Raw genomic sequence first — 54565 nt, forward strand, 5'->3', positions numbered from 1 at the left:
TCCGGGCGATCCGGCAGACGGTGCCCGACGAGGTCAAGGGCGAGGAGCTGCTCGACCTCATCGAGTGGCTCGGCGAGGTCGTGCGGCAGGTCGACTCGAGCCTGCTCGACGAGTGGGAGGAGCTCATGCACCCCACCGCGCCGGGCGAGGCGCCGGTCGCGCCCCCGCCGCCGCCCTCCGTCGTGGCGAACCCGCGCGCGTTCCGGGTGCTCGTGCGCAACGAGCTCTTCCGGCGCGTGCAGCTCGCGGCGCTCGACAAGCACGAGGAGCTGGGCGAGCTGGATGCGTCGTCGGGCTTCGACGCGGATGCGTGGGGCGAGGCGCTCGACGCCTACTACGACGAGCACGGCTCGATCGGCACGGGGGCGGATGCGCGGAGCTCGCGGATGCTCGTCATCGACGAGGGGCCGGAGGTGTGGGAGGCGCAGCAGATCCTCGCCGACCCGGCCGGCGACCACGACTGGCGCATCTGGGCGACGATCGACCTCGCGGCCTCGGCCGAGGAGGGCCGGGCGGTCGTGCGAGTGACGAGGGTCGGGCGGCTGTAGCCCGCGGGGCGCTCAGCCGCCCGCGGGACGCGCACGGCATGCTGGTCACGATCACGGAGCTGACGAAGGAGCACCATGCCGCTGCAGGGGGAGTACGCGCCGAGCGAGTCGGAGTGGGCGCGCAAGCAGGCCGAGACGTTCGAGGCGACGGGCGGCCGCGAGGCCAACACGCTGCGCGGCAAGCCGATCATCGTGCTCACGAGCGTCGGCGCCAAGAGCGGCAAGCTGCGCAAGACCGCGCTCATGCGCGTCGAGCACGAGGGGGAGTACCTCGTGGTGGCGTCCAAGGGTGGCCACCCGACGCATCCCACCTGGTACTGGAACCTCAAGCGCAACCCGCACGTCGAGCTGCAGGACGGCGCCGAGAAGCACGACTACCTCGCGCGCGAGCTCGAGCCGGGCGAGGAGCGGGATGCGTGGTGGGGGCGAGCGGTCGAGGCGTGGCCCGACTACGCCGACTACCAGGTGAAGACGGAGCGGCTCATCCCGGTGTTCCTGCTGACCCGCATGGAGGACTGAGCTCAGAGGCGGCCGTCGAAGGGCGACGGCTCCGCGTCGGTCGTGAGGCGGAACAGGCGCACCTCGCGGCCGGAGTCGCGCTCGTACTGCCGGTAGCCCGGCCACTGGCGCTCGATGCGCGCCCACGCGGCGTCGCGGTCGGCGTCGGGGATGCGCTCGGCGCGCACGGGATAGGTGCGGCCGCGCACGACGACCTCGGCCTGCGGATGCGCGGCGAGGTTGGCCGTCCACGCCGGGTGCTGGGCGCGTGCGAAGCTCGTGCCCGCGACGATCGCCCCGCCCGCGCCGTCGGGCGTGTACATGAGCTCGACGCTGCGGGACTGCCCGCTCTTGGCCCCGGTCGAGCGCAGCACGAGCGAGGGCACGAGGATGCCCGAGACGACGAGCCGTCCGCGGGTGAGGCGGCGGAGCATGCGCTCGGCGACCGGGAGCGCCCTCGGACCGACGCGGCGGAACCAGCGCGTGCGCGAGACGGGCGCGAGGAGGCGGCGCAGCGTGCGCACGAGCGGGCCGGCCATGCGGCGATCACGGCAGAGCGGCCGGTCTCACGACCGGTCGTCTGCCTCCTCGGTGGGCGCCGTGCCCGAGCGGAACCAGCAGAAGCTCGCGACGAGGAACGCGGTCGCCGCGATCGGCTGTGGTACGAGCGTGGCCGTGACGAGGCACACGAGCGCGACGATCGCGATCAGCAGCCACGCGAAGCTGCCGGGTGTCGGGCGCCAGCGGCGGCTCACCGGTCGGCTCCTGCCTCCGCGGCCGACGAGAACTCGGCGACGAGCTCGGCCGCGAGTTCGGCGACATCGGTGTAGCCGGCGAAGTCGCGCTCAGGCTGCGCTGCGCGGTCTGCGTCGGAGACGAGCGCCTTGATGCGCTTGATCACGGTGCGCGCCGGCGTGCCGCGCAGCTCGTGCCCGACGGCGGCGAGCCACGTCTCGGCGGCCGCCTTGAGCGCGACGTAGTTGGCGTTGCCGGCGGTCGGGCGCTCGAGCCCCGTGGTCGAGACGATCGCGATCACGCCTGCCGCCGAGCGCCCGATCGCGGGGGCGAGCGCGCGTGTCGTGTTGCGCAGCGTGCCGACGACGCGCTGCTCGAGCCACGCCCAGTCCTCGTCGGTCTGCCCGGCGAGGCCGCCGCCGCCGCGCCAGCCGCCCACGAGGTGCACGAGCCCGTCGAGCTCGCCGACCTCCTCGGCGAGCGACCGCACCGCCTCGAGGTCGGTGAGGTCGCACTCGAGGTGCGCCGACGCATCCACGAGCCCGAGCCGGTCGGCGTTCGAGCCGACCGCGATGACGTGGTGGCCCGCGTCGAGCAGAGCGGTCGCGGTGGCGTGGCCGAGGGCGCTCGTGGCGCCGGCGATGAGGATGCGCATGCGCCCCAGTCTGCCCGGCTACCGCTCGGCGTTCACGATCGCGAGCTCGACGTGCGCCGTGACCGCGGCCGCGGCGAGGGCCATGCCGAGGAGCGAGACGATGACCGAGCGGCGAGCGAGCGCGGTGAGCGCGAGCGTCGAGGCGATCGTGACGAGCACGATGAGCGGGGCCGCGACCGCGAGCACGTCGATCACCGCGAGCACGCGCTCGGCGTAGCGGGGATGGCAGACGGCGACGGCCTCCGGGCACGCGCTCGTCGTCGTCACCCGCCCGACGTCGCGCAGCAGGAAGCCCGGCGCGTTGAGCACGACGGGCGCGAGCATCACCGGCAGCACGCCGCGGATCGCCTCGCGCTTCTGCTCCGACGGCGGGATTGGGTTCGCGAGGCCCATGGCCCGACGGTAGCCCTCGCGCGGCGATCCCGACAGGGCCGAGTCGGCCTGCGCCTCAGCGGACGAGCAGCAGCGGCAGCACGAGGCCGACGACCATCGAGGCCATGATCGCGGCGACGCCGATCGCGGCGGCGGGGAGCGCGCGCCGGCGCCGCACGGCGAGCACCACGACGGCGACGAGCGTCGCGAGCCAGAGGCCGATCGGCAGCTGCCACACCAGCAGCTCCGACCAGCCGCGCATCGTCCACCAGTCGTCGTGCCCCTGCGAGGCGAACCAGAGGATGCCCATGAGCACGAGCGCGGGGAACGCGGCGAGCAGCGGCAGCGCGAGCAGCACGCCGCTCCACACCGGATCGGCGACGCCGGGCGATGCGTCGGCGACCTCGGGCGGCGGTGCTGCGGTCACGGCGCCAGCATAGGCGCGCGGGTCAGTCCGGCGAGAAGAGATCCTCGATCGTGCAGCCGAAGACGGCGGCGAGCCGGAACGCGACCGGGAGCGAGGGGTCGAAGCGGCCCTTCTCGATCGAGATGACGGTCTGGCGCGAGACCCCGAGCTCGTCGGCGAGCCGCTGCTGCGACCAGCCGAGCTCGGCCCGGCGCTCGGGGAGCGCGTTGCGCATCAGGCGTCGGCTCGCTTGGCGAGCTGGTAGCGCACGCCGAAGTCGGCCATGACGAGCGTCCCGAAGACGATGAGCAGCATCCCCGTGTCGACCTGCAGCTGCGTGAACGAGAACAGCGCCGCGCCGATGCCGACGGTGATGAGCACGTCGTGCATCGTGCCCTCGGCCGCCTTCGAGTACCAGCGCGCCTCGACCGAGTCCTCGGGCCGGTCGACGGCGCCCTCGAGCGACGACCGGTCGACGAGCAGCGCCCAGGGCAGCATGATGCTCACCGGCAGCGTCACGATCGCGACGATCGCGAAGCGCATCCAGCCCTCGCCCGTCTCGCCGAGCCAGGCGTAGAGCGCCCCGAGGCCGCTCGAGATGGCCAGGCCGATCACGAGCGAGACGATGACGAGCGCGGCGGTGCCGCCGCCGAAGCGCGCGCGGCCGATGTTCGACTTCGGGGCGGATGCGGTGGGCTGGCTCACGGGGTCTCCTTGCGTCGAGCGCGGGTCGATGTGTCAAGGAGACTGTACGGTCAAGCTCGCTTGACTGTCAAGTTCGCTTGACTCGTTCGATGCGCTCCTCCCCGTGGATCGAGTAGGCGGCGGGCCGCCGCATCGAGATCTCGTCTCGATGCGGCCCTGCGGGCCTACTCGACGAGCGGAGAGAGGGGGCCCTGCGGGCCTACTCGACGAGCGGAGAGAGGGGGCCCTGCGGGCCTGCTCGACGAGCGGGCGGGGCGGCCCTGCGGGCCTCGACGAGCGGAGGGAGGGGGCTCAGTAGGCGAAGGAGATGTGCTCCCGGCGGTGCGCGCCCGCCTCGATCTCGTCGACGACCGCGAGCGCGAAGTCGGGGCCGGAGATGACCGAGCCGCCGTCCGCGTCGAAGAACGCGTCCTCGCCGCCCGTGCGGTACTCGCCGCGGCGCGACTGGTCGGGCACGAAGCTGCCGAACGTGCCGGCAGGGGAGATGTAGGTCCAGTCGACGCCGTCCATCGCCGAGACGCGCTCGTACGCCGAGAAGAGCTCGAGCGCCTCCGGCTTGTACTCGGGCGCGAACGCGTCGGTGTTCACGATCCGCTCGCCGTCGGCGTCCTTCAGCGAGCCGAATCCGCCGACGATGAGGAACCGCGCACCGGTCTCCGCGACGCGCGTCGCGACGTCGGCATACGCATCCGCCACCTTGCCCTCCATGTCGCCGCGCGGCGAGAGCGCGCCGACGACGACCTCGGCGCCGTCGAGCGCCTGCGCGAGCACGTCGCCGTCGAGCACCGAGCCGCGGATGACGCGCGCGCCCTCGGGTGCCTCGCTCGGCGTCGACCGGGAGACGAGGGTGAGCTCGTGGCCGCGGCTCGCGGCCTCCTTCGCGATCCATCCGCCCGCGAACCCCGTCGCGCCGAGCACCGTGATCTTCGCCATGCCGTCCTCCTCGAGAAGTGTGTGTCCTCGAGCCAACCGAGACGATGCCTGGTGCATTCCGCGCTCGGTCCCGTCCTCTGTCACCCGACTCCCAGGAGGCTCGGATGCGACACGCGGGCCGCGTGCTGACGCTCCGCCCGTAGCGTCGGTGCTCCGCCCGAGGTCACCAGGTCTCGGGCTTCGATCGTTCGGGAGGAACCACATGTATTTCCACCGCCAGGAGCTGCAGCACAAGGCCACACCGGACAAGCCCGATGCGGTCTACGCGCGCAAGCTGCAGGAGGTGCTGGGCGGGCAGTACGGCGAGATCTCGGTCGCGATGCAGTACTCGTTCCAGGCCTGGAACATGCACATGCCCGGCAAGTACCGAGACCTCGTCTTCGGCATCGCCGCCGAGGAGATGGGGCACGTCGAGATGCTCGCGGTCATGATCGCGCAGCTGCTCGAGAAGGCGCCGCTCGGCATCACCGATGACGCCGTGCAGTCCGACCCGACGGTCGCTGCCGTCGTCGGCGGCACCGACATCCAGCACGGCATCGTCGCCGGTGCCGGCGCTCGCCCCGTCGACTCGATGGGCAACCCGTGGCAGGGCAGCTACATCACGGCGAGCGGCAACCTGCTCGCCGACTTCACGTCCAACGCGAACGCCGAGATGCAGGGCCGCGTGCAGGTCGCCCGGCTGTACCACATGACCGACGACCACGGCGTGCGCGACCTGCTGAAGTTCCTGCTCGCGCGAGACACGATGCACCAGAACCAGTGGATGGCCGCCGCGGCGGAGCTGCGCGAGGAGGGCCTCGAGGGCTGGCCGGTGCCGTCGAACTTCCCGCAGCGGAAGGAGCACACCGACGTGTCGTACGAGTACATCAACTTCAGCGACGGCGAGGCCGCGAGCGAGGGCAGCTGGGCGAAGGGCCCGACGCCCGACGGCCACGGCGAGTTCTCCTACCGCAGCGAGCCCGAGCCCGGCGTGCCGATGCCGCCAGCGACGCAGCCCGATGCGCGCTGGTACGGCACGACGCCCAAGCCGAACACGATGGAGAAGATCGCCGGCGAGGTGCAGGACAAGCTCCACATGGAGTGAGCTGGGCCCTGCGACGGGTGCAGGACGACTGACGGGGTGCTGGCGAACCAGCACCCCGTCGGTGCGAGCGCACCCGTTGCGAAGGAGGAGCGGCGGCTACACCGTCTCGGCGGTGATGCCCTTCGTCGAGGCGATGACGTCGCGCATCTTCTTCTCGAAGGCCTCGTAGAACATCGAGAGCGGGAACTCGTCGTCCATCACGAGGTCGGTGAGCTGGCGCGGCGTGCCGTCGAGCGGCAGGTTCCCGGCCTTCCACGCGGATGCGGGGTGCGGCTCGACGACGGAGGAGACGAGCTCGTAGGCAGCGAGCCAGTGCGCGACCTTGGGGCGGTCGATCGACTTCCAGTAGAGCAGCTCGATCGCCTCGCCGAGCTTGTTGACGACGTCGGGCACCTCGTCCCAGTCGAAGGCGAGCTGCGTGTCGGTCCAGTGCAGCACGCGGTGCTGGTGCAGCCACGCGAAGAGCAGCTGGCCGCCGAGCCCGTCGTAGTTGCGCACGCGCGAGCCCGTGATCGCGAAGCGGAAGATGCGGTCGAAGATCACCGCGTACTGCACGAGCTTCGCGTGCTTCGCGAGGTCGCGGTCGGCATCCGTCGCGTGCTCGTCGGCCGCGATGCGCCGCTCGATCGCGACCGCCTCGCGGAACGCGGTGAGGTCGCAGCGCAGCTCCTCGAGCGAGTAGAGGAAGAACGGCATGCGCTGCTTGATCATGAACGGGTCGAACGGCAGGTCGCCGCGCATGTGGGTGCGGTCGTGGATGAGGTCCCACATGACGAAGGTGCGCTCGGCGAGGCCCTGGTCGGCGAGCATCTCGGCGGCGTCGGCGGGCAGCTCGAGCTTCGTGACGTCGCACGCCGCCTCGACGACGCGGCGGAAGCGGGCGGCCTCGCGGTCCTGGAAGATCGCGCCCCACGTGAACGCCGGGATCTCGCGCATCGCGACCGTCTCGGGGAAGAGCACGGCCGAGTTCGTGTCGTAGCCGGCGGTGAAGTCGATGAAGCGCAGCGGCACGAAGAGCTTGTTCGAGTAGTCGCCAGCCTCGAGGTCGGCGATGAACTCGGGCCAGATGACCTCGACGACCACGGCCTCGACCTTGCGGTCGGGCGAGCCGTTCTGGGTGTACATCGGGAAGACGACGAGGTGCTGCAGGCCGTCGACGCGGTGCTCCTGCGGCTGGAACTGCACGAGCGCGTCGAAGAAGTCGGGCTCGCCGAAGCCCGAGGCGGCCCAGCGCTCGAAGTCGCGCGCGGCCTGGTCGAGGTAGGCGGCGTCGTGCGGGAACTCGGGGGCGATGTCGCGGATGCCCTGGGTCAGGTCGGCGACGTGGGCGCGCGCGCTCTCGTGGTGCGCGGCGTCGTCGATGGCGCCGCTCTTCGACTGGAGCGGCTGCAGCGCCGTCGCCGCGGCCTTGATGCGGAGCCAGGCGGGGTGCTGGCGGAGGTCGGCGGCGGTGGCCTGGGTCATCGTCATGGGAGCCTCCCTGGCGGTCGGTGCGGGCTGCGGGTGGCCGGATCGGCCCGTGAGGCGCACCGTCTGTGCGCGTTTCCAGCGTATGGGCCGCCCGGCGCACGTATCTTGCGTTCCGGCCGCCGTTTCCTGCCCGTTCCGAGTGGCACGGCGGAGCCTGCGGTCTCGCGCAACGCTCTTGCGCGGGGCACTGAGCATCGCCTCAGGAGGCCGCCAAGTCGGCTCGGCGAGCCTCGCGGGTTCGCCACGCTGGAGGGTGGTCATCGAGCAGGAGCGGGAGGGGCTGTGAACGAGGGTTCGCTGTCATCGCGCGCCGCGCTGCCGATCGGAGGGCGGATCGTCGCTGCGATCGCCGTGCACCTGCTCGCCGCCCTCGTGCTCGAGCGCACCGCCTCGCCGGGGGTGAGCGACCTGCTGCGCGTGCCGCTGCCGAGCGGCGGCGGGCCCGCCGAGGCGCTCGCGGGCTGGGCGCTGCCATCTGCAGCGCCGCTTGCCGTCTGGGCGCTGCTCGTGGTCGGGCGGGCCTGGGTGCTGCAGCGCGGCTACTCGGCGTTCTGGTTCGTGGGAGCGGCGCTGCTCGTCGCCGCGGCGACCTTCCCGATCGTGCTGCTGCAGGCGCTCGTCACCGGCAGTCGCGAGGCCGTCGCCACGGCGCTCGCCGCCTGGCTCATCCCGCCGTGCGCCGCCACCGTCGCCGCGATGGCCCGCGTCACGCGGGGTGCGCGCGACGACCGCTCCTCGCCGCAGTAGCCGAGGAGCCTGCGTCATCGGCTCGTGGGCCGGTACGCTTGGCGCTGCAGCGACCGCCGCTCCTGCCAGCGCCCTGGGCCGAGTCTGGAAGCGGGCCGACAGCGCGCTCAAGACGGCGCGGCGGCATCGCGCGACCATCAGAGGAGGAGCGGACACCGTGTCGATCGCGACGTGCGCCGTGCATCACCCCGGAGGGATGCAGCAGCGGGCTGCGCATGCTCGCCGCTCCAGCTCACGCGATCGCGAGCCGCGATGAGCGGCCCCGGCTCGATCGGCCCACTGCCGCCACCGGGCTTCGAGCAGTTCCTGCTGCCGGCTTCTCCGGCGGTGCCGGTGCTGCCGGCGCTCGCGCTGGTCCTCGCCATCGCGTACCTGGCCGGTGTGCTGCGACTGCGGCGGCACGGGCACCCTTGGCCCTGGCTGCGAACCGCCTGCTTCCTGCTCGCCTGCCTGCTGATGGCGGTGGTCACCGGCGCGGGTATCGACGCCTACGGCCAGCTGATGTTCTCCATCCTGATGTTCCAGCAGCTCGCCTTGACGATGGTGATCGCCCCGTTGCTCGTGCTCGGATCTCCGGGAACCCTGCTGCTGCGCGCCACGCCGCATCGCGGCCTGGGCAGCACGGTGCTCCGGGTCGCACTGTGCGCGCTGCGCTCGAGGGCGGCCCGGCTCGCGCTGCATCCGGTGCTGGTCATCCCGTTGATGCTGCTGTCCTTCTTCGGCCTCTACGTCGGTGGCATCGCGGATGCGCTGCTGCCGACCTCGATCGGCCATGTCGTCCTCGAAGTCGCCTTCCTCGTCGTTGGGATCGTGATCACGGCGCCGCTGGTGTCGTCGGATCCGCTGCCGCGGCGGACCACCTACCCGAGCCGGATGTTCGACATCTTCCTCGAGATGCAGGTGCATGCCGCCTTCGGGCTCGTGATGCTGTTCTCGCCCACGCCCTTCGTCGCCTACTTCACGACTTCCACGCCCGACTCGTGGGGTGTCGACCCGCTCCGCGACCAGGGGGTCGCGGGGATCCTGGCGTGGACGTTCGGGGAGCTGCCGCTGCTGTTGATGCTGATCGTCACGCTCGCGCGGTGGCGACTCCAGGACACGAGTCGAGCCGCACGGGACGTGCGCCGTGCCGACGAGGACACCGAGGCGTACAACGCGTACCTGCGGCAGCTGCAGCAGCGCGAGCGCGGCAGCGCGGAGCTGCGCGCGGAATCCGACGACTAGCACTCGCGGCGGTCCCATGGAGGTGATCGATGCGCGATCGTCTCGGGATGCCCGCCCTCGACGCTCATCGCGGGTCGACGGATGCGCACTGGGCGCTGGACTGACGACCACGACGCCTTCGCCCTCGCCGACCGAGCCGGCGCGCCGGGCCGGACTCGTGCGAGATCCGTCCTACGAGGAGACGAGCGTCGACGCGACCAGGAAGGCGCCCCAGCTGCCGACCGCCGCGGCGACCGGCGCGAGGATCGCCCAGCGCTGCTTCGCCGCTGCGGCAGCGGCGCCGATGCCGTTGCCGATCAGGGTGCAGGCGAGCAGCGTCACCCAGAACAGGAACCGCGCGGGGCCGTCATCGGCGCCCGAGGCCTGCGCCGCATTCCCGAGCGAGCCGTCGCCGACCGGCGCGAGCAGCAGCACCCCGAAGATGTTCGCGAACACGAGCGCCCAGGCCGCGAGCCGCCAGCGGTCGGCCGCTGTCCACTCGCGCTGCGGCTCGAGCTCCTCGTCGTCCCACTCCGTGCTCACGACCGCACCGCCTCGCGCGCGGCGCGACCCGACGCATCCGCCATCAGAAGATCATCGGGCGGTCGTCGTCGAGCTCGGTCTCGAGGTCGAGGTCGACCACGACCGGCACGTGGTCGCTCGGCGCGTCGCCCGCGCGCTCGTCGCGGTGGATCGCCGCGCGCGTGACGAGGTCGGCGAGCTCGGGGCTGCCGAGCACGAAGTCGATGCGCATGCCCTCGTCCTTGTTCCAGCGCCCCGCCTTGTAGTCCCAGTAGGTGTAGCCGCGGGCGCGGTCGCGCACGACGTCGACGAGGCCCGCCTCGAGCAGCGCGCCGAACGCCTCCCGCTCGGGCACCGACACGTGCGTCGAGCCGTCGAAGGCGCCGATGTCCCACACGTCGGTGTCGAGCGGCGCGATGTTGAAGTCGCCCATGAGCGCGAGCGGCTGCCCGCGCCACTCGTCGAGCAGCCCCGTGAGCACCCGCAGCCACTCGAGCTTGTAGCCGTAGTGCGCGTGGGTGAGCTCGCGGCCGTTGGGCACGTAGAGGCTCCAGAGCCGCACGCCCTCGACCGTCGCGGCCATCGCGCGCGCCTCGACCACCGGATCGCCGGTGTTGGCGTAGCCGGGCTGGCCCGGGAAGTCGCGCTCGACCTCGGTCATCGGCAGCCGCGACGCGATCGCGACGCCGTTCCACTGGCTGTGCCCGTGCGCCTGCACCTCATACCCCGCGGCCTCGAACGCTGCGTAGGGGAACTGCTCCGTCTTGCACTTGATCTCCTGCATCGCGAGCACGTCGACGTCGCTGCGCTCGAGCCAGTCGACGATGCGGGCCGTGCGAGCGCGCACGGAGTTCACGTTCCAGGTGGCGATGCGCATGCTCCGAGCCTAGATGGGGCGGCGGATGCGTGGGGTGCGGGCGCGCGTGTACCCCTGGTGCACACTGGATGCATGGGAAACGCGCGCGAACGCTATCTCCAGGCGCTCGATCTCTTCTCCGCCGAGGCGCGAGCCGGGGCCGATCGGCTCGGCCTGCCGTCGGCGTGCACCGACTGGTCGATCGCCGATGTCATCCGCCACGTCTCGGGCGTGCAGGCCGAGCACGGCGGCGCCGCGCTGCTGGGCCGCGCCGCCGACGCGGGGGAGCGGGCGCACCTCGAGCTCATGGGCCCGGGCGGCGACTTCGAGGCCGTCGAGCGCTGGGAGGAGCTCGCGGCGCAGCTGCGATCGGCCGCGCACGTCGCGGTCGAGGAGACCTTCGCAGACCTCGCGCTGCCGACGCTCGACATGGCGCTCCACGCGTGGGACGTGCGGTGGGCATCCGCTCGCGTCGGCCTCGCGGGCAACCTCGAGTTCCCCGGCGACCTGCTCGAGTGGATGGAGGCGTTCCGCGACAGCGCCGACGAGGCGGCCGTGCGCCGACCGGGCATCTTCGACGCGCCGGTCGAGCCGCCCGCGGGCGCGACCCGCTCGGAGCTCCTCGTCGCGTGGGCGGGCCGCGACCCGCGTACCGGCATGCGGCCGCGCGCCGACAGCGTGCCCGTGCCGACCGACGCGTCCTGACGCATCCGCGAAGTAGCCTGGTGGGCGTGACCGCGCGCGACCGACTCATCCAGCTCATCCGCGACGAGGCCGTCTTCCACGGCGACTTCGTGCTCACGAGCGGCAAGCGCGCGAGCTACTACATCGACCTGCGCAAGCTCTCGCTCGACCACCGCGCCGCGCCGCTGATCGGCGACGTGCTGCTCGACCTCATCGCCGACATCCCCGACGTCGCGGCGGTGGGCGGCCTCACGATGGGCGCCGACCCGCTCGCGAACGCCGTGCTGCACCGGGGGCTCGCGCGCGGGCTCGAGGTGGATGCGTTCGTCGTGCGCAAGGAGCCGAAGGACCACGGCCGCGGCCGCCAGATCGAGGGGCCGGACCTCGCCGGCAAGCGCGTCGTCGTCGTGGAGGACACGTCGACGACCGGCGGCAGCCCGCTCAAGGCGATCGAGGCGCTGCGGAAGGTCGGCGCAGAGGTCGTCGCCGTCGCCGTGATCGTCGACCGCGCGACGGGCGCGCAAGCGGCGATCGAAGCGGCGGGCGTCGAGTACCGCGCGGCGATCGCGCTCGGCGACCTGGGGCTCGAGCCGCAGTAGCGGGCTGGAGCGGGGAGCGACCGCCGCTCGTGCCAGACTTGCTTGTCTGACAGCGGCGGGAAGAAGGTCACGTGGGCGGAGTGCTGATCGGCTTCGGCATCATCGGCTTCGTCATCCTCGTCGGCTGGCTGCTCGCGCGCTTCCGGATCGTCGACCAGGAGGGGCGGCTCGTCCTCAACCGCACGAGCTTCTTCGCGGCGAGCCCCGCGCTGCTGTTCACGGTGCTGAGCGAAGCCGACGTGGGCCTGCTCTTCTCGAGCGTGCTCGCGGTCGCCCTCGTCGCGTTCATCGCGGTCGCACTCATCTACGCCGTCGTCGCGCGCATCTGGTTCACCCGCGACCCGAGCCGCATCGCGCTCGCCGCGACCGCGACCGGCTACTCGAACATCAACAACATCGGCCTGCCTGTGGCGATCTACGTCATCGGCGACGCGAGCTTCGTCGGCCCGATGCTGCTGCTCCAGCTGCTGCTGCTCGCCCCCGCCCTGCTCGCGACGCTCGACATCCTGAGCGCAGGGCGCGCATCCGTCGGCCGGATCCTGACGCAGCCGCTCCGCAACCCCATGCTCATCGCCTCGGCGCTCGGGGCGCTCGTGTCGGCGCTCGAGATCGAGCTGCCCGATCCGGTGCTCGCGCCGCTCGAGATCCTCGGCGGAGCGGCGGTGCCGCTCATGCTGCTCGCGTTCGGCATCTCGCTGCGCGGCGAGCGGCCGCTGCAGCCGGGCTCGGGCCGCAAGGAGGTCGTGCTCGCGGTGCTGCTCAAGTCGCTCATCATGCCGGTCGTGGCGTTCGCGCTCGCGCGCTTCGCCTTCGGCCTCGACGAGCAGCTCGTCTATGCGTGCACGGTGATGGCGGCGCTGCCGAGCGCGCAGAACATGTACCAGTACGCGCTGCGCTACGACCGCGCGACGCTCATCACCCGCGACATCGTGCTGCTGACGACCTTCGGCTCGCTGCCGGTGATGCTGCTGATCGCCTGGCTCCTCGGGCCGGCCTAGGCCCCGCCCATCCCCGGCCACTCGGTGAGCGGCGGTGCCGGCCGCAGCCGGCCGGTCTCGGGCACCGGCAGCTCCCAGAAGCGGGCGTCGCCGCCGACCGCGCCGAGGTCGTCGCGCTTGACGCGCACCCGCTCGGGCGTCACCTCCGTCACCCGCACGCGCACGTCACCGTCGTCGAGCGACAGCAGGAACGCATCCATCAGCCACGCGATCGAGTGGTCGTCGAGCGCCTCCTCGGCGGCGAGCCAGTCGCTCGCCTCGGCGAGCGGACGGCCGAGCAGATCCATCGGCTGGAAGTCGTCGCCGACCATCCGCAGGTAGCCGACGGTCTCGCCGTCGGGCCGTCGGTGGGGCATCCAGTCGCTCGGGATCATGCCGACCACGATACGGCGGATGCGCTGGGGCACGTCGGGCGGGATGGCCTACGGTGTGCGCATGAGCGACGCCGCACCGCAGCACCCACCGCACGCGACGGCCGGGCGGCCGCCGCAGTACGCGCCGCCGCCCGCGCGCCGCGGCGGCCGGACGTTCGCGATCCTGGCGCTCGTCGTCGCCGGCCTCGAGGTGCTCACCGGGCCGCTCATGGTGCTCGTGCTCAGCGGAGCGATCCGCGCTGGCCTGGACCCCTCGGGCATCGGCCTGCTGAGCGGCGGCGTCGGCGCGCTCAGCGCGGTGCTCGGCGCCATCGCCGCGGCGCTCGCGATCGTCTCGATCCTCCGCCGCGAGCCGGCGCGCGTGCTCGCCGGCATCGCGCTCGGCATCGCGATCTCGGCGCTCGCGTCGCTGATCGCGTCGGCCCTGCAGGTCGTGCTCTTCTCGTTCTGAGTCGCGGGCGCGGCGGGGCTCACGGGCGTCGCGGCCGCTACTGCGAGAGCTCGCTGTCCAGGCGGTCGAGCAGCGCTTCGAGCGAGATCTCGAACTCCTCGTCGCTGCGGTCCTCGCTCAGCAGGGGCCGCAGACGAAGGACCTCCGGCGCGTCGTCGAGCATGAGCTCGCCGTCAGCGTGCGGGATGGTCGCGTCGCCCTCGTCGAGCGGCTCCTCGACCGGACCGGTGTCGGCTCCCCGCACCGACGACTCGAGCAGCAGCTGCCCGAGCAGGAAGCTGCTGAAGAGGCGGTAGGTCGTGACGGCCTGCTGATCGCTGAAGCCCTGCTGCACGAGGGTGCTGAGCAGGGTCTCGACGACCTCGACGCTGCGCAGCGGCGGGCGCAGCCACGGTGCCGCCGGGTGCCGGGTCGCGACGAGCGGGAAGGCCTTCGGGTGCTCGATCGCGATGCGCCGCACCCGATGCGCGAACATCTGGAGGAAGCCCTGCCAGTGCTCGGCGAGCTCCTCGTCGAGCTCTGCCGTCAGGTCGCCCATGAGCCGGTTCACGACGCCCTCGAGCAGGTCCTCCTTGCCGTGCACGTAGCGATACAGCGCCATGGCCTCCACGCCGAGGTCTTGCGCTAGCGATCGCATGGTGAGGCCGTGGGGCCCGGATCGGTCGATGTGCGCGAGGGCGGCGTCGATGACCAGCTCTTGGCTCAGCCGCCGGGTGGGCGCGGCGGACGCCGGCTTGCTGGTCGATCGCTTCGTCATCCGTCTTCCCTCTCGGTGCGGTGGCCCGCGCTCGCGCCCAACGCTACTGTGGTTTACGTTGTAAACCGACGGCTGACGACGACACCGTCACCCATCGATCCACGACCCGACCACGCTTGCGAGGAGCAGCCGTGCAGCGCACGAAGGAGACCGACAGCCTCACGACGCACCTGTCCGCCGCGATCTCGACGCGCGCGGACCGTGCGAGGCTGCGAGGCGCACGCCGCCAGGAGCCTGTGACGACCGAGTTCGAGATCCGCATCCTCCGCGAGGGCGACCGGAAGGTGCTCCACGCCGGTGCGGTCTCGTCGCTCGTCTCCACCGCCTTCCTCGAGGCGCTGTTCATGACGACGAGCGACGCCACGCTGCAGCGCCTCGTGCCGAGGAACCCGCGCGCGCCGCTGTGGGTCATCGCGCGCGGCGTGCACCGCGACTTCGACGAGGCGGCGCTCGCGAGCTTCGCGAGCCGCATGGGAAGACCAGATCTCGCGGCGGCGCTCGGAGAGCCCATCGCCGACGGCACGGTCACGATCGAGGAGCGCTGGGTCGCGATCGGCGGCGGTGCGCCGCCGCTGCTCGAGCCGAGGCTGCGCTGCGGCGACGCATTCGTCGGGCACGAGCCGACGGACGACCCCGACGATGACGGCACGGCTGGAGCCCGCCGCGACTGAGCTGAGCGCAGGAGCTCGGTGCGGCCCGCACCGCTGGCTCGAGCAGGGAGCGCGCCGCCGGGCGTGTGCTCGCGGAATCGTCAAGCCGACGCAGCCGTTGCATCAGTCGTCGCGGTTCGGACGAGCGGGCGAGGGGGTGGCGGTGCGGGAGCAGGGGGAGCGGCGAGCGGCCGTCGTGGTCATCGGCGCGGGCCAGGCCGGGCTCTCGGCTGGCTACCACCTGCAGCAGCGCGGCTTCGCGAGCGCGCTCGACGAGCCGGGGGCCAGGCGCACCTTCGTCATGCTCGACGCGGATGCGGCGCCCGGCGGCGCGTGGCAGCACCGGTGGGAGTCGCTGCGGATGGCGACGGTGAACGGCATCTTCGACCTGCCGGGCTTCCCGCAGCCGCCGATCGACCCGGACGAGCCGAGTCGCACCGCGGTGCCGCGCTACTTCGCCGCCTTCGAGCGCGAGATGGCGCTCCCGATCCTGCGGCCCGTCGCCGTGCGCTCGGTCGAGCGCGCCGACGACGACCCCGACGGCGAGCTGCTCGTCGACTCGAGCGCGGGCCGCTGGCGCGCGCGAGCCGTCATCAACGCGACCGGCACCTGGAACAACCCGGTGCTGCCGCACTACCCGGGCGCCGAGCGATTCTTGGGCAGGCAGCTGCACACGCGCGACTACGTGTCGGCCGACGAGCTCGCCGGGCAGCGCGTCGCGGTCGTCGGGGGCGGCATCTCCGCGGTGCAGCTGCTCGAGGAGCTCTCGCGCGTCGGCGACACCCGCTGGTACACGCGCCGCGAGCCGGTCTTCCTCGAGGGCGACTTCGTGCCCGAGATCACCGGTCGCAAGGTGATCGAGCAGGTGACTGCCGACGCCGAGGCGGGTAGGCCGACCGGCAGCGTCGTCTCCTACACCGGCCTCATCTGGACGCCGTACGCGCGCGCGGCGAAGGTGCGCGGCGCGCTCGAGCGGCGGCCGATGTTCACTGCGATCGAGCCGCATGGCGTGCGCGAGGCCGACGGCACCCTCACGACGGTCGACGCCATCCTCTGGGCGACGGGCTTCAAGGCCGACCTCGCCCACCTCGAGCCGCTCGGGCTGCGCAACGAGCTCGGCGCCGTGCCGGTGCGCGGCACGCGCGTCGTCGGGGAGCCGCGCGTGCACCTGATCGGCTTCGGCCCGAGCCAGTCGACGGTCGGTGCGAACCGCGCCGGTCGCGCGGCCGTGCGTGAGGTCGACCGGCTGCTCGCGCGCGCCGACGACAGGACGCTCGCGGCCTCGGGCCAGCGGCGTAGCGTGGAGGCGTGAGCCTCGTCGACCGCCTCCTCAAGCCGCCGCCGCGGATCGTCGCCGGCGAGCCGGGCACCGGCTGGCTGGGGCTGCTGACCTCCTGGGCGGCTGTCGGCTACGGCGCCGCCGCCGCCGCGAAGGCCGGCGGCCTGCTCATCTCGTTCGACGACGGCGCGTGCGGCATCCACTCGGCGACGGTCTGCCAGGTGGCCGGCTGGGGCGGCCTGCTCATGGGCGTCGTCGTGCTCGGCGTCGCGGCGCTGCTCTCCATCGTCGTCGCCCGCGGCTTCGGCCCGCCGACCACGTGGTGGGTGCTGCCGGTCATGCTCGTCGCGCTCGCGCTCGCGCCGTTCCAGGCCGCGCCGGGCGCGAGCATCCCGTGGGTGTGGCTGCTCGTCTCGGCGGCGGCCGCTGTCGCGGCGCTCGCGCTCGCGAGCATGGTCGTGCGGCGGGCGAGGGCGGCGCTGTTCGGCTGGATCCGGCTCGACGGGCTCGACGCGCGCGAGGTGCCGCACCGGCCGCTCGACCAGCTCGTCGCGCCCGCCGCCGTCGCCGTCGCGACCGGCGGGGGCTTCTTCGCGGCCAACGTCGTGCGCCTGCTCTCGGAGGCTTGAGCGCCCGGCCGTCTCACCGCATCCGTCGTGCCGTCGACCCGTCAGACGTCGACGTGCGGCTCGTCGAGCTCCGACTCGACCGGGGTGCGCTCGACGAGCTCGTGCACGCCCGCGAGCATCTCGTCGGGGCGGAACGGGTAGGTCTCGACGAGCGCAGCGTTCGAGATGCCGGTCATGACGAGCACGGTGTGGAGGCCCGCCTCCATGCCCGCGACGATGTCGGTGTCCATGCGGTCGCCGATCATGCCGGTGACCTCGGAGTGCGCGCCGATCTTGTTGAGCGCGGATCGGAACATCATCGGGTTGGGCTTGCCGACGATGTAGGGCACGCGGCCGGTCGCCTTCGTGATGAGCGCGTTGATCGCGCCGGTCGCGGGCAGGATGCCGGCCTCGCTCGGGCCCGTCGCGTCGGGGTTCGTCGAGATGAAGCGGGCGCCGTCGGCGATGAGCCGGATCGCCTTCGTGATCGCCTCGAAGGAGTAGGAGCGGGTCTCGCCCACGACGACGAAGTCGGGATCGGTGTCGGTCATCGTGAAGCCCGCGTCGTGCAGCGCGGTGATGAGGCCCGCCTCGCCGATCACGTAGGCCGATCCGCCCGGCATCTGGTCGTGCAAGAAATCGGCGGTCGCGAGCGCGCTCGTCCAGATGCGCTCCTCGGGCACGACGAGGCCGGATGCGCGCAGGCGCGCTGAGAGGTCACGGGGCGTGAAGATCGAGTTGTTCGTGAGCACGAGGAACTCGACGCCCTGCGACTGCCACTGCTCGAGCAGCTCTTGCGCGCCCGGGAGCGGGTGCTCCTCCTTCACGAGGACGCCGTCCATGTCGGTGAGCCAGCACTCGATGTCTGCCCTGGTGCGCATGGAAACAGCGTACGGGCACAACTGTGCGATGTCTGATCCTTCGAATTTGAAGCGACTTTGGACGATGCTGAGGTTTCGTCAAGCGAAACTCAGCCGCCCCTGCGCCTTTGGAACCGGTTACTTGAGTTCGACTCAATACGTTGAAGACATCCCACCGGAGGGCACCGTGCCGCCCAGCGAGCGCTGGCCGTGCTCCCGGTCACCCCTTCATTCCAACTCCGTCACGAGGAGCAGAATCCGCATGCGCACGCGCACTTTCGCAGCCCGACGCTCGTTCCGAGCCGTCGCCACTGCCATCGTGCTCGCGACCGCGATGGTGCTCCCGCTGACGCCCCTCGCCCCGTCCGCAGCCTCGGCTTCGGCGACGAGCGCCGCTCCCCAGCCGACGCCGTCGCCGGAGCCGACGGCGACGCCCGAGCCGACCGTCGCCCCTGTGGCAACGGAGCCGACTGCTACCCCGGCACCGTCGGCGACTCCGGAACCGGCCATCGAGCCGTCGCCGTCGGCGACGCCCGCGCCGACGGCAATTCCCGCGGCGCCCACGCCTTCGGCTGCACCCACACCGGCGCCCGTCACGGCGCCGGCGCGCGCCGCCGCCGTCGTCGCGCCGATGGCCGTCGGTGGCCCCGAGACGACCATCGCTCCTCCGTACGTCCACTGGGCGGTCAAAGACGCGAACGGCGTGCCCATCGCGGGGGCGACGATGCAGCTGCAGTCGGCTCGCTATACCTGGGGACTCTTCAGCGGATACCGCTTCCGCGACTGGAGCACGACCCCGATGACCGTCGTCGACTGCATCGCCGCCACGGCCGCGCAGTGCACCGGCGCGGACAAGGACCCGAACCCCGGCGAGTTCCAGGTCACAGCCGTCTCCGTCTACTCGAACCGCAACGACATCACGCGCTACCGCATCAGCATGGTGACGCCGCCGACCGGCTATACCTACCCGGGTGGTGCGTGGGCGTGGGTCGAGATGCCCGAGAACAGCTGGCCCAGCGACGACCGCTACGGCTTCGCCGACCTCGTCCTCGTGAAGGACTCCGACGACGTGCTCTGCACCTCGGGCTACTTCTACGCCGTGACCGGCGACGGCATCGTCCGACAGGTCTACCGCGGCAGCGCGTCGACCGCCGTCAGCACGCTCGGGCGGTGGAGCGGCGTGACTGAGGTCAACGGACTCGCCGTCGCGGCGGGCGGCTCGGCGATCTATGCGCACACGCGAGCGGGCAGCGGCTCGCAGAACGTCGGGAGCATCCTCCGGTACACCGCGGCCGGCGGTTGGGTGGTGCTCCCCAGCACGGGCTACACGACGGGCAACACCGTCGCGCTGGTCGCCGGCGCCATGAACCCTGCCAACGGCAGGTACTACTTCGGCGGCTTCTCGTCCTTCAACCAGCGCACGGTCTTCCGCCTGCACTCGTACGACCCCGCGACCGGGGTGCGCGCGCTCGCTGGCTGGGTCGACACCGGGCTGCCGAGCGGTGAAGCGGCGAGTTCCAACGGTGACATCGCATTCGGCGCCGACGGCACCCTTCACGTCATCCGCAGCAGCGGTTCGAGCATCACCTCCTTCACCGTCTCGAGCGCGGCGCTCGCCGCAGCGGCGGGCGGTGAGATGATCGCGAGTGCTTCGGCGCCCGCGGCGATCTCGAACTTCACGAACATCAATGGCGTCGCCTTCGACAGTGACGGCACCATCTACCTCGGCAGCGGCACGAGCGCTCGACGCTTCGATCCGGCCACCTGGCAGCAGATCGGTTCTGGCGACCTCACCAGCGGCCTCGCTGTCGGAGGGGCCACCAGCACCGACCTCGCCAGCTGCGCGTCCCCTGCGACCGTGACGATCGTCAAGAATGTCGTGAACCGCGTCAACCCCACTGATCAATTCCGCCTCCAGCTGCTGCCGAGCGCGTCGCAGACGGTGATCGCAGAGGCGACCACCACCGGGACAGCAGCCGGTCGACAGGCAGCGCAGGTCGGCCCGGTGCCCGTGATCACCGGCAGCACCTACCGCATCCGCGAGCAGATGGCGTCAGGCGCCGCGAGCGGCTACGCGAGCAGCTACGCGTGCCGCGACGAGCTCGGCACGCTCGTGAGCAACGGCACGGGAACCGAGGGCCAGCTCGCCATCACTCGCGCGGGCGCCAACATCGTCTGCACCTTCACCAACTCTCCCCTCGTGACGACGGTCAGTGTCACGAAGCTCACGACCGCTGCCGACGGACAGCAGGTCCAGGCTGGCGTCGGTTGGCAGGTCACGGCAGCGGTGCGATCCACGACCGGCACCGTGACGCCGCCATCGCCCGCCACCAAGACGACAGCAGCGGACGGCACTGCCACATGGACTGTCCCGTTCGGCTCGCTCGCGGCGCGCGCCAGCATGACCATCTCGGAGACGCAGCGCGCCGGTTGGGTGTTCTCGAGCGGCGAGTGCGTGCTGACGGCGATCGACGGCACCGAGACGACGCACATCATCCAGAGCGCAGGCGGCGTGACGCTCGCGAACGTCGCTCCCGGTTCGACCGTCGAGTGCACGTTCATCAACCGCGAGCTGCCCACGACGCTGACGCTCGCCAACACCATCGGCTTCGGCGATGCCGGGCTCGCCTCGCAGTGGCAGCTGCGCGGCACGGGTCCCCAGAGCGCCCTTCCCGGCCCCGCTGGCGCGACCGGCACTGCCTCGGCCACCGCCCGCGTCACTCCGAGCGTCGCGTATGCGCTCAGCCACAGCGGCGGACCCGCCTCCTACGCGCAGGTCGGCAGCTGGGCGTGCCGCGATCAGAGCGGCGCGATCGTGCCCGTGACCGCATCCGGCGTCTCGCTCGTCAAGGGCACGCAGGTCATCTGCACCGTCACGATCTCGACTGCTCGCCTCACGCTGCTCAAGCACATCGATGCGACCGCCGGCGGCACGCTGCGCGCTGACATGTTCACCCTCACCGCGACGCCCGCGAGCCTCGCGGGGCTCGCCGCGACCTCGACGCGCGGCAGCGAGACCGAGATCGCGAGCGGCGTGGACGCGAACCGCTTCGATGTGCGCCCCGGTCACAGCTACACGCTCACCGAGCGGAGCGACTACGCGTCGCTCGGGCTGCGCCTCGAGCGGCGGACCGGCCAGGACGCGTGGGTCACGGTCACGGATCCGACGATCCAGGTGCCCGCGGGCGAGCACCACGTCTACCGTTTCGTCAACGCCCCCGTGCCCGCGCTCGCGCTGCCACTCACCGGCGGCATAGGCGCCGACACCTACGTGATGGGCGGTGGAGCGCTGCTGCTGCTCGCCCTTGCGTTCATCATCTTCCGCTCGCGCCGCTCGGCGCAGCGCGATCCGGGACTCGTCGAGAGGCCCACCGCCAAGACCCCGTCCATCAGCTTGCTCCTTGCACGAATCCAGAAGGGAACTGCCCCCATGGCAACCATCAAGAAGAGCCGCGCGGCGCGCATCACCGCCGGCCTCGGAGCGGCCGCGATCGCGACCGTGACGATCCTCAGCGGGGCGCTGCCCGCCTCCGCCGCCCCGAACATCGACACGAACCGCCAGGGCTCGATCGTCATCCACAAATACGAGCAGCCCGCGACGGCGCTTCCGACGAGCACCGGTTCGCCGCTCTCGGCAGCTGACCTCGCCGGCCAAGCGCCGATCAACGGCGTGCGCTTCCAGATCCGGCAGATCGGCACGTTCGACGTGCGCGACAACGCTGACTGGGCCGGTCTGCCCGCGATGAGCGCGAGCGACATCGTCGCCAACCCCGACAACTACTCCCTCGGCGAGGCGCGCCAGCTGACGACGGCGACGCACGCCACCCTCGGCGCGGGCGTCGCGCAGTTCGGGAGCCTCCCGCTGGGCGCGTACATCGTGCAGGAACTGGGTCTCCCGACCGTTACGAACGGCAGCTCGAACGTCGTGATCCCCGGTGCGCCCTTCATCGTCGCCGTGCCGCAGGCCGAGAACAACACGTGGCAGTACGACGTGCACGTCTATCCGAAGAACTCCGTCATCGGTGCCTCGAAGGAGGTCTCGGGCTACGCCCCCCAGGGCCTCGGTTCGAAGCTGACCTGGACGATCCGGTCCAGCGCTCCCATCGCCTCGCAGAACACCTCGCTCACGAGCTACGCGATCGAGGACGCGCTCGATCCGACGCTCGACTACGTCGAGGGCTCCGCCACCGTCAGCGTCGCGGGCACCGCGCTCGCCAGCACCGGCTTCTCCGTCACCGCTCCGGCGACCGCGGGCGGCACGGTCACCGTCACCTTCGAGGGTGCGGGCGTCTCCGCGCTGCGCACCAACCCCGGTGCTGCGGTCGTGGTGACCATCGACACCACCGTCGTCGCGATGACGTCCAACGGCAAGGTCGCCAACACCGGTCGCGTGGTCGTCAATGGCAACGGCGTCGTCACGTCGAACCAGGTCATGGAGAACTGGGGCGGCATCGAGATCCTCAAGACCGACGCGACGGCCACCGCGACGCCGCTGCAGGGCGCTGTCTTCAGCGTCTACGCCACAACGGATACGGGCTTCGCGAACCCGCTCGCGATCAACGGTGCGACCGAGTTCACATCGGGCGCGGACGGCATCGTGACGATCCACGGCCTCCGCACGAACGTGGACGGCTCCGCGCAGTACGTCGTCCGCGAGGAGCGCGCGCCCTCGGGGTTCCAGATCGGCGGCACGTCGTCGTGGACCGTGGACGTGCCCGTGGGCACGAACGAGGACATCGAGCTGACGGTCACGAACGCGCAGGTGCCGGCCTACACGCTCCCCATCACCGGTGGCGCGGGCCAGGCCGCCTTCATGATCGGCGGCGCCGGCCTCATCCTCGGCGGACTCGGCTTCGTGCTGCTCCGCCGCCGCAAGACCCAGGCCGGGAACCAGGCCTGATCCGGACCGAGCCCCCGCAGCAGCGACCCCAGCCGCTGCTGCGGGGGCTCGACCCTTTCCGAGGAGCAGCGTGACCGCCATCGCAGCAGCGCCCGCGCCGGCCCCCGCCGCCGCCGCGCCGCAGCGCCGCCGGCGCACGGCGAGCGCGACCTCGCTCGTCGCCGCGTTGATGGTGATGGCGGGCATCGCGATCCTGCTCTACCCGACGATCGCGAGTTGGTTCTCGCAGCTCGAGCAGTCCCAGCGCGTGAGCGCCTACGCCGAGGTCATGGACCAGCTCGGCCCCGAGGGCCGCGAGCAGGAGCTCGCCGCCGCTCGCGCCTACAACCAGACCCTCACGGGCGGCGCGCTCATCGACCCCTACGGCCGCACGCCGCTCAGCGATCAGCGGGCGATCGTCGCGGCCTACGAGGAGCAGCTCGACCTCGGCCCCGCCGAGGTGATGGCACGCATCCGCATCCCCTCCATCGACGTCGACCTGCCGATCTACCACGGCACCGACGAGGAGACCCTGCGGAAGGGCGTCGGCCACCTGCTCGGCTCGGCGCTGCCCGTCGGCGGCCCCGGCACCCACAGCGTGCTCACCGGCCACCGCGGCCTGCCCGAGTCGGTGCTCTTCAGCGACCTCGACCGGGTCGCGGTCGGCGAGACGTTCGAGCTCGACGTCTACGGCGAGGTGCTGACCTACGAGGTGCGTGACGTGCAGGTCGTCGAGCCCGGCGACACCGAGCTGCTGCTGCCCGAGTCGGGCCGCGACCTCGTGAGCCTCGTCACCTGCACGCCGCTCGGCATCAACAGCCACCGCATCGTCGTCGTGGGCGAGCGCATCCCCACGCCCGAGGTCGCGGCGGAGGCAGCCGCCTCGCCCGAGATCCCCGGCCCGCCGTGGTGGGCGGTCGCGCTCTCGTGCGGCTGGGCGGTCGCGGTCGGAGGGCGCAGCCTCAGCGCGAAGCCGGGCTCGCCCCGGCGACCGCGAGCGGCGCGGCGCGAGGCGGCGCCCGTGACGGGTCCGTTCCTCATCCTCTGAACGCCTAGCCTGGGTCGGTGCAGCCCGCCGACGAACCCCAGCTCGAGGTCGGCGTCGGACCGTGGGTGGGCGAGTGGCCCGACGACGAGCGCCTTGACCCCGAGCTGCTCGAGCACGGCGACCGCCGCAACGTCGTCGACCGCTACCGCTACTGGCGGCTCGAAGCGATCGTCGCCGACCTCGACACTCGCCGCCACGGCTTCCACGTCGCGATCGAGAACTGGCAGCACGACCTCAACATCGGCTCGATCGTGCGCACCGCCAACGCCCTCACCGCATCCGCCGTGCACATCATCGGCAAGCGCCGATGGAACCGCCGCGGCGCGATGGTGACCGACCGCTATCAGCGCATCGAGCACCACGAGACGACGGATGCGTTCTCGGCGTGGGCGAGGCGCGCGGGCCTCACGATCGTGGCCGTCGACAACACCGCGGGGTCAGTGCCGGTCGACGCGGCGCCGCTGCCGGAGCGCTGCGTGCTGCTGTTCGGGCAGGAGGGGCCGGGGCTCACCGACGCGGCGATGGCGGTCGCGGATGCGCACGTGCAGATCCGCCAGTTCGGGTCGACGCGGTCGATCAACGCGGCTGCCGCGGCCGCGATCGTGATGCACGAGTGGGTGCGGGTGCACGCGGCCACGCCCGATCACGCCGAACTTCCCTGAACTGCGGGATTCGAGCGGCGGAACCCCGAGTTCAGGGAAGTTCGACGCGGTCGGGGGGCGCGGGCTGGCAGCGGGGGCACCACTGCACCTGGCGCAGCATGCCGTCCTCCATGCCGAGCATCGCGTCCCGGATGCGCGTGCCGCAGCGCAGGCACGGCTGCCCGCCGCGGCCGTAGACCCAGGTGCGGCGCCCGCGCCGGGAGTCGCCCGTGAAGGTGCGCTCCGTGCGGTCGCGGTTCGCGATCATCAGCCGCCGCGCGAGCGCGACGATCGGCTCGACGTCGACCTCGCCGACCGGCGTCGCGGGGTGCACGCCGCGCAGGAAGCACAGCTCGCCGCGGAAGACGTTGCCGAGCCCCGCGACCGCCGTCTGGTCGAGCAGCGCGACGCCCACCGGCACCCCGGTCGCGCGCAGCCGCCTGGCCGCCTCGGCCGCATCCGCCTCGCCCCACTCGGGCGAGAGCAGGTCGGGGCCGAGGTGCGCGACGGCGTCCCAGTCGCGCTCCCTGGGCAGCAGCTCGAGCAACGGCAGCGCCGAGCCGACGATGTCGTGCTCGGCGGTGGCGAGCACGACCCGGATGGTGTGGGCCGCCACGGGCGCGCGGCGACCGGGCTCGAGCACGTGCCACAGGCCATCCATGCCGGCGTGCGAGTGGATCGTGTGCCGCTCGCCGCGCATGAGCAGGTGCTTGCCGACCGAGCGCACCTCCTCGATGCGCTCACCCGCGATGTCGGCGGTCGCGAGCCGCGGCACGCGGAAGTCGCTGCGCGTCAGCACCCGGCCGGCCATCGCCTGGCCGAGTCGCACCGCGGCCCGGTAGATGGTGTCGCCCTCGGGCATCAGTGCCCGATCCGGAAGCCGCGCGGCGTGCGGCGCAGGCCCGCGCGATCGAGCAGCGGCGCGATCTCGGGCTCGAGCGACGAGCGGCCGTCGACCGTCTCGACGACGCGCCGCCGACCGCCGAGCCGGATGACCGCATCCGCCATGCTCGCGAGCGCCCTCTCGAGCACCTCCTCGTCGTCGGTGAAGGTCAGCAGCGAGCGGCCGCCGCGCTCGAGGTGCAGCACGCAGCGGCCCGACGCGATCGTCGTGAGCGCGCCGACGCGGCGCGTCGGCCGGTGATCGCCGCGCGCCTCGGGCCACGGCAGCGCCGCCCCGAAGGGGTTCGCCGGGTCGACCGCGGGCACCGTCGCGACCGCCTCGCTCACGCCGCCAGACTGCCGCGCCCGCAGCGCGTCGACGACCGGCCCGTCGGCGAACTGCGCCGCGCCGAGCCCGTCGACGAAGTAGCCGCGGCGGGTGTGCCCGGCCTCCTCGAAGGCCTTCAGCACCTGGTAGACGCCGTGGAAGCCGCCCGGCACGTCCTCGGCGACGACGCTGCCGCGCGTGACGACGCCGTAGCGCGCGAGCAGCGCATCCGCCACCTGTGCGGCGCGCTCGGTCGCCGAGCCGGCCGGCTTCGACGCGAGCAGCCAGCGGCCCGCGAGCGTCGGCAGCGCCTCCGACCGGATCGGCCGCGCCGTCGCGAGCCGCCGCCGGCTCACGGGCGCCGCCCGGCGGCTCGGCGCCGGGGGCGTGCGCGCGCGGGCGCCGAGCAGGTGGGCGCGCAGCGGCGCGATCGTGTCGTTCGTGACGCGCCCGGCCCACACGAGCGGCCACAGCACCTCCCCGAGCCGCACGAGGTCGAGCGCCGTGATCTCGCTCAGCTGCCGCGCGAAGAGCGCGCCACCGCCGCCGAGCGCCTCGAGCACCGCGGCGGCGTCGGGATCGTCGTGCTCCGTGTCGCGGCGCTGCTCGACCGTGTCGGCCGCGCGCAGCACGATGCGCCCGTCGCGCGCGCTGAGCTCGCCCGCGCCGACCCACGTGACGAGCCCGGCGGCGGTCACCTCGTCGAGCATCGACGGCCGGTAGTCCTTCACGCGCGAGGGCAGGATGAGCGTCTCGAGCGCGCTGAGCGGCAGCGGCATGCCGTCGAGCCGGTCGATCGCCTCGAGCAGCCCGTCGACGCCCGAGAGCGGCCGCGTCACCCGCTGGTGCGCGAGCAGGTGGTCGGCGAAGACGGCGTGGTCGACGGGCTCGACGTCGCTGCGGAGCGCCTGCAGGCTGCGGCGCTTGAGGCGCGAGAGCACTTGCGCGTCGATCCACTCCTCGCCGGTGCCGCGCGCGCGGTAGGCGCCCGGCACGACGCGCCCCTGCCGCTCGAGCGCGCGGAGCGCCGAGCGCACGACCGCGGGCGCGAGCGTGAGGCGAGCGGATGCCTCCTCCACCGTGAACGGGCCGTGCGTGCGCGCGTGCCGGGCGACGACGTCGCCGATCGGGTCGGCGACCGCCTCGAGCAGCGCCGAGGGCACCCCCGGCGGGGGCGGCACGCCGAGCGCGTCGCGCAGCCGCGCGACGTCCTCGATCGCGGCGAGCCGCTCGTCCGCGCCGATCCGCACCCGCACGACGCGCCGAGCGGCGACGAGCTCGTCGGCGATCGCGGCCGCGGCGGCGATCGTGAGGTGCCCCGGGGCCGCGCCGACCGCATCCGGTGCCGACGCATCCGGTGCCGCTTCGACCGCCTCGACGGTCGCGCCCGGCGCGCCCTCGAGCCGGACGGCGAGCTCCTCGACCGAGAGCGGGCCGAGCAGCCGCAGCAGGTCGGCGGCGCCCTCGACGCCGCGCGCGCGGCGGTGGGGCGCGAGCCGCTGCAGCTCGAGCTCGGTGCGAGCGACGATCTCCTCGTCGAGCAGCTCGCGGAGCGCCGACTGGCCGAGCACCTCGGCGAGCAGCGCCGGGTCGAGCGTGAGCGCGGCCGCGCGGCGCTCGGCGAGCGGCGCATCGCCCTCGTAGAGGAAGGCGCCGACGTAGCCGAACAGCAGGTGGTGGGCGAAGGGCGAGGGGCTCGGCGTCTCGACCTCGACGACCCGGATGTCGCCGTGCTGCAGCCGCTCGGCGATCGATCGCAGCGCCGGCAGGTCGTAGGCGTCCTGCAGCACCTCGCGGAGCGCCTCGAGCACGATGGGGAAGTCGGGGTAGCGCTTGGCGACGTCGAGCAGCTGCGCCGCCCGCTGCCGCTGCTGCCACAGCGGCGCGCGACGGGAGGGGTCGCGCTTGGGCAGCAGCAGCGCGCGCGACGCGCACTCGCGGAAGCGGCTCGCGAACAGCGCCGTGCCGCCCGCCTCGGTCTCGACGATGCGCTCGAGCTCGTCGGGCTCGAAGCGGATGAGCTCGGCGCCGGGCGGCTCGGCGTCGGAGTCGGGGATGCGGATGACGATGCCGTCGTCGGACGCCATCGCCGCCGCGCCCAGGTCGCGGTCCTCGCGCAGCCGCCGGTCGATCGCGAGCGCCCACGGCGCGTGCACGCGCCGGCCCCACGGCGAGTGGACGATGAGCCGCCAGTCGCCGAGCTCGTCGCGCGATCGCTCGACGACGAGCTGCGCGTCGGTCGGCACCGCGCCGGTCGCGGCGAGCTGGTCGCGCACGTAGGCGTCGAGGTTGCGGATCGCGCGCTCGTCGGAGTGCGGCAGGTCGATGCCGGTGCCGGCGGCCAGACGGTCGGCCAGCGCGGCGGTCGCGCGGCCGATCGAGCGGCCGAGGTCGGCGGGCCGGCCCTCGGCGTCGCCGTGCCAGAACGGCAGCTTGCCGACCTCGCCGAACGCGGGCACGACCAGCACCCGGTCGTGGGTGATGTCGACGACGCGCCAGCTCGTCGCGCCGAGCGCGAAGACGTCGCCCGCGCGCGACTCGTAGACCATCTCCTCGTCGAGCTCGCCGACGCGCGCGCCCGGCCGCCCCTCGTGCCCGGCGAGGAAGACGCCGAAGAGGCCGCGGTCGGGGATCGTGCCGCCGCTCGACACGGCGATGCGTTGCGCGCTCGGTCGGCCGATGATCGTGCCGGCGTCGCGATCCCACACGACGCGCGGCCGCAGCTCGGCGAACTCGTCGCTCGGGTAGACGCCCGAGACGAGGTCGAGCGTCGCGTCGAAGGCGCTCCGCGGCAGCTGGGCGAAGGGCGCCGAGCGGCGCACGGTCTGGAACCACTCGTCGACGTCGAGCTCGTCCATCGCGGCGGCCGCGACCGTCTGCTGCGCGAGCACGTCGAGCGGGTGCCGCGGCATGCGGATGGGCTCGAGCTCGCCGCGCGCCATCCGGTCGGCGACGACCGTCGCGTGCAGCAGGTCGGCGCGGTGCTTCGGGATCAGCACGCCGCGCGAGGCGTCGCCGACCGAGTGGCCGGCGCGGCCGACGCGCTGCAGGCCGCTCGCGGTCGACGGCGGCGACTCGACCTGCACGACGAGGTCGACCTCGCCCATGTCGATGCCGAGCTCGAGGCTCGAGGTCGCGACGACGCAGCGCAGCCGGCCCGACTTCAGCTGGTCCTCGATCTCGGCGCGCTGCTCCTTGGAGACCGAGCCGTGGTGGGCGCGCGCGAGCGGCGGCGCGTCGGCGTCGTCGCCGCCGGCCTCGCGCGCGGCGGCGCGCTCGGCGAGTCGCAGGCGGATGTGCTCGCGCACGTCGCGCAGGACGACGCCGTCCCGCGCGCCCGTCGACGCATCCGCTGCCGAGCCTTCGCCGAGGCCCTCCGCCTCCGCCGCGTCGAGCCGCTCGGCGTCGAGCTCGTTGAGCCTGGCGGTGAGCCGCTCGGCCGCGCGCCGCGCGTTGACGAACACGATCGTCGAGCGGTGCCGGTCGACGAGCTCGAGCACCTCGCGCTCGATGTGCGGCCAGATCGACGCCTGCTCGGGCTGCTCCTCGATCGAGCCGAACGCGCTGCCCGTCGGCGCCGACCCCGGCTGATCGCGCCGCTGCGGCGCCCGCAGGTCGGTCATGTCGTCGACGGGCACGGTGATCGTGAGCTCGATCGTCTTCTCGCTCGGCGGCGCGACGATCGTCACGGGCGCGGGCCCGCCGAGGAACGCGGCGACCTCCTCGACGGGGCTCACGGTCGCCGAGAGCCCGATGCGCTGCGCCGGCTTCGCGAGCTGCGCGTCGAGCCGCTCGAGGCTCAGCGCGAGGTGCGAGCCGCGCTTCGTCGGCACCACGGCGTGCACCTCGTCGACGATCACCGTCTCGACGGTGCGGAGCGTCTCGCGCGCGCGGCTCGTGAGCAGCAGGAAGAGCGACTCGGGCGTCGTGATGAGGATGTCGGGCGGGTGCTTCGCCTGCGCGCGGCGCTCCTCCTGCGGGGTGTCGCCCGTGCGGAGGCCGATGCGGATGGGCGGCGGCTCGATCCCGTCGTTCCTGCCCTGCGCGGCGATGCCGGCGAGCGGCGCGCGCAGGTTGCGGTCGACGTCGACGGCGAGCGCCTTGAGCGGCGAGACGTAGAGCACGCGCACGCCGGGTTCGCGCTCGGCGTGCGGCTCGGCGTCCTCGCGGTGCAGGCGATCGATCGACCACAGGAAGGCCGCGAGCGTCTTGCCGGAGCCAGTCGGGGCGACGACGAGCGAGTGCTCGCCGCGCGCGATCGCGGTCCAGGCCTCCTCCTGCACCGGCGTGGGCTCGGCGAATGCCCCCGTGAACCACGCCCGGGTCGCGGGGGAGAAGAGCTCGAGGGCGCCGCCCATCCGGTCAGTACAGCACAGCGGTGCTCAGCGTCCGCTCGGCCGGCGCTCGGGGAGCCCTCGACGCTCTCGGGCGACACGGCTACTGTGATCCGACCCGACGCGGCGAGGGCCGCGACCGAGCGAGGAGGAACCGTGCCGGACCAGCTCGACTTCGACCGCGGCAAGCGCCCGCGCACCGTGCTCCAGGGGTGGTACGGGCACCCGTTCCACCCCGTGCTCATCACCGTGCCGATCGGCGCGTGGGTGGCGAGCCTCGTCTTCGACGTGCTCGCGATCTTCGCGGAGGACCCGTCGGGCTTCCTGCTCGGCGCGCAGGTGCTCATCGCGATCGGCATCGTCGGCGCGGTGCTCGCGGCGGTCGTCGGAGTGCTCGACTACTCGGTGATCCCTGCGCGCTCGAAGGCGAAGCGGATGGGTCTCCTCCACGGGGTGCTCAACAGCGTCGCGCTCGTGGTCTTCGCGATCGGCTGGTTCGTCCGCTCGAACGCGGGGCACGACGAGGTGAGCGTCGCCGCGGTGGTGATCAGCCTCGTCGGCATCGCGCTCGTCGGCGTCTCGGGCTTCCTCGGCGGGGAGCTCGCCTACCACTTCGGCATTCGCGTCGCCGCCGAGAAGGATCAGGCGGAGGGGGTCGCGCAGAGGTGACGCCTGCAGCCGAGCAGCTGATGCGTTGATCGTCCCTGTATCGACGCGTATCATGCCGCCATGACGAGCGAGACGATCCCGGCGGCGCCGGCACTCGGGCTGACGCCGAGCGCGGTCTCCGAGGGCTTCCGCGAGCGGCTGGGCGCAGTGCTGCAGCGGCGAGACGTGGCGCTCGATCCGAGGGAGTTCGTCGACATCCTCCTGGAGGCCAGCGCGGACCCCGAGCCGCTGACCGCTGGAGAGCGCTCCTTCCTGATGCAGCATGCGGGCGTCGAGGAGGCGAAGCTCTCCGACCGATCCTTGCGGCGTGCCGCGGCGGTCGTGGGAGTCAGCACGAGCATGGCGCAGGCCCGAGCTGGTGATGCTGCGATCACGACGGCGGAAGCCGCGGCACTCACCGGCATCGCTCCTTCCAACATCCGCCGCCTCATCGCCGGCGGACGGCTCCTCACCTTCGGGCTCTCGAAGTCAGGTTCGCACCTCTTGCCCCGATGGCAGTTCACCGAGGGCGGTGTCGTGCCGGGCATCCGCGAGGTCGTGCGGGCGTTGCCTGTCGACTACCACCCGCTCGACATCGCGACATTCATGCAGGCTCCGGTTGTCGAGCTAGGCGGTCGCGCCCCGGCGGAGTGGCTCAGTGGCGGAGGCTCGGTCGATCGAGTCGTCGAGCTCGCGGCCGAACGCGCGTGGGAGTGAGCGCGAAGAACCCGACGCGCCCGCCTGGGCCGCTGGCGCTCGCGCCGGGAGACGTGCGGCGATACCGGGATGCGCTCTTCCGCATCCATGCGACCGCCGGGGCGCACCCCTCGCGCTGGGATGAGCTGCGAGAGTTCGGTCCTCTCTCGGTCATGCGATGGGACCCGCAGCCGCTGCCGCAGGGAATGCACGCGGGTCGAGGCGTCGCCTACACCGGAACGGACGTGACGACTGCGTTCGCGGAGGTGTTCCAGTCGCGAAGAGCCATCCGCCTGACCGCGGGACGCACGCTCAGCGGCTGGCTGCCATCGAGAGAGCTGGAGCTCCTCGACCTGACCGGTCTCTGGCCGGTCAGGCAAGGCGCCTCTGGCTCGTTGCACGCTGCAGCGAAGAGCACGTGCCGCACGTGGGCGGCGGCCATCCACGACCAGCTCGGCGAGCGCATCGATGGACTCCAGGTGCTCTCGACCATGACCTCGCGGCCGATGGTCGTGCTCTTCGGCAGAGCAGCAGACGCGTTCCCCGCGGCGCCCGAGTTCTCCCGGCCGCTCGCGCACGCCGCGGTGCAGATGCTCGCTGTGGACGCGGCCGATTCGCTCGGCTGGCCGGTGGTCTGAGCGCTAGTCCGTGCCGAGATCCATCGCCGCGCGGTCGTTCCACTGCTCGATCGCCTCCGGGTCGGCCTCGGGCGACGAGACGATCTCTTCCGAGCGCCCGATCTCGAGCGCGCCGAGCAGCTTCGCCGTCTCGCCCTCGACGAGCCCGGCCGCGGCGTAGCCCTCGAGCCGCGAGCGTGAGTCGGCGATGTCGAGGTTGCGCATCGTGAGCTGGCCGATGCGGTCGGAGGGGTCGAAGGCCGCGTCGCCGACGCGCTCCATCGAGAGCTTGTCGGGGTGGTACGAGAAGGTCTCGCCGCGCGTGTCGAGGATCGAGTAGTCCTCGCCGCGGCGCAGCCGCAGCACGACCTCGCCCGTGACGGACGAGCCGACCCAGCGCTGGATCGACTCTCGCAGCATGAGCGACTGCGGGTCGAGCCAGCGGCCCTCGTACATGAGGCGCCCGAGGCGGCGGCCCTGCTCGTGGTAGGTCGCGATCGTGTCCTCGTTGTGGATCGCGTTGAGCAGCCGCTCGTAGGCGATGTGCAGCAGCGCCATGCCCGGCGCCTCGTAGATGCCGCGGCTCTTCGCCTCGATGATGCGGTTCTCGATCTGGTCGCTCATGCCGAGGCCGTGCCGGCCGCCGATCGTGTTGGCCTCGTGGACGAGGGCCACCGCATCCGGGAACTCCGCGCCGTCGATCGCGACGGGGCGCCCCGCCTCGAAGCGGATCGTGACGTCCTCGGTCGGGATCTCGACCGACTCGTCCCAGAACCGAACGCCCATGATCGGCTCGACGACCTCCATCGACGTGTCGAGGTGCTCGAGCGTCTTCGCCTCGTGCGTCGCGCCCCAGATGTTCGCGTCGGTCGAGTAGGCCTTCTCGGTCGCGTCGCGGTAGGGGTAGCCGTGCGCGACGAGCCACTCCGACATCTCCTTGCGGCCGCCGAGCTCGGTGACGAAGCGCTCGTCGAGCCACGGCTTGTAGATGCGCAGGCCCGGGTTGGCCATGAGGCCGTAGCGGTAGAAGCGCTCGATGTCGTTGCCCTTGTAGGTCGAGCCGTCGCCCCAGATCTCGACGCCGTCCTCCTTCATGGCGCGCACGAGCAGCATGCCGGTGACGGCGCGGCCGAGCGGCGTCGTGTTGAAGTAGGTGCGGCCGGCCGAGCGGATGTGGAACGCGCCGGTTGCGAGCGCGACGAGGCCCTCCTCCACGAGCGCGTCCTTCGCGTCGACGAGACGCGAGCCCTCCGCACCGTAGGCGGTCGCGCGCCCGGGCACCGCGTCGATGTCGGGCTCGTCGTACTGCCCGATGTCGGCGGTGTAGGTGAAGGGCACGGCGCCGTTGTGGCGCATCCACGCGACGGCGCACGAGGTGTCGAGGCCGCCCGAGAAGGCGATGCCGACGCGCTCGCCGACGGGGAGGGAGGAGAGGACCTTGGACATGCCTCAATCCTACGTTCGGGTGGGATGCGTCCCGTCCGCCGGTCGTACGGGTGCAACCTGGGAGCGCGCCCATTGCCGCTCCCAGCGGGGCGTGCGACGCTTCGTGTGGGGGACACGACCTGTCCCCCGCCAGCGTCCCGCGACCCACCGGTGCGGGGGATGAGACCGGAGGCGATGATGCAGGTCGATGAGCAGTTCGAGGTCGACGCCCCGCGCGCCGAGGTGTTCCGCATGTGGACCTCGTTCGAGAGCTATCCGGAGTTCCTCACCGGCGTCGACTCGGTCTACGCCGAGACGAGCGAGCGGCTGCGCTGGCGGGTGTCGATCGGCGGGCTGCCGTCGAGCTTCTACGCGATCGTCACCGAGCAGGTGCCCGACGAGCGGCTCGCGTTCGTGAGCGTCGACCAGTCGACGCTCGGCTGGTGGGTCGACCTCGCCGAGGTGACGCCCCACCGCACGCGCGTGACCGTGCGGGTGATCGTCTCGCCCCGGGGCGACGTGCCGCGCCGCGCGGGCGATCGGGAGCTCGACGAGCTCACGATCCGGTGCGATCTGCTGAGGTTCCGAGCGCTCGCGGAGGGCACGCTCAGCCAAGCCGCATAGCGTCGCAGTTCCGATCCACGACAGGTAAGGAGCATCGCCATGCCTCAGGTCACCGACAGCATCGACGTCAAGGCCCCGATCAGCGCCGTCTACGCGCTCTGGACGCAGTTCGAGGACTTCCCGAAGTTCATGGGCGGCGTCGAGTCCATCACGCAGCAGACCGACACGATGCTCCACTGGGTCGTCTCGATCAAGGGGGTCGAGCGCGAGTTCGACGCCGAGATCACCGAGCAGCACCTCGACGAGCGCGTCGCCTGGCGCAGCACGGACGGCGAGACGCACGCCGGTGTCGTGACCTTCCACCGCATCGACGACGACCAGACGCGCGTCAACGTGCAGATCGACTGGAAGCCGCAGGGCGTCGTCGAGGCCGCCGGCGCGCTGCTGCAGGTCGACGACCTGCAGATCAAGCAGGACCTCAAGCGCTTCAAGGAGCTCGCCGAGGCCGCGCCCGCGCAGCAGGCGGTCGACCAGGGCTGGGACGGCGACGTCGAGCGCCCGGCCGACCGGCTCGGCCAGTAGCACAGCCGCACCGCAGGCTCGGCCGATCCACAGCCGACGGCTGGGTGCGCTCGCGTAGCGTCCGCACCATGGGCATCGAGCACTCGAGCATCGTCGACGCACGTCTCGCGGACGTCTTCGCCTGGCACGCGCGCCCGGGGGCGCTGCAGCGGCTCTCGCCGCCGTGGCTCCCCGGGCGCGTCCGTCGTGAAGCGGGCTCGCTCGCCGACGGCCGCGCCGAGCTCGCGCTGCCGGGCGGCATCGTGTGGGCGGCCCAGCACGACCCGAGCGGGTTCGAGCCCGGCCGCGCGTTCGTCGACGAGCGCGTGGACGCGGGGCTCGGCTCGATGCCGCTCGCGCCGCTCCGCTGGCGGCACGAGCACCGCTTCGAGCCGCGCGGCGAGGAGCGCACGCTCGTGCACGACCGCGTCGAGACGATCGTCGGGTCGCGAGCCCTCCGGCCCATGTTCGTCTACCGGCACCGCCAGCTCGCCGACGACCTCGCCGCGCACCGGGAGGCCGCGACCGCGCCCATGACGGTCGCCGTCACCGGCGCATCCGGCCTCATCGGCACGGCGCTCACCGCGCTCCTGACGACGGGCGGCCACGACGTCGTGCGGCTCGTGCGGCACGAGCCCTCGTCGAGCGGCGAGCGCCGCTGGGATCCCGACGCGCCCGCCGCCGGCCTGCTCGAGGGCGTCGACGCGGTCGTGCACCTCGCGGGCGCGTCGATCTTCGGCCGGCTCGGCGAGCAGCACCGGCGCGCGGTGCGCGACAGCCGCATCGGGCCCACCCGCAAGCTCGCCGAGGTCGCGGCCGCGAGTGGCGTGCGTGCGTTCGTGAGCGCCTCGGGCATCGGCCGCTACGGCGTCGACCGCGGCAGCGAGCAGCTCACCGAGGCGGCCGGCGCCGGCGACGACTTCGTTGCTCGCGTCGTCGTCGATTGGGAGGCGGATGCGGCGGTCGCCGCCGAGGGACGCATGCGCGCCGTGCAGGTGCGCACCGGGCTCGTGCAGTCGCCGCGCGGCGGCGTGCTGCAGGTGCTCGCGCCCCTCTACGCGGTGGGCCTCGGCGGTCCGCTCGCCGGCGGCGAGCACTGGCAGTCGTGGATCGATCTCGACGACCTGCTCGACGTCTACTTGCGGGCGCTGGCCGACGAGCGGCTCTCGGGGCCCGTGAACGCCGTCGCGCCGCACCCCGTGCAGCAGCGCGAGTACGCCGAGACGCTCGCTCGCGTGCTGCGCCGCCCCGCGCTCGTCCCGACGCCCGCGCTCGGTCCGCGGGTGCTGCTCGGGCGGCGCGGCGCCGAGGAGCTCGCGCTCGCCGACCAGCGGGTCGTGCCGGCGCGGCTGACCGAGCTCGGGCACCGCTTCCGGCGGCCTCGGCTCGAGGACTCGCTGCGGCACCAGCTGGGCCGCATGCGCGAAGCGGGCCGCTAGGCCCACCACTGCCCGCCAGAGCGGCGGCGACGAGAGGAGACGAGATGACCGGCATCGACCCGAACGCGCAGGACCCTGGCAAGGACGAGGCCGCCGAGGAGACGAACGCGCACGCGCGCGACGAGGCGGAGCAGGACGAGAGCCCCGCGGAGGCGCAGCGCGAGAACGCCGAGGAGTCGGACGGCTACGGCTACTGAGCGCTCGATCGGGCGGGCCGGCGAACCGGCCCGCCCGATCGGGGTTCAGCGCGCGACTGTGGAGCCGAGCGCGCGCGAGATCGCGTCGGCCGCGGCGATCGCCTGCGGCGCGAACCCCTCGATGCTCCGAGGTCGAGCGAGTAGCCGCGCTCGCGCACGCGAGCGGGCTCCTCGGGCAGGCGCGCGGGATCCGTGATCGTGCCCTCGGTGCGTGCGGGCAGCACGACCTGGTCGATGAGCCGGTCGACCTGCTCCGGCGACCACGCGGCTGTGCAGTCGACCTCGCGCACGGGCTCGTCGACGAGCGGCTCGGCGATCGGCGAGATGTCGAGCCGCGAGATCGCGCTGTCCGCGAGATCGAGCGGAACCTGACGCCGGGTCACCTCGCAGAGCTGCTCGCGGACGCGCCGCTCGCCGAGCGGCTACGCACCGCCGCCGGGTGCGGTGCCCGACGGCGCGGCGATCGCGCGGCTGCTCGGCGGCGGCGACCCGGTCGCGCGCTGACGGGCCGCCTCGGCCAGCAGAGCGGCGCGCGACGCCTCAGCCGATGAGGCTCGGCTGCAGGTCGCGGAGCGTGCGGTGGTCGACCATCCTCGCGACGCCCAGCACGATGAGCGCGAGCGCCCCGGCCCCGAACGCGACGAGCACGAGCGCATCCGCGCCCGCGGCCGCCATCGAGCCGCCGTACATGAGCTGCCGGAGGCCGTCGACGGCGTAGCTCATCGGCAGCGCGTGGTGCAGGGCCGCGAGCGGCGCCGGCAGCGTCTGCCACGGGAACGTGCCGCCCGCGGTGACGAGCTGCACGACCATGAGCACGAGCCCGAGGAACTGCCCGACGGAGCCGAGCCACGTGTTCAGCGCCACGATGATCGCCGCGAACGTCGCGACGGCGAGCACCATCATCGCGAGCATGAGGGCTGGATGCGCGATGGGGAAGCCGAGCGCGAGGCCGACGATCGCGAGCAGCGCCGCCATCTGCGCCGCGCCGATGAGCGTGGGGATGAGCCAGGCCGCGAGCGAGACGCGCACGGGTGAGCGCAGCGCGGTGATCGCGCGCCGCGAGAGGGGCTTGAGGATGAGCATGAGCGCGTACATGCCGATCCACGCGGCGAGCGACAGGAAGAAGGGCGCGAGGCCAGCGCCGTAGGAGCCGGCGGAGGCGACCGCGTCGGCGTCGGTCCGCACCGGATCGGAGATCATCGACGACTGCGCGGCGCGCTCCTGCTCGGTCGTGGCGGGGATCTGCGCGACCGCGTCGCCGAGGCCGTCGCGCAGCTGCGCGGTGCCTTCGTCGAGCCGTCCGAGCCCGTCGTCGAGCGCGTGAGCGCCGGTGGCGAGCTCGCCCGCGCCGCTCGCGGCGGACGCGGCCCCGTCGGCGAGCCGGACAGCGCCCTCGTGCGCGTCCGCCGCGCCGTCCGCGAGGTCGCCTGCGCCGTCCGCGGCGCTCGCGATGCCTGCGGCGAGCTGCGGCGAGGCGCTCGCGAGCCGCTCGGCGCCGTCGGCGACCTGCTGCGCCCCGGCCGCGAGCCGGTCGAGCTGCGCGCTCGCGTCCTGCACGCGGGCGTCCGCCGCCGCGACGTCGTCGCCCAGGCCGTCGAGCGGGCCGAGCGCGACAGCGATCTGCGCCTCGTCGAGGCCCGCCTGCTGCAGCCGCTCGACGATCGCTGCGCGCGCCTCCGGCACCCGTGCGGCGACCGGCGCGACCGCGTCGGCCACTTCGCCGCCGATCGCGGCGATGCGCGCATCGCCGTCGGCGACCTGCTGTGCGCCGTCGGCCAGTTGGCGGGTCTGCGCCGGCAGCGACGCGGTCGCCTGCTCGAGCTGGCCGAGCCCGTCGTCGAGGCGGCCCGCGCCGTCGGCGAGCCTGCCGGTGCCGTCGGCGAGCGCGGCGGCACCGGTCGAGAGCTGCCCGGTGCCGTCGGCGAGCGCATCGGCGCCGGTCGCGAGCCGCGAGGCACCCGAGGCGGCGTCGTCGGCGCCTTCGGTGAGGGTGGCCGCGCCGTCGTGCGCGTCGACGAGGCCGTCGCGGATGTCGCTGATCGCGAGCAGCATGCGCGAGGCCGCCTCCTCGCCCACCGATCGCGCGACCGCAGAGCGGATGCGCTCGGCGGCCTGCGTGCCGATCGTCGTCGCGAGGTAGCTGTTTGCGTCGTTCGTCGACAGCGCCACGACCGCCCGGTGCGGGTCGTCGCCCGCTGCGCTCGCGAGGTCTGCGGAGAAGGAGGCCGGCAGCGTCACCGAGAAGTCGTACGTCGCGTCGGCGACCCCGGCCGACGCCTCCTCGGCGCTCACCCGATGCCAGTCGAAGGCGCCGTCGGCGACGAGCCGCTCGGCCACCTCGTCGCCGACGACGCGCCCGTCGTCGCCAGCGTCGTCGACGACGAGCGCCACGGGCAGCTCGTCGAGCTGCGCGTACGGGTCCTGGTTGGCCCACAGGTAGACGCCGCCGTAGAGCAGCGGCACGAGCGCGAGCGCGAGGAGCGCGAGGCGACCCATGCGGGTGGCGACGAGGCGGCGGAGCTCGGCCGCGATGAGCTGCGGGACGGTCATGCGGCGGCCTCCTCTGGCTGCGCGTGCTCGGCGCCCTCGGCGGCCTCGGGCGTCTCGTCGGCGCGCAGCACGGCGTCCGCGGCCTCGCCGCACACGACGAGCACGGCGAAGCCTCGATCGGCCAGCCGTCGCGCCTCCGCCCACCACGCGCGGGGGTCGCCGCCGTGGCGGTCGGGGCTCACGAGCACGATCGCCTCGACTCGGTCGCGGAGCACCGCGAGCTCGGCGAGCACGCGGATGCGCACAGCCGGCTCGACGTCGGCGATCGGCACCGCGCGCAGGTGGTCGACGCCGAGCTGCGCGGCCCAGCGGCGCACGCTGCGGGGGTCGCCGGGCACGCCGGCGTAGAGCAGCTCCTCGGCGATCGCGCCGCCGAGCGACACGTCGGGCTCGGGGTCGCTCACCCGCGGCGCGTCGACGAGGGCCGTGCGGTGACGCACCTCGCGGCGGCGGCCGCGCTCACCGTCGAGCAGCAGCGCGCCCGCGTCGGGCCGCATCCGTCCGGACGCGAGCAGGCCCACCACGGTCGGCCGCTGCTCCGTCTCGACCACCACGCGCACCGCCTCGCCGCTCTCGAACGCGAGCGACGTCGGCGGCAGTGCCTCGCCGCGGCCCTTCGCCGCGCCGATCAGCTCGATGCGCATCCGCTGCTCCTCTCTCCGTCGCGATCGTAATCTATACTGACTGGTCAGTACAAGAATGGATGCGACAGGATGCTTCCGGACGAGGAGGAGCCATGGCACGCCCCAACCGCAGCCGCGACAAGGTGCTGGTCGCGGCCGCCGAGCTCGCCGCCGAGCGCGGCGTGAGCGCGACGACGGTCGACGAGATCGCCGCGCGCGCAGGCGTCGCGAAGGGCAGCGTCTACTACTCCTTCCCCTCGAAGGAGGCGATCTTCGAGTCGCTCATCGACGAGGCCATCGCGCGCGTTTCGGGGCGCATCCGCGACGCCCGAGAGGATGCCGAGCCAGGCGCCGCGCTCGATGCCGTCGCGCGCGCGATGCTCGAGGGCCTCGAGGCCAACCCGCACGTCGCGAAGGTCGTCGTGGGAGAGCTCTTCCGCACCGACCGGCCCTGGCGCGCGACGCTCGCGGGCCACCGCGCCGTGCTGCTCGACGAGCTCGGCGCCGCCCTCGCGGGCGACGGCCGCCCCGCATCCGGCCTCGACGCCGCCGCTCGGCTCGGCGCGCTCATCATGGTGGGGTTCGAGCGGCTCGCGTTCTCGCCCGATCGGACCATCGACGAGTGCGTCGCGGCGGTCGTCTCGGGAGCGCCCGGCACAGCCGCCCGATAGGCTGGGGCGTACGCCGCACCCGTCCGAGGGGGAGACCCATGCCAGGAATCGTCATCGTCGGCGCCCAGTGGGGCGACGAGGGCAAGGGCAAGGCGACCGACCTGCTCGGCAGCCGCACCGACTTCGTCGTGAAGTTCAACGGCGGCAACAACGCCGGGCACACCGTCGTCGTGGGCGACGAGAAGTACGCGCTGCACCTGCTGCCCTCGGGCATCCTGACCCCGGGTGTCACGCCCGTGATCGGCAACGGCGTCGTCATCGACCTCGAGGTGCTCTTCCACGAGCTCGAGGCGCTCTCGGCGCGAGGCGTCGACGTGTCGCGGCTGCGCATCTCGGCGAACGCGCACATCATCACCGACTACCACCGCACGCTCGACAAGGTCACCGAGCGCTTCCTCGGCAAGCGCTCGATCGGCACGACCGGGCGCGGCATCGGGCCGGCCTACGCCGACAAGATCAACCGCGTCGGCATCCGCGTGCAGGACCTCTTCGACGAGTCGATCCTGCGGCAGAAGATCGAGGGCGCGCTCGACTCGAAGAACCACCTGCTCACGAAGGTCTACAACCGCCGCGCCGTCACGTGCGACGAGATCTTCGACGACCTCACCTCCTACGTCGAGCGGCTGCGGCCGATGGTCGCCGACACGGGCCTCGAGCTCTCCCGGGCGCTCGACGACGGCCGCACCGTCGTGTTTGAGGCCGGCCAGGCGACGATGCTCGACATCGACCACGGCACGTACCCGTTCGTCACCTCGTCGACCGCGACCGCCGCGGGCGCCGCGTCCGGCTCGGGCGTCGCGCCCTCGCGCCTCGACCGCGTGATCGGCATCGTCAAGGCCTACACGACGCGCGTCGGCGCCGGCCCCTTCCCGACCGAGCTCTTCGACGAGTGGGGCGAGCTGCTGCGCAAGCAGGGCTTCGAGTTCGGCACGACGACCGGGCGCCCGCGCCGCTGCGGCTGGAACGACACCGTGCTGACCCGCTACGCCTCGCGCATCAACGGCCTCACCGACATCGTGCTGACGAAGCTCGACGTGCTCACCGGCATCGAGTCGATCCCGGTGTGCGTCGCGTACGACGTCGACGGCGAGCGCTTCGACGAGCTGCCCGTCTCGCAGAGCGACTTCCACCACGCGAAGCCGATCTACGAGTCGCTGCCCGGCTGGAGCGAGGACATCACCGGGGCGCGTGAGCTCTCCGACCTGCCTGCGAACGCGCAGGCGTACGTGCGCTTCCTCGAGGAGCGCTCGGGCAGCCGCATCTCGGCGATCGGCGTCGGCGCCGACCGCGAGGCGATCGTGCAGGTGCACGACCTCATCGATTGAGCGTCGCGCGCGGTCCTCGCGTCAGACGATCGCGAGCGGCTGCGTGTTCGTCGAGACCGTCGCGCGCGGGCCGAGGCCGCCGGCGCGGCCGAGCTGCACGAGCTTCGCGATCGCGGCGAGCAGCAGCGCGACGAGCAGCAGGTTGCGCGCCGAGAGCAGCAGCACCGCGAACCACTCGAGGCGCACGAGCGGCATGTAGAAGATCGGGAAGATGAGCGTCGTCAGCAGCGACGTCACGAGCAGCAGCGCCGTCATCCGCCGCCACCAGGCGGTGGGGCGCGCCATCGCGACCGCGGCGATCGGCAGCAGCCACAGCAGGTACTGCGGCGAGCCGACCTTGTTGAAGACGATCGATGCGGCGACGAGCGCGAAGGCGCCGACGAGCAGCAGCTCGCGCGAGTCGGCGCCGCGCCGCCTCGCCCAGAGCAGCAGCACCGCGATGCATGCGACCGCGGCGACGAGCAGCGGGGTCGAGAGCAGGATCGCGCCGCCGTCGAGCGGGCCGACGACCTCGCGGGTTGCGAGCGCGCGGTTCTGGTAGACGCGGGAGCCGAACACGTCGAGCGCTGCCGCCCACACCCACGGGGTCGCGATGGGCGCCTCGAGCTGCAGCGCGCGGTCGGTCTGCATCGTGAGGAAGCTGAGGAGATGGGGGATGCCGCCGAAGGTCGCCGAGATCGCGGCGGTCGCGGCCGTGACCCCGAAGCCGGCGAGCACGACGAGCCAGCGCTCGCGGTGCACGGCGACGACCGCGGCGATCACCATCGCGGGCCACACCTTGATCCAGGTCGCGACAGCGAGCAGCGCGCCCGCCACGAGCGGTCGGCGCGAGAGCCAGACGAGCCCGACGATCACGAGCGGGCCGGTGATGCCCTCGAGCCGCAGCAGCGCGACGGGGCTCAGCAGCAGGAAGCCGAGCATGAACGCGTGCGCGGCGAGCATGCCGCGGCGGCTGCGGCCGCCGTCGCTCAGCACCCAGACGGCCCACCAGTTGAGCGCGGCCGTCATGAGGAACCACAGCAGCTGGTAGAGCGGCGCGCCGAGCAGGTTCGCGGCGCCGATCGGCAGCCACGCGAGCAGCGGGTAGACCCAGTCGGCGTCGAGCCCGACGATGTCGTCGCCCTCGAACGCGGCCATCGCCCACTCGCGGTAGAGCGGCAGGTCGCCGACCGTGCCGCCCGCGATGATCGCCGGCAGCAGGGCGAGGAGCGACGCCCCGTGCAGCAGCAGGAACGCGCGGACGAGCCAGCGGCGCGTCAGCATGCGGTCGGCGAAGTCGGCGGCCTGGGCGCGACGGATGACCCGCGGAGCGACTGCCGCGCGATCGTCCGTCTCCCCAGCCAAGCGATCTCCTCGTCCCGTGTGCCGCGTCAGCGTATGGCGCGTTCCTGAGAGCCTGCCAGTCAGATGACGCCGAGTGCCAGCATCGCGTCGGCGACGCGGTTGAAGCCGGCGATGTTCGCGCCCGCGACGTAGTCGCCCGGCCGGCCGTACTCATCCGCCGTCTCCGCGCAGCGGTCGTGGATGCCCTGCATGATCTCGCGCAGGCGCGCATCCGTGTGGTCGAAGGTCCACGAGTCGCGCGAGGCGTTCTGCTGCATCTCGAGGGCGCTCGTGGCGACGCCGCCGGCGTTGACGGCCTTGCCGGGGGCGAAGGCGATGCCCGACGCGGCGAACACTCGTGCCGCGCCCTGGGTCGCGGGCATGTTGGCGCCCTCGCCCACGACGGTGCAGCCGTTGCGCACGAGCGTCGCGGCGTCGTCCTCGTCGAGCTCGTTCTGCGTCGCGCACGGCACGGCGATGTCGCACGGCACGGTCCAGATGGATGCGTCGGCGGTGAAGGAGGCGTGCGGGCGGTGCTCGACGTACTCGGCCATGCGGCCGCGGCGCACCTCCTTGATCTCCTTCACGAGCTCGAGGTCGATGCCCCGCTCGTCGACGACGAAGCCGGAGGAGTCGCTGCACGCGATGACGGTGCCGCCGAGCTGCTGCACCTTCTCGATCGCGTAGATCGCGACGTTGCCCGAGCCGGAGACGACGACGCGCTTGCCCTCGAAGCTCTCGCCGCGCGAGCGCAGCACCTCCTCGAGGAAGTAGATCGTGCCGTAGCCGGTCGCCTCCTTCCTCACCTGCGAGCCGCCCCACGTGATGCCCTTGCCGGTGAGGACGCCGGACTCGTACTCGTTCGTCAGCCGCTTGTACTGGCCGAACATGTAGCCGAGCTCGCGGCCGCCGACGCCCATGTCGCCCGCGGGCACGTCGGTGTACTGGCCGATGTGGGTGCGCAGCTCGGTCATGAACGACTGGCAGAAGCGCATGATCTCGGAGTCGGACTTGCCCTTGGGGTCGAAGTCGCTGCCGCCCTTGCCGCCGCCGATCGGCAGGCCCGTGAGCGAGTTCTTGAAGATCTGCTCGAAGCCGAGGAACTTGATGATGCCGAGGTAGACGCTCGGGTGGAAGCGGAGCCCGCCCTTGTACGGGCCGAGCGCCGAGTTGAACTGCACGCGGAAGCCGCGGTTGATCTGCACGACGCCCGCGTCGTCGATCCACGGCACGCGGAAGATGATCTGCCGCTCCGGCTCGACGATCCGGTTGAGGATCTGCGCGTCGACGTAGTCGGGGCGCTTCGCGACCACGGGGCCGAGGCTCTCGAGCACCTCGAAGACGGCCTGGTGGAACTCGGCCTCGCCGGGATTGCGGTGCAGGACGTCGGCGTAGACCGGCTCGAGGTGGGGGTGGAGCTGCGACAAACGAGGCCTCCGTCACGTGTCAGACAACCGCTCGATCGTACAGCAGGGGCCTTCGGGCAGCCCGGGGCGGTCGTCGGCGGCTACGCTCCGGCGCGGAGCACGCCGTCGAGCCCGGCCGTGGGGCGGCGCCCCGTGAGCAGTCGCAGCGCCTCGACGCCCGCGCCCCGGGCGGATGCGTTGGCGGCCGCGAGGTGCAGCGCGTCGAGCACGTGCGCGGGGGTCGGCGACCACTCGACGCCCGCGGCGTCGGCGATGTCGATGCCGTGCACGGTCAGCTCGAAGGCTCGGGTGCGGAGGTACTCGCCGAGCCGCATCGAGACCGTCGGGTCGCCGCCGATCGCGATGCGCCGGTCGAGCCCGGCGGCCGCGATCGCGGTCGCCGCCTCGACGTGCATCGCCTCGATCTCGGCGGCGAGGTCGTCGCCGAGCGCCGCGCCGGCGGCGCGGCCGCGCAGCATGATCGCCTCGTCGTCGCCGCGCTGGCGCAGCACGACCTCGAGGTACTCGCTCGCCGAGTGGATCGTGACCTCCGCCGGCTCCGGCTGCGCGAGGTAGGCGGTGACGGTCGTGATGGCGCGCGAGGTGTGCCCGATGAGCTCGCGGAGGGTCCACTCGCCGAGCCCCGCCCCGTCGAGCCGCTCGCGCGGCACCTGCCGGACGAGCTCCGCGAGGTCGCTGACGGCATCATCGAAGCGCACGGCCATGCGCGCATGCTCGCACGCCGCTCCGGTGCTGGCAATCGCGGCCGCCAGAATGGCCGGGTGAGCATCCTCGACCCGGTCGTCATGACGCATCCGCTCGTCACCCTCGAGCCCCTCGGCCACGAGCACGCCCCCTCGCTCGCCGACGCGGCCGCCGAGGGCGACCTCTGGCGCCGCGCGTGGTACACGAGCGTGCCGGAGCCCGGCGCGGTCGGCGAGGAGATCGACCGACGGCTCGCGCTGCACCGCGAGGGATCGATGGTGCCGTGGGCGATCGTCGTCGGCGGGCGCGCGGTCGGCATGACGACCTACATGCACATCGAGGCGGAGACGCCGCGGCTCGAGATCGGCTCGACCTGGATGGCGGTCTCGGCGCAGGGCTCGGGCGTCAACCCCGCGATCAAGCTCATGATGCTCGAGCGCGCGTTCGACGAGCTCGGCTGCGTCGCGGTCGAGCTCCGCACCCACTGGCACAACCGGCAGTCGCGCGATGCGATCGAGCGGCTCGGGGCGAAGCTCGACGGCGTGCTGCGGAGCCACCAGGTCTACAAGGGGACGCTGCGCGACACGGTCGTCTACTCGATCGTCGCGTCGGAGTGGCCGGCCGTGCGCCGGGGGCTCGAGGCGCGGCTCGACGCGCGCTGAGCCAGCGCGCTCGCGGCTCTCTCCCCAGGAACGCGGAGCCGCGCTCGTTAGCCTCCGTCCATCGCGCCGCGACCGTGGTGCGGGAAGGAGCGCAGTGACCCGCATCGACCGCCGGCCCGGACTCCCGCCTGCCCAGGTGCCGCTCGCGGTCGGTGCACCGGTGCTGCTCGTCGCGGTGTGGACGGCGCTCACCGCGCTCGTCGCGCTCGCGATGGCGACGATCTCGACGCCGACGTCCGTGGCGGGCTGGGTCGCGCTCGCGGTCGCGGCGCCGATCGTCGGGCTCGCGCTCCTGACCGGCTCGCGCCACGTCGCGCTCCTCATCGCGGCGAGGCGAGCGTCGACCGCAGCGCCTCCCGCCGCGACCGCCGCGAGCGGCGAGCGCGTGGCGATCCTCTTCCCGGTCGTCGACGACTTCCGCGCCGACGTCGTGCGGCGGAGCGCGCGGCAATCGCATCCCGGCACGCGCACGGTCGTGCTCGACGACTCCTCGCGGCCCGAGACGCGCGAGCGCATCGACGCGCTCGTCGCCGAGGGCGACGTCGAGGTGCACCGGCGATCGCGACGCGGCGGCGCGAAGGCGGGCAACCTCAACGCCTGGCTCGAGCGGCACGGCGACGAGGTCGACCGCATCGTCGTGCTCGACGCCGACCAGGAGATCCCGGGCGACTTCGTCGAGCGCGGGCTCGCGCGCTTCGCCATGCACCCGGATGCCGCGGTCGTGCAGGGGAGCATCGGCATGCGTCGCGAGGGCACGTCGTTCGTGCGCGACTTCGGCGGGCTCTTCGCGCGGCACGCCGCCATGCAGCTCGCCGGCCGCGACGCGCTCGGCGTGAGCGTGTTCTGCGGGCGCGGCGCGATGCTCGACGTCGCCACCGTGCGCGATGCGGGTGGCTTCCCCGAGCTCGTGATGGAGGACACCGCGCTGTCGGTCGAGCTCGCCCGCCGCGGGCACCGGCTCGTCGCGGCGCCCGAGCTGCGCTCGCTCGAGGACGCGCCGGTCGACCACGCCGCGTTCGCGGTGCAGTTCGGCAAGTTCGTCGAGGGCGCGGTGCAGCTGCTCGCGCGCTCGCGCGGCAGCCTCGTCGACGGCCGGCTCGCGGCGCTGCGCCGCGCCGACCTCGTGCTCGACCTGCTCGTGCCCGTGCTCGCCGCGCTCGTGCCGCTCGTGCTCTTCGGCTACTCGCTCGTGGCGGCGGCGACCTCCGCGCCGGCCTTCCCGTGGCAGGTCGGCATCGTGCTCGGCGGGCTCGGCCTCGCGCCGCTCGTGCCCGAGGCCGTGCATCGAGCGCGCACGCGCGGGCTGCTCGCGAGCGCATGGTTCACCGTGCGCGCGGCCATGCTCTACGCATCCGTCTCGCTCGTCGCCGCACGCGCCATCGTGATGGTGCTCGTGTCCGGGCGGGCCCGCTTCCACGTGACGCCGAAGTCGGGCGCGGGCGCGGGCGTGCTGGCCGTCGTGCAGCGGCGCGGCATGGAGGTCGCGGTGGCCGCGGGTGCGACGGGCATCGCGGCAGTGGCGGTCGAGCGGCCCGACATGGCGCTGCCCTTCGTCGGCATCGCGGCCGCCGGGCTCGCCTTCGGCTGGCGCGACGCGCTCGAGCCGCAGCCTGCGCGCGCCGAGTGAGCGGCCCGGCGCGCAGGCTGCTCCACTCTCGGTTGGCGGCGGGTACCGCCGTGACGCGCGATTAGGCTGGGGGCATGACGGGTCCCGAGGAGCAGCTGCTGCGCCTGCGGCGCTCGATCGACAACGTCGACGCCGTGCTCATCCACACGCTCGCGGAGCGGTTCAAGCTCACGCAGGCGGTCGGCGAGCTCAAGGCGGCGAACGCGATGCCCCCGTCCGACCCGGCGCGCGAGGCGACGCAGATCGCCAGGCTCCGCCGGCTCGCCGAGGAGGCGGACCTCGATCCCGAGTTCGCAGAGAAGTTCCTGAACTTCGTGATCGCCGAGGTCATCCACCACCACGAGCGGATCGCGAGCGCCGAGTAGCGCTCAGGCCGACGGCCAGCCGCGGTAGATGCCGCGCCGGGGCGCCTGCGCTGCGCGCGCGTCGTGCTGGCGCACCATCCGGTGCGTGAGCGCGATGTCGACGAGCCACCACGCCGCGGCGGCGAGGATGAGCGGTACCCCGACGACGAGGAGCATGCAGCCCACGAGGGTGAGCGACAGCAGCGCGAACGCCGAGGCGGTGCGACCGAGGTAGAAGCGGTGGGCGCCGAAGGGGCCCAGGAGCACCACGAGCATGGTGGCGATCGCGAGCGACTTCGCCGGCTCGTCGCGCCGGATCGGCACCGGCGCAGCGGTGCGGGCGGAGGAGCTCGGCGTCGGATCGCGCAGCAGTCGCCGGTCGAGCCGGAGCGGCGTCGATCCGGCAGCCTGCGGACGCGGAGCACCGGCCGAGACCTCGTCCCACGGCGCGTACGCGCCCCAGCGCTGCCCGTCCCACCAGCGCCGACGACCGGCGGGGTCGTCGTGCCAACCGGGGGACGCGGGCGTGCTCACCCCGAGAGCCTAGATCAGGCGCGCTCCGCGGCTGCCGCGATGTCGGCGAGGTCCTGCTCCATCGCCTTGCGGGTGGCGGTCATGCCGAGCCGCGCGGTCAGCTTCGCGGCGGCGCGCTGGATCCACGACGGCGACTCCGACTCGCCCGAGAAGCGCATGCGCAGCAGCGTGCGAGCGCCGGCATCGATCGGCTCGAGCGTGAGCTCGGTGCGGTACCGCATGCCGTGCGACTCGGCGGCGATCGTCGTCGAGCGGCCGGGCACGATGCCGACGACCTCCATCTCCTCCGTCGCCTCCCGGCCGAGCATCGTGCGCGTCTCGCGCCACCGCGTGCCGATCGAGTAGCCGACGCCGGCGAGCCGCTCCACGCGCGTCACGCCCGACAGCACCGCCGCGGTGCCCTCGAGGTCGGTGAGCACGCGCCACACCGCATCCGTCGACGCGTCGATCGACCGCTCCAAGGTCAGGGAGAGGCCGCTCATGCTGCTGGGGGCCAGACGCCGATGACGAGCGCCATCGCGGTGATGACGAGCAGCTCGTTGAGGATGGTGAAGCCAGCGACCTTGAGGCCGCGCGGGTCGAACGCGTCGTGCACGAGCACGCGCGCAGCGGTGAAGCCGACGAAGAGGATCCAGCCGGTGACGAGCGCGTTGAGCAGGAAGCTGCCGCTGTAGAACTCCTGCGAGATCCAGGCGGCGCCGGCGAGCACCCACGCGGTGACGAAGGCGCAGACGATGAGCATCGGGTACACCCACGGCTTCGGCCCGCTCGCGACGCTCTCGGAGGTGTGGCCGACGGCCTTCATCCACGCGTTGCCGAGCACCTTCGGCTGGTAGTAGACGAAGCCGACGACCATCGCAGCGACCGTCGCGAGCAGCACGGCCCAGATGTTGATGGCGGGGACGGTGAGCTCCATGGTTGGAGCATAGGCTCGCGCGGGCGCTGCCGCACCGCGCGAGCCCCGCGACTCAGGCGAAGCGGGCGAGCGGCGCCCGGTTGGCGGCGCTCAGCTCGTCGAGCGGGATCGTCGCGATGTCCTGGATCTCGATCGCGCGGCTCTCGACGTCGGTCACGCCGATGCGCAGCACCGGCACCCCGCGCGCCTCGCACATGCCCGTGAACTTCACCTCGTCCTCGCGAGCGACGGCGACGATCGCGCGAGCGCCGGTCTCGGAGAAGAGCGCCGCCGTCTCGTCGATCCCGTCGCGCTCCATGAGGCCCGAGAGCCAGATGCGCGCGCCGATGCCGAAGCGCAGCGCGCCCTCGACGACGGCGGCGCCGAGGCCGCCCTCCGAGAGGTCGTGCGCCGCGGTCGCGAGGCCGTCGAAGGCGACGCCCTGCATGAGGCCCGCGAGCTGGCGCTCGGCGTCGAGGTCGACGCGCGGCGGGAGGCCGCCGAGGTGGCCGTGGATCGTGCCCGCCCACGCCGAGCCGTCGAGCTCGTCGCGCGTCGTGCCGAGCAGGAAGATCGCCTGGCCGTCGTCCTGCCAGCCGGAGGGCAGGCGGCGGTCGACGTCGTCGATCACGCCGAGCACGCCGACGACCGGGGTCGGGTGGATCTGCGTCTCGCCCGTCTGGTTGTAGAACGACACGTTGCCGCCCGTGACCGGGATGCCGAGCTCGACGCATCCGTCGGCCAGGCCGTCGACGGCCTCGGCGAACTGCCACATGACCGCGGGGATCTCGGGGTTGCCGAAGTTGAGGCAATCGCTCACGCCCACGGGGGTCGCGCCCGTGACGGCGACGTTGCGGTACGCCTCGGCGAGCGCGGCCTTCGCGCCCTCGCGCGGGTCGAGCTGGCAGTAGCGGCCGTTCGCGTCGACCGCGACGGCGAAGCCGAGCCCCGACTCCTCGTCGATGCGCACCATGCCCGCGTCGTCGGGCTTCGAGAGCGCCGTGTTGCCGAGCACGTAGTCGTCGTACTGGTCGGTGATCCAGGACGGGTCGCCGAGGTTCGGCGAGCCGATGAGCGCGCGCAGCTGCTCGCCGAGCTCCTCGCCCGCGGCGCGGGGGAGCGAGGTGGCCGAGTCGGCCTGCAGCGCGTCCTGCCACTCGGGGCGCGCCATCGGGCGGTCGTAGACGGGGGAGTCGATCGCGACGGTCTTGGGGTCGACGTCGACGATCACGTCGCCCGAGTGCGTGATGACGAGCCGGCCGTCGCCGGTGACCTCGCCGAGCACGCTCGTCTCGACGTCCCACTTGCCGGTGATGGCGAGGAACTCGTCGAGCTTCTCGGGCGCGACGATCGCCATCATGCGCTCCTGCGACTCCGACATGAGGATCTCCTCGGCCGTGAGCGTCGGGTCGCGCAGCAGCACGTGGTCGAGCTCGACGCGCATGCCCGAGTCGCCGTTCGCGGCGAGCTCGCTCGTCGCGCACGAGATGCCCGCGGCGCCGAGGTCCTGGATGCCCTCGACGACGCCCGCGGCGTAGAGCTCGAGGCAGCACTCGATGAGCACCTTCTCGGCGAACGGGTCGCCGACCTGCACGGCGGGCCGCTTGGCGGGGCCCTCCTCGTCGAACGACTCGGAGGCGAGGATCGACGCGCCGCCGATGCCGTCGCCGCCCGTGCGGGCGCCGAAGAGCACGACCTTGTTGCCCGCGCCGGTCGCGTTCGCGAGGTGCAGGTCCTCGTGCCGCAGCACGCCGACGGCGAGCGCGTTCACGAGCGGGTTGCCCTGGTAGACCGCGTCGAAGACTGTCTCGCCGCCGATGTTCGGCAGCCCGAGGCAGTTGCCGTAGAACGAGATGCCGCCCACGACGCCGTGCACGACGCGCGCGGTGTCGGGGTGGTCGATGTCGCCGAAGCGCAGCGCATCCATGACCGCGACGGGCCGCGCGCCCATCGAGATGATGTCGCGCACGATGCCGCCGACGCCCGTCGCCGCGCCCTGGAAGGGCTCGACGAACGAGGGGTGGTTGTGCGACTCGATCTTGAAGGTGACGGCCCAGCCCTCGCCGACGTCGATGACGCCCGCGTTCTGGCCCATGCCGACCATGAGGCGCTCCTGCATCTCGGGCGTGACCTTCTGCCCGAACGTGCGCAGGTGCTTCTTCGAGGACTTGTAGGAGCAGTGCTCGCTCCACATCACCGAGTACATCGCGAGCTCGGCGCTCGTCGGCCGGCGGCCGAGGATCTCGCGGATGCGCTCGTACTCGTCGGGCTTGAGGCCCAGGGCCGCGAACGGCTGCTCGCGCTCCGGGGTGGCGGCGGCGCGCTCGACGGTGTCGCGCGGAGTGGAAGCGGTCACGACTCTCCTAGGAGGTGGCTCGGCGGTCCCTCGATCCTACCGAGCGGTCGGATGCGTCGGCTCGCGCGTCGTCGTCGGCGCCCGTCGCGCTGGGCGCCGGTCAGTCGCTCAGTCGAACCACTGCGTCGGCGGGCCAGCGGTGAGCAGCGCGGCGAAGACGATCGCGACGAGCGCGAGCGCGATGACACCCAGCAGCACGGGGTGGGTGATGCCCCAGCGGAAGGCGCGGTCGATCCAGCGGTCGTCGCCCGGCTCGCCGGTCGGCTCGGTGCGCCAGCCGCCCTCGAGCGCGCCCCGGCGCACCAGGCGCCGCTCCCATGGGATCGTCGCGTAGGGGATGACGGCGGTCAGCACGCCGAGTGCGACGGTGCCGAGGCGCCAGCGCTGGTTGTGGCCGACGACGAGCTGCATCGCGGCGTAGGAGAGGAAGACGAAGCCGTGCGTGCCGCCCGCGATGGGCAGGAGCGCGTCGTTCTCGAAGCCGTACTTCGCGACCATCGCGACGATGAGCGCCGTCCAGGTGACGGCCTCGGCGATCGCGAGGAAGCGGTAGAGCCGCTTCGGGGTGAGGCCGGTCGCGGTCGGAGCGGTCGCAGGCATGTAGCCAGTCTACGCTCTCTGCCTCGCGCGTCGCTCGGGCCTGCCCCGCTCATCGAGTAGGCCCGCAGGGCCGTCTCGCCCCCCGCTCATCGAGTAGGCCCGCAGGGCCGTATCGAGATGACGACCGGTCGGTCTCGATACGACCGGCTACGCCGGTCTACTCGACCAGCGGTGGTGGCTGCGCCGGTCTGCTCGACCGGCGGTGACCGCTAGGCGGCGACGGCCTCGAGTGCCGACTTGAAGATCTCGAGCCCGTCGATGCCCGCCTTCATCCGCGTCGTCGTCGGGCCGAAGCCGAGCTCGACCGCGTGCTCCGGGTGCGGCATGAGCCCCATGACGTTGCCCGCGGCGTTGGCGATGCCCGCGATCGCGTCGATCGAGCCGTTCGGGTCGTCGCCGAGGTAGCGGAAGGCGACGAGTCCCTCGCCCTCGATGCGCTCGATCTCGTCGGGCGTCGCGACGAAGCGGCCCTCGCCGTTCTTGAGCGGGATGACGATCTCCTGCCCCTCCTCGAAGCGGTTCGTCCACGCGGTCGTCGTGCGCTCGACGCGCAGCCGCTGGTCGCGGCGCACGAACAGGCCGGTGGCGTTGCGCACGAGGCCGCCGGGCAGCAGCCGCGCCTCGGTGAGCATCTGGAAGCCGTTGCAGATGCCGAGCACGGGCATGCCGCGCTCGGCCGCCTCGACGACCTCGGTCATGATCGGCGAGCGCGCGGCGATCGCGCCGCAGCGGAGGTAATCGCCGTACGAGAAGCCGCCGGGCAGCACGAGCGCGTCGACGCCGTGCAGGTCGTGCTCGCCGTGCCACAGCGCGACGGGCTCGTGGCCCGCGAGCCGCACGGCCCGCTGCGCGTCCCGGTCGTCGAGCGTGCCGGGGAAGGTGATGACGCCGACCCTCATCGGTCGGCCTCCTCCTGCACCCGCACGCCCACGACATCCTCGATCACGGTGTTCGCGAGCACGTCGTCGGCGATCTTCCGCACCTGCTCGAGCAGGGCATCCGTCACCTCGCCCTCGACGGTGAGCTCGAAGCGCTTGCCGAGGCGCACGTCGCCGATCTCGCCGTGCCCGAGCCGCGCGAGCGCGCGGCTGACCGCCTTGCCCTGCGGATCGAGGATCTCGGCCTTCGGCATGACGTCGACGACGATGACGGCCATGGGTCTCCCTAGCTCGCGGCGGGTTGGGGTCACCCCATTCTACGGATGCGGCGCGTGCGCCGGTCGGACGGGCGGATTCCCGGCCGATCGTCGGGTCAGCGCGGCTATGGTGCCGCCATGACGTTCAGGGGCAACGCGAACTTCGACACCTCGACCGTGAGCCGGGGCGGCGGCGGTGGCGGTCGCGGCGGCGCGATCGCGGTGGGCGGCGGCGGTCTCGTGACCGTCATCCTCGTGCTCGTGTCGATGTTCTTCGGCATCGACCTCACCGGGCTCGCGCCGCAGCAGCCGATCTCGCCGGGCTCGCAGTCGCAGGGCGAGGAGGTCACGGGATGCACGGGCGAGGCCGCGAACGATCCCGCCAACGTCACGTGCCGCATGGAGGGCGGCGCCGACTCGATGTCGCAGTTCTGGGAGACGACCTTCGCGGCGAACAACCTCGAGTACCGCGACCCGAGCGTGCAGCTCTTCGACCGGCAGGTGCAGACCGGCTGCGGCGCCGCGACGAGCGCGGTCGGCCCGTTCTACTGCCCCGCGGATGAGCGCATCTACATCGACACCACGTTCTTCCAGCAGATGCGCGACCAGTTCGGCGCCTCGGGCGGCTCGCTCGCGCAGCTCTACGTGCTCGGCCACGAGTGGGGCCACCACATCCAGCACCTCACCGGCGACCTGCAGCGGGTCGAGCAGGGCGACTCGGGGCCGCAGTCGAGCGGCGTGCGGTCGGAGCTGCAGGCCGACTGCTACGCGGGCGCCTGGATCCGGGGCGCGTCGGAGACGCGCGACGACGACGGCGGTGACCCCGTGCTCATCGCGCCGACGCAGCAGGAGATGAACGACGCGATGAACGCCGCGTCGACGATCGGCGACGACCGCCTGCAGTCGATGAGCGGCGGCGGCGTGAACCCCGAGACCTGGACGCACGGCTCGAGCGAGCAGCGGCAGCGCTGGCTCGCGACGGGCTTCAACGAGGGCGTCGGCAGCTGCGACACGTGGCGGGCGCCGGAGGTGTGAGCCCCGCGACGCGCTGAGCCGGCGCGGACGGCGGCGCGCAGCGGCTCAGCCGGCGGAGGCGGTCAAGCGGTCGTAGAGCTCGCGGTAGCGGGCCGACGTGCGCTCGACGACGTCGTCGGGCAGCCGCGGCGGCTCGCCCTGCCCGTCCCAGCTCGCGGCGAGCCAGTCGCGCACGATCTGCTTGTCGAACGACTCGACGCGGCCCTCGGCGAGCGCCTCGGCGTCCCAGTAGCGCGACGAGTCGGGCGTGAGCACCTCGTCGGCGAGCACGAGCTCGCCCGTCAGCCGGTCGCGGCCGAACTCGAACTTGGTGTCGGCGAGCACGAGCCCCGCCTCCTCCGCGATCGCGGCGCCCATGGCGTAGACGCTCAGGCTCATGTCGCGGATCGCGTCCGCGTCCGCCGCGCCGACGAGCTCGACCGTGCGCTCGAACGAGACGTTCTCGTCGTGCTCGCCCTGCGGCGCCTTCCACGCGGGCGTGTAGATCGGCTCGGGCAGCGCGTCGCCGTCGCGGAGGCCCT

60 protein-coding genes (2 of these 60 only partly in view) are annotated in these 54565 nt (G+C 72.8%); 28 read left to right on the top strand and 32 right to left on the bottom strand.

All coding sequences use genetic code 11. The annotated features are described in order from the left end of the window. Window positions 1-548 carry the 3' portion of a DEAD/DEAH box helicase gene (locus tag L332_RS21435; protein WP_021010333.1) on the top strand. It extends 1960 nt beyond the left edge of the window, so the window shows 548 of its 2508 coding nt (coding positions 1961-2508); its start codon lies off the left edge, out of view; it ends in the stop codon at window positions 546-548. A gap of 75 nt (window positions 549-623) precedes the next feature. Then, a complete protein-coding gene (locus L332_RS21440) occupies window positions 624-1067 on the top strand; it encodes a nitroreductase family deazaflavin-dependent oxidoreductase (protein ID WP_021010334.1) in 444 nt (147 codons plus the stop codon). A 2-nt stretch (window positions 1068-1069) separates the two neighbouring features. On the opposite strand, the gene L332_RS21445 is transcribed toward L332_RS21440, so the two are convergent. The 8 genes from L332_RS21445 to L332_RS21480 all read right to left on the bottom strand — a co-directional run bounded on the left by L332_RS21445 (window position 1070) and on the right by L332_RS21480 (window position 4852). Continuing rightward, entirely contained in the window at window positions 1070-1585 is a 516-nt protein-coding gene (locus L332_RS21445; protein WP_021010335.1) for a nitroreductase family deazaflavin-dependent oxidoreductase, read from the bottom strand. Between the two features lie 27 nt (window positions 1586-1612). Then, a complete protein-coding gene (locus tag L332_RS21450; protein WP_021010336.1) occupies window positions 1613-1801 on the bottom strand; it encodes a hypothetical protein in 189 nt (62 codons plus the stop codon). Then, window positions 1798-2436, bottom strand: a complete 639-nt coding sequence (locus tag L332_RS21455) for an SDR family NAD(P)-dependent oxidoreductase (RefSeq protein WP_021010337.1) — start codon at window positions 2434-2436, stop codon at window positions 1798-1800. Before L332_RS21455 ends, L332_RS21450 begins: the two co-directional genes overlap by 4 nt. An 18-nt stretch (window positions 2437-2454) precedes the next feature. After that, window positions 2455-2829, bottom strand: a complete 375-nt coding sequence (locus L332_RS21460) for a hypothetical protein (RefSeq protein WP_021010338.1) — start codon at window positions 2827-2829, stop codon at window positions 2455-2457. A gap of 55 nt (window positions 2830-2884) precedes the next feature. Then, window positions 2885-3235, bottom strand: a complete 351-nt coding sequence (locus tag L332_RS21465; RefSeq protein ID WP_021010339.1) for a hypothetical protein — start codon at window positions 3233-3235, stop codon at window positions 2885-2887. Window positions 3236-3257: 22 nt separating this feature from the next. Continuing rightward, window positions 3258-3449, bottom strand: coding sequence for a helix-turn-helix transcriptional regulator (locus L332_RS21470; RefSeq protein ID WP_021010340.1), 192 nt, complete (start codon window positions 3447-3449; stop codon window positions 3258-3260). Then, window positions 3449-3919 (bottom strand): hypothetical protein, encoded by a 471-nt coding sequence (locus L332_RS29380; RefSeq protein WP_021010341.1) that lies wholly within the window; start codon window positions 3917-3919, stop codon window positions 3449-3451. The genes L332_RS21470 and L332_RS29380 overlap by 1 nt, the downstream gene beginning before the upstream one ends. Window positions 3920-4210: 291 nt before the next feature. Then, window positions 4211-4852 carry an NAD(P)-dependent oxidoreductase gene (locus L332_RS21480; RefSeq protein WP_021010342.1) on the bottom strand — a complete coding sequence of 214 codons (642 nt, stop codon included), beginning with the start codon at window positions 4850-4852 and terminating at the stop codon, window positions 4211-4213. A 202-nt stretch (window positions 4853-5054) separates the two neighbouring features. Here L332_RS21480 and L332_RS21485 point away from each other — a divergent pair, with 202 nt between their 5' ends. Then, window positions 5055-5936: a manganese catalase family protein gene (locus tag L332_RS21485; RefSeq protein WP_021010343.1), complete on the top strand. Its 882-nt coding sequence runs from the start codon at window positions 5055-5057 to the stop codon at window positions 5934-5936. A gap of 96 nt (window positions 5937-6032) precedes the next feature. Here L332_RS21485 and L332_RS21490 read toward each other — a convergent pair whose 3' ends face one another. Beyond that, window positions 6033-7406, bottom strand: a complete 1374-nt coding sequence (locus tag L332_RS21490) for a DUF6421 family protein (protein ID WP_021010344.1) — start codon at window positions 7404-7406, stop codon at window positions 6033-6035. Between the two features lie 282 nt (window positions 7407-7688). On the opposite strand from L332_RS21490, the gene L332_RS21495 reads away from it, so the two are divergent. Both L332_RS21495 and L332_RS21500 read left to right on the top strand, forming a co-directional pair. Further along, a complete protein-coding gene (locus L332_RS21495) occupies window positions 7689-8153 on the top strand; it encodes a hypothetical protein (RefSeq protein WP_021010345.1) in 465 nt (154 codons plus the stop codon). A gap of 252 nt (window positions 8154-8405) precedes the next feature. Next, window positions 8406-9377 (top strand): cytochrome c oxidase assembly protein, encoded by a 972-nt coding sequence (locus tag L332_RS21500; protein ID WP_021010346.1) that lies wholly within the window; start codon window positions 8406-8408, stop codon window positions 9375-9377. A gap of 171 nt (window positions 9378-9548) precedes the next feature. On the opposite strand, the gene L332_RS21505 is transcribed toward L332_RS21500, so the two are convergent. Both L332_RS21505 and L332_RS21510 read right to left on the bottom strand, forming a co-directional pair. Continuing rightward, window positions 9549-9899: a hypothetical protein gene (locus L332_RS21505; RefSeq protein WP_021010347.1), complete on the bottom strand. Its 351-nt coding sequence runs from the start codon at window positions 9897-9899 to the stop codon at window positions 9549-9551. Window positions 9900-9942: 43 nt separating this feature from the next. Further along, the gene (locus L332_RS21510; RefSeq protein ID WP_021010348.1) at window positions 9943-10755 is read right to left on the bottom strand and encodes an exodeoxyribonuclease III; all 813 of its coding nucleotides are present in this window, start codon (window positions 10753-10755) and stop codon (window positions 9943-9945) included. A gap of 72 nt (window positions 10756-10827) precedes the next feature. Between L332_RS21510 and L332_RS30735 the strand changes: the two genes are divergently transcribed. The 3 genes from L332_RS30735 (at window position 10828) to L332_RS21525 (ending at window position 13015) form a co-directional block, all read left to right on the top strand. After that, complete coding sequence (locus L332_RS30735) at window positions 10828-11439, top strand: DinB family protein (RefSeq protein WP_021010349.1); 612 nt, start codon at window positions 10828-10830, stop codon at window positions 11437-11439. Between the two features lie 20 nt (window positions 11440-11459). After that, entirely contained in the window at window positions 11460-12017 is a 558-nt protein-coding gene (gene pyrE, locus L332_RS30740; protein ID WP_021010350.1) for an orotate phosphoribosyltransferase, read from the top strand. A gap of 71 nt (window positions 12018-12088) precedes the next feature. Beyond that, window positions 12089-13015: an AEC family transporter gene (locus L332_RS21525; protein ID WP_021010351.1), complete on the top strand. Its 927-nt coding sequence runs from the start codon at window positions 12089-12091 to the stop codon at window positions 13013-13015. Here the strand turns inward: L332_RS21525 and L332_RS21530 are convergent. Then, window positions 13012-13389, bottom strand: a complete 378-nt coding sequence (locus L332_RS21530) for a hypothetical protein (protein ID WP_021064980.1) — start codon at window positions 13387-13389, stop codon at window positions 13012-13014. The genes L332_RS21525 and L332_RS21530 overlap by 4 nt on opposite strands. Before the next feature lie 61 nt (window positions 13390-13450). Here L332_RS21530 and L332_RS21535 point away from each other — a divergent pair, with 61 nt between their 5' ends. Then, complete coding sequence (locus L332_RS21535; protein WP_144061039.1) at window positions 13451-13840, top strand: hypothetical protein; 390 nt, start codon at window positions 13451-13453, stop codon at window positions 13838-13840. 37 nt (window positions 13841-13877) lie between these two features. On the opposite strand, the gene L332_RS21540 is transcribed toward L332_RS21535, so the two are convergent. Then, complete coding sequence (locus tag L332_RS21540; RefSeq protein WP_021010354.1) at window positions 13878-14597, bottom strand: TetR/AcrR family transcriptional regulator C-terminal domain-containing protein; 720 nt, start codon at window positions 14595-14597, stop codon at window positions 13878-13880. Window positions 14598-14728: 131 nt separating this feature from the next. Between L332_RS21540 and L332_RS21545 the strand changes: the two genes are divergently transcribed. The 3 genes from L332_RS21545 to L332_RS21555 all read left to right on the top strand — a co-directional run bounded on the left by L332_RS21545 (window position 14729) and on the right by L332_RS21555 (window position 17155). Beyond that, window positions 14729-15268: a hypothetical protein gene (locus tag L332_RS21545; protein ID WP_021010355.1), complete on the top strand. Its 540-nt coding sequence runs from the start codon at window positions 14729-14731 to the stop codon at window positions 15266-15268. Window positions 15269-15404: 136 nt separating this feature from the next. Continuing rightward, on the top strand, window positions 15405-16559 hold the full coding sequence (locus L332_RS21550; protein ID WP_021010356.1) for an NAD(P)-binding domain-containing protein: 1155 nt from the start codon (window positions 15405-15407) through the stop codon (window positions 16557-16559). Further along, window positions 16556-17155: a hypothetical protein gene (locus tag L332_RS21555; protein WP_021010357.1), complete on the top strand. Its 600-nt coding sequence runs from the start codon at window positions 16556-16558 to the stop codon at window positions 17153-17155. Before L332_RS21550 ends, L332_RS21555 begins: the two co-directional genes overlap by 4 nt. 41 nt (window positions 17156-17196) lie before the next feature. Here L332_RS21555 and L332_RS21560 read toward each other — a convergent pair whose 3' ends face one another. After that, window positions 17197-18015: an HAD-IIA family hydrolase gene (locus tag L332_RS21560; RefSeq protein WP_021010358.1), complete on the bottom strand. Its 819-nt coding sequence runs from the start codon at window positions 18013-18015 to the stop codon at window positions 17197-17199. A 207-nt stretch (window positions 18016-18222) separates the two neighbouring features. Further along, window positions 18223-18705, bottom strand: a complete 483-nt coding sequence (locus L332_RS29385; RefSeq protein ID WP_144061040.1) for a hypothetical protein — start codon at window positions 18703-18705, stop codon at window positions 18223-18225. On the opposite strand from L332_RS29385, the gene L332_RS21570 reads away from it, so the two are divergent. The 3 genes from L332_RS21570 (at window position 18698) to L332_RS21580 (ending at window position 24583) form a co-directional block, all read left to right on the top strand. Then, window positions 18698-22894 (top strand): SpaH/EbpB family LPXTG-anchored major pilin, encoded by a 4197-nt coding sequence (locus L332_RS21570; RefSeq protein WP_158316705.1) that lies wholly within the window; start codon window positions 18698-18700, stop codon window positions 22892-22894. The genes L332_RS29385 and L332_RS21570 overlap by 8 nt on opposite strands. 70 nt (window positions 22895-22964) lie before the next feature. After that, the gene (locus L332_RS21575) at window positions 22965-23921 is read left to right on the top strand and encodes a class C sortase (protein ID WP_021010360.1); all 957 of its coding nucleotides are present in this window, start codon (window positions 22965-22967) and stop codon (window positions 23919-23921) included. 17 nt (window positions 23922-23938) lie between these two features. Then, complete coding sequence (locus L332_RS21580) at window positions 23939-24583, top strand: TrmH family RNA methyltransferase (RefSeq protein WP_021010361.1); 645 nt, start codon at window positions 23939-23941, stop codon at window positions 24581-24583. A 31-nt stretch (window positions 24584-24614) separates the two neighbouring features. Here the strand turns inward: L332_RS21580 and L332_RS21585 are convergent, their stop codons facing one another. Both L332_RS21585 and L332_RS21590 read right to left on the bottom strand, forming a co-directional pair. Next, window positions 24615-25424, bottom strand: a complete 810-nt coding sequence (locus L332_RS21585) for a DNA-formamidopyrimidine glycosylase family protein (protein WP_021010362.1) — start codon at window positions 25422-25424, stop codon at window positions 24615-24617. Further along, on the bottom strand, window positions 25424-30130 hold the full coding sequence (locus L332_RS21590) for a DEAD/DEAH box helicase (RefSeq protein ID WP_021010363.1): 4707 nt from the start codon (window positions 30128-30130) through the stop codon (window positions 25424-25426). The genes L332_RS21585 and L332_RS21590 overlap by 1 nt, the downstream gene beginning before the upstream one ends. Window positions 30131-30262: 132 nt before the next feature. On the opposite strand from L332_RS21590, the gene L332_RS21595 reads away from it, so the two are divergent. The 3 genes from L332_RS21595 to L332_RS21600 are packed head-to-tail and all read left to right on the top strand — an operon-like array spanning window position 30263 to window position 32088. Then, window positions 30263-30775 (top strand): DUF2231 domain-containing protein, encoded by a 513-nt coding sequence (locus L332_RS21595; RefSeq protein ID WP_021010364.1) that lies wholly within the window; start codon window positions 30263-30265, stop codon window positions 30773-30775. A 60-nt stretch (window positions 30776-30835) separates the two neighbouring features. Next, on the top strand, window positions 30836-31471 hold the full coding sequence (locus L332_RS30570; RefSeq protein WP_021010365.1) for a hypothetical protein: 636 nt from the start codon (window positions 30836-30838) through the stop codon (window positions 31469-31471). 53 nt (window positions 31472-31524) lie between these two features. Beyond that, complete coding sequence (locus L332_RS21600) at window positions 31525-32088, top strand: RES family NAD+ phosphorylase (RefSeq protein ID WP_235045074.1); 564 nt, start codon at window positions 31525-31527, stop codon at window positions 32086-32088. 3 nt (window positions 32089-32091) lie between these two features. Here L332_RS21600 and argG read toward each other — a convergent pair whose 3' ends face one another. Then, window positions 32092-33513 carry an argininosuccinate synthase gene (gene argG / locus L332_RS21605; RefSeq protein ID WP_021010367.1) on the bottom strand — a complete coding sequence of 474 codons (1422 nt, stop codon included), beginning with the start codon at window positions 33511-33513 and terminating at the stop codon, window positions 32092-32094. Window positions 33514-33690: 177 nt separating this feature from the next. Here argG and L332_RS21610 point away from each other — a divergent pair, with 177 nt between their 5' ends. The 4 genes from L332_RS21610 (at window position 33691) to L332_RS30325 (ending at window position 36253) form a co-directional block, all read left to right on the top strand. Then, window positions 33691-34116, top strand: coding sequence for an SRPBCC family protein (locus L332_RS21610; protein WP_158316707.1), 426 nt, complete (start codon window positions 33691-33693; stop codon window positions 34114-34116). A gap of 39 nt (window positions 34117-34155) precedes the next feature. Continuing rightward, entirely contained in the window at window positions 34156-34638 is a 483-nt protein-coding gene (locus tag L332_RS21615; RefSeq protein WP_021010369.1) for an SRPBCC family protein, read from the top strand. A gap of 68 nt (window positions 34639-34706) precedes the next feature. After that, entirely contained in the window at window positions 34707-36056 is a 1350-nt protein-coding gene (locus L332_RS21620; protein WP_021010370.1) for a TIGR01777 family oxidoreductase, read from the top strand. Window positions 36057-36100: 44 nt separating this feature from the next. Then, window positions 36101-36253: a hypothetical protein gene (locus tag L332_RS30325; RefSeq protein ID WP_021010371.1), complete on the top strand. Its 153-nt coding sequence runs from the start codon at window positions 36101-36103 to the stop codon at window positions 36251-36253. On the opposite strand, the gene L332_RS21625 is transcribed toward L332_RS30325, so the two are convergent. From L332_RS21625 to L332_RS30330, 3 genes are all read right to left on the bottom strand, one after another. Then, the gene (locus L332_RS21625; RefSeq protein WP_021010372.1) at window positions 36247-36636 is read right to left on the bottom strand and encodes an IclR family transcriptional regulator domain-containing protein; all 390 of its coding nucleotides are present in this window, start codon (window positions 36634-36636) and stop codon (window positions 36247-36249) included. The two genes, L332_RS30325 and L332_RS21625, sit on opposite strands and share 7 nt — an antisense overlap. 157 nt (window positions 36637-36793) lie before the next feature. Continuing rightward, window positions 36794-38803 (bottom strand): YhgE/Pip domain-containing protein, encoded by a 2010-nt coding sequence (locus L332_RS21630; protein ID WP_021010373.1) that lies wholly within the window; start codon window positions 38801-38803, stop codon window positions 36794-36796. After that, window positions 38800-39447: a hypothetical protein gene (locus L332_RS30330; protein ID WP_021010374.1), complete on the bottom strand. Its 648-nt coding sequence runs from the start codon at window positions 39445-39447 to the stop codon at window positions 38800-38802. The genes L332_RS21630 and L332_RS30330 overlap by 4 nt, the downstream gene beginning before the upstream one ends. Window positions 39448-39539: 92 nt before the next feature. Between L332_RS30330 and L332_RS30335 the strand changes: the two genes are divergently transcribed. Together L332_RS30335 and L332_RS21645 are read left to right on the top strand one after the other, a co-directional pair. Continuing rightward, window positions 39540-40097, top strand: a complete 558-nt coding sequence (locus L332_RS30335) for a TetR/AcrR family transcriptional regulator (protein ID WP_021010375.1) — start codon at window positions 39540-39542, stop codon at window positions 40095-40097. Window positions 40098-40135: 38 nt separating this feature from the next. Beyond that, on the top strand, window positions 40136-41422 hold the full coding sequence (locus tag L332_RS21645) for an adenylosuccinate synthase (protein ID WP_021010376.1): 1287 nt from the start codon (window positions 40136-40138) through the stop codon (window positions 41420-41422). Window positions 41423-41443: 21 nt separating this feature from the next. On the opposite strand, the gene L332_RS21650 is transcribed toward L332_RS21645, so the two are convergent. From L332_RS21650 to L332_RS21660, 3 genes are all read right to left on the bottom strand, one after another. Next, complete coding sequence (locus L332_RS21650; protein WP_021010377.1) at window positions 41444-42766, bottom strand: glycosyltransferase 87 family protein; 1323 nt, start codon at window positions 42764-42766, stop codon at window positions 41444-41446. A 59-nt stretch (window positions 42767-42825) separates the two neighbouring features. After that, window positions 42826-44172, bottom strand: coding sequence for an NADP-specific glutamate dehydrogenase (gene gdhA / locus L332_RS21655; protein ID WP_021010378.1), 1347 nt, complete (start codon window positions 44170-44172; stop codon window positions 42826-42828). An 80-nt stretch (window positions 44173-44252) separates the two neighbouring features. Then, window positions 44253-44876 carry a maleylpyruvate isomerase N-terminal domain-containing protein gene (locus L332_RS21660; RefSeq protein WP_021010379.1) on the bottom strand — a complete coding sequence of 208 codons (624 nt, stop codon included), beginning with the start codon at window positions 44874-44876 and terminating at the stop codon, window positions 44253-44255. 57 nt (window positions 44877-44933) lie between these two features. Here L332_RS21660 and L332_RS21665 point away from each other — a divergent pair, with 57 nt between their 5' ends. From L332_RS21665 to L332_RS21670, 3 genes are all read left to right on the top strand, one after another. Continuing rightward, on the top strand, window positions 44934-45518 hold the full coding sequence (locus L332_RS21665) for a GNAT family N-acetyltransferase (RefSeq protein WP_021010380.1): 585 nt from the start codon (window positions 44934-44936) through the stop codon (window positions 45516-45518). A 94-nt stretch (window positions 45519-45612) separates the two neighbouring features. Next, entirely contained in the window at window positions 45613-47145 is a 1533-nt protein-coding gene (locus tag L332_RS0115130; RefSeq protein WP_021010381.1) for a glycosyltransferase family 2 protein, read from the top strand. 74 nt (window positions 47146-47219) lie between these two features. Next, entirely contained in the window at window positions 47220-47510 is a 291-nt protein-coding gene (locus tag L332_RS21670; protein ID WP_021010382.1) for a chorismate mutase, read from the top strand. Between the two features lie 3 nt (window positions 47511-47513). On the opposite strand, the gene L332_RS29395 is transcribed toward L332_RS21670, so the two are convergent. From L332_RS29395 to purS, 7 genes are all read right to left on the bottom strand, one after another. Continuing rightward, on the bottom strand, window positions 47514-48023 hold the full coding sequence (locus L332_RS29395; RefSeq protein WP_021010383.1) for a TM2 domain-containing protein: 510 nt from the start codon (window positions 48021-48023) through the stop codon (window positions 47514-47516). 14 nt (window positions 48024-48037) lie between these two features. After that, window positions 48038-48505, bottom strand: a complete 468-nt coding sequence (locus tag L332_RS21675) for an SRPBCC family protein (RefSeq protein ID WP_021010384.1) — start codon at window positions 48503-48505, stop codon at window positions 48038-48040. Further along, window positions 48502-48939, bottom strand: a complete 438-nt coding sequence (locus L332_RS21680) for a DUF1761 domain-containing protein (protein WP_021010385.1) — start codon at window positions 48937-48939, stop codon at window positions 48502-48504. The genes L332_RS21675 and L332_RS21680 overlap by 4 nt, the downstream gene beginning before the upstream one ends. A 52-nt stretch (window positions 48940-48991) precedes the next feature. Next, complete coding sequence (gene purL / locus L332_RS21685) at window positions 48992-51274, bottom strand: phosphoribosylformylglycinamidine synthase subunit PurL (protein WP_021010386.1); 2283 nt, start codon at window positions 51272-51274, stop codon at window positions 48992-48994. 108 nt (window positions 51275-51382) lie between these two features. After that, complete coding sequence (locus tag L332_RS21690; RefSeq protein WP_021010387.1) at window positions 51383-51874, bottom strand: DUF3817 domain-containing protein; 492 nt, start codon at window positions 51872-51874, stop codon at window positions 51383-51385. A gap of 209 nt (window positions 51875-52083) precedes the next feature. Next, on the bottom strand, window positions 52084-52773 hold the full coding sequence (purQ, locus tag L332_RS21695; RefSeq protein WP_021010388.1) for a phosphoribosylformylglycinamidine synthase subunit PurQ: 690 nt from the start codon (window positions 52771-52773) through the stop codon (window positions 52084-52086). Then, window positions 52770-53030 (bottom strand): phosphoribosylformylglycinamidine synthase subunit PurS, encoded by a 261-nt coding sequence (gene purS / locus L332_RS21700; protein WP_021010389.1) that lies wholly within the window; start codon window positions 53028-53030, stop codon window positions 52770-52772. Before purS ends, purQ begins: the two co-directional genes overlap by 4 nt. A gap of 117 nt (window positions 53031-53147) precedes the next feature. On the opposite strand from purS, the gene ypfJ reads away from it, so the two are divergent. Further along, entirely contained in the window at window positions 53148-54044 is an 897-nt protein-coding gene (gene ypfJ / locus L332_RS21705; RefSeq protein ID WP_021010390.1) for a KPN_02809 family neutral zinc metallopeptidase, read from the top strand. A 45-nt stretch (window positions 54045-54089) separates the two neighbouring features. Here the strand turns inward: ypfJ and L332_RS21710 are convergent, their stop codons facing one another. Then, a protein-coding gene (locus L332_RS21710; protein WP_021010391.1) for a phosphoribosylaminoimidazolesuccinocarboxamide synthase crosses the window boundary here: on the bottom strand, window positions 54090-54565 show its 3' portion. It continues 400 nt past the right edge of the window; only the last 476 of its 876 coding nucleotides appear in the window; its start codon lies beyond the right edge, outside the window; its stop codon occupies window positions 54090-54092.

It is taken from the genome of Agrococcus pavilionensis RW1 (assembly GCF_000400485.1).
Lineage (GTDB): Bacteria > Actinomycetota > Actinomycetes > Actinomycetales > Microbacteriaceae > Agrococcus > Agrococcus pavilionensis.

What these genes read in the sequence shown, in the direction of transcription:
- L332_RS21440 (WP_021010334.1), top strand. Translation starts at nt 624, where the DNA reads ATGCCGCTGCAGGGGGAGTACGCGCCGAGCGAGTCGGAGTGGGCGCGC.
- L332_RS21445 (WP_021010335.1), bottom strand. Translation starts at nt 1,585, where the DNA reads ATGGCCGGCCCGCTCGTGCGCACGCTGCGCCGCCTCCTCGCGCCCGTC.
- L332_RS21455 (WP_021010337.1), bottom strand. Translation starts at nt 2,436, where the DNA reads ATGCGCATCCTCATCGCCGGCGCCACGAGCGCCCTCGGCCACGCCACC.
- L332_RS21460 (WP_021010338.1), bottom strand. Translation starts at nt 2,829, where the DNA reads ATGGGCCTCGCGAACCCAATCCCGCCGTCGGAGCAGAAGCGCGAGGCG.
- L332_RS21470 (WP_021010340.1), bottom strand. Translation starts at nt 3,449, where the DNA reads ATGCGCAACGCGCTCCCCGAGCGCCGGGCCGAGCTCGGCTGGTCGCAG.
- L332_RS21480 (WP_021010342.1), bottom strand. Translation starts at nt 4,852, where the DNA reads ATGGCGAAGATCACGGTGCTCGGCGCGACGGGGTTCGCGGGCGGATGG.
- L332_RS21485 (WP_021010343.1), top strand. Translation starts at nt 5,055, where the DNA reads ATGTATTTCCACCGCCAGGAGCTGCAGCACAAGGCCACACCGGACAAG.
- L332_RS21490 (WP_021010344.1), bottom strand. Translation starts at nt 7,406, where the DNA reads ATGACGATGACCCAGGCCACCGCCGCCGACCTCCGCCAGCACCCCGCC.
- L332_RS21500 (WP_021010346.1), top strand. Translation starts at nt 8,406, where the DNA reads ATGAGCGGCCCCGGCTCGATCGGCCCACTGCCGCCACCGGGCTTCGAG.
- L332_RS21510 (WP_021010348.1), bottom strand. Translation starts at nt 10,755, where the DNA reads ATGCGCATCGCCACCTGGAACGTGAACTCCGTGCGCGCTCGCACGGCC.
- L332_RS30735 (WP_021010349.1), top strand. Translation starts at nt 10,828, where the DNA reads ATGGGAAACGCGCGCGAACGCTATCTCCAGGCGCTCGATCTCTTCTCC.
- L332_RS21530 (WP_021064980.1), bottom strand. Translation starts at nt 13,389, where the DNA reads ATGATCCCGAGCGACTGGATGCCCCACCGACGGCCCGACGGCGAGACC.
- L332_RS21535 (WP_144061039.1), top strand. Translation starts at nt 13,451, where the DNA reads ATGAGCGACGCCGCACCGCAGCACCCACCGCACGCGACGGCCGGGCGG.
- L332_RS21540 (WP_021010354.1), bottom strand. Translation starts at nt 14,597, where the DNA reads ATGACGAAGCGATCGACCAGCAAGCCGGCGTCCGCCGCGCCCACCCGG.
- L332_RS21560 (WP_021010358.1), bottom strand. Translation starts at nt 18,015, where the DNA reads ATGCGCACCAGGGCAGACATCGAGTGCTGGCTCACCGACATGGACGGC.
- L332_RS29385 (WP_144061040.1), bottom strand. Translation starts at nt 18,705, where the DNA reads ATGGGCACGCCGTTCGCGTCTTTGACCGCCCAGTGGACGTACGGAGGA.
- L332_RS21585 (WP_021010362.1), bottom strand. Translation starts at nt 25,424, where the DNA reads ATGCCCGAGGGCGACACCATCTACCGGGCCGCGGTGCGACTCGGCCAG.
- L332_RS21590 (WP_021010363.1), bottom strand. Translation starts at nt 30,130, where the DNA reads ATGGGCGGCGCCCTCGAGCTCTTCTCCCCCGCGACCCGGGCGTGGTTC.
- L332_RS30570 (WP_021010365.1), top strand. Translation starts at nt 30,836, where the DNA reads ATGACGAGCGAGACGATCCCGGCGGCGCCGGCACTCGGGCTGACGCCG.
- argG (WP_021010367.1), bottom strand. Translation starts at nt 33,513, where the DNA reads ATGTCCAAGGTCCTCTCCTCCCTCCCCGTCGGCGAGCGCGTCGGCATC.
- L332_RS21610 (WP_158316707.1), top strand. Translation starts at nt 33,691, where the DNA reads ATGCAGGTCGATGAGCAGTTCGAGGTCGACGCCCCGCGCGCCGAGGTG.
- L332_RS21615 (WP_021010369.1), top strand. Translation starts at nt 34,156, where the DNA reads ATGCCTCAGGTCACCGACAGCATCGACGTCAAGGCCCCGATCAGCGCC.
- L332_RS21620 (WP_021010370.1), top strand. Translation starts at nt 34,707, where the DNA reads ATGGGCATCGAGCACTCGAGCATCGTCGACGCACGTCTCGCGGACGTC.
- L332_RS30325 (WP_021010371.1), top strand. Translation starts at nt 36,101, where the DNA reads ATGACCGGCATCGACCCGAACGCGCAGGACCCTGGCAAGGACGAGGCC.
- L332_RS21630 (WP_021010373.1), bottom strand. Translation starts at nt 38,803, where the DNA reads ATGACCGTCCCGCAGCTCATCGCGGCCGAGCTCCGCCGCCTCGTCGCC.
- L332_RS30330 (WP_021010374.1), bottom strand. Translation starts at nt 39,447, where the DNA reads ATGCGCATCGAGCTGATCGGCGCGGCGAAGGGCCGCGGCGAGGCACTG.
- L332_RS30335 (WP_021010375.1), top strand. Translation starts at nt 39,540, where the DNA reads ATGGCACGCCCCAACCGCAGCCGCGACAAGGTGCTGGTCGCGGCCGCC.
- L332_RS21645 (WP_021010376.1), top strand. Translation starts at nt 40,136, where the DNA reads ATGCCAGGAATCGTCATCGTCGGCGCCCAGTGGGGCGACGAGGGCAAG.
- L332_RS21660 (WP_021010379.1), bottom strand. Translation starts at nt 44,876, where the DNA reads ATGGCCGTGCGCTTCGATGATGCCGTCAGCGACCTCGCGGAGCTCGTC.
- L332_RS21670 (WP_021010382.1), top strand. Translation starts at nt 47,220, where the DNA reads ATGACGGGTCCCGAGGAGCAGCTGCTGCGCCTGCGGCGCTCGATCGAC.
- L332_RS21675 (WP_021010384.1), bottom strand. Translation starts at nt 48,505, where the DNA reads ATGAGCGGCCTCTCCCTGACCTTGGAGCGGTCGATCGACGCGTCGACG.
- L332_RS21680 (WP_021010385.1), bottom strand. Translation starts at nt 48,939, where the DNA reads ATGGAGCTCACCGTCCCCGCCATCAACATCTGGGCCGTGCTGCTCGCG.
- L332_RS21690 (WP_021010387.1), bottom strand. Translation starts at nt 51,874, where the DNA reads ATGCCTGCGACCGCTCCGACCGCGACCGGCCTCACCCCGAAGCGGCTC.
- purQ (WP_021010388.1), bottom strand. Translation starts at nt 52,773, where the DNA reads ATGAGGGTCGGCGTCATCACCTTCCCCGGCACGCTCGACGACCGGGAC.
- purS (WP_021010389.1), bottom strand. Translation starts at nt 53,030, where the DNA reads ATGGCCGTCATCGTCGTCGACGTCATGCCGAAGGCCGAGATCCTCGAT.
- ypfJ (WP_021010390.1), top strand. Translation starts at nt 53,148, where the DNA reads ATGACGTTCAGGGGCAACGCGAACTTCGACACCTCGACCGTGAGCCGG.